This is a genomic window from Sphaerotilus uruguayifluvii, assembly GCF_013294065.1.
Taxonomy (GTDB): Bacteria; Pseudomonadota; Gammaproteobacteria; order Burkholderiales; family Burkholderiaceae_C; genus Sphaerotilus; species Sphaerotilus uruguayifluvii.
Genome location: NZ_JABSNM010000014.1, coordinates 1 through 56,140, shown reverse-complemented (window position 1 = coordinate 56,140; position 56,140 = coordinate 1). Strand labels below are relative to the sequence as shown.

Genomic DNA, 56,140 nt, shown 5'->3' with positions numbered 1-56,140 from the left:
TTCCAACAAGCCAGTCCCTGGCCATGCTCACTCGCCCGGCGATGACCATGACCAAGCGGCGGCATGCGACAGCCTGAACCCGGCCCGCTCGGATGAGCGCTGCGGTGCCTGCGGCCCGGCCGCTGGTGCTGCCTCCGTGCCATCGCCTGTCCCCGGGGCCACTGAGGCAGGGCGCAGCTACCGGATCGCCACGATGGACTGTGCCGCCGAGGAGGCTGAGATTCGCCGCGCCGTCGATGGCCTGTCCGGCCTGCGCGGCCTGCGCTTCAATCTCGGCCAGCGCCTGCTCACCATCGACGCCGACGATTCCGCCGTGGAGCCGGCGCTCGCGGCCATTCGAAAGGTCGGCTTTGATCCGCAGCCCGTCGCGCCGGCCGTGAAGGCGGATGGTCATTCGTCGGGGGACGGGCACGATCATGAGGTCGTACGAGGCCAGCTGCCCAAGCTGGCCGCGGCGCTGCTGCTGGCCATCTGTGCCGAGGTCATCGGCTACTTCGCGCCGGAGACGCTGGTGTGGCGGGGCGCCGGCCTGGCCGTGGCCGCCGTCGCCATCTGGCTGGCCGGCTTCGACGTCTACAAGAAAGGTCTGACGGCGCTGCGCCATGGCCGGCTCAACATCAACGCGCTGATGACGGTGGCGGTGACGGGCGCCTTCGTCATCGGCCAGTGGCCTGAAGCCGCGATGGTGATGGCGCTGTACGCCATCGCCGAGGCCATCGAGGCGCGTGCGGTCGACCGAGCGCGCAACGCCATCAAGGGACTGCTCGCGCTGGCGCCGGAAGAGGCTTCGGTCCGGCAGCCCGACGGCAGCTGGGCCACGCAGCCTGTGGGCGTGGTGGCCGTGGGTGCGCTGCTGCGGGTGAAGCCGGGAGAGCGCGTGCCGATGGACGGCATCGTCCGTTCCGGCCAGACCAGCATCAACCAGGCGCCGGTGACGGGCGAGAGCATCCCGGTCGACAAGGGTGCAGGCGATCCCGTCTTCGCGGGGACCATCAACGACTCGGGCACCTTCGAGTTCGAGGTCACGGCAGCCGCCTCCAATTCGACCCTCGCCCGGATCATCCATGCCGTCGAGGAAGCCCAGGCCACGCGCGCGCCGACGCAGGGCTTCGTCGACCGATTCGCGGCCGTCTACACGCCGGCCGTCTTCGTCATCGCGGTGGCGGTGGCTCTGCTCGGCCCGTGGCTGCTCGGCTGGACCTGGCTGCAGGCGGTCTACAAGGCACTCGTGCTGCTCGTCATCGCCTGCCCGTGTGCGCTGGTGATCTCCACGCCGGTGACCATCGTCAGCGGCCTGGCGGCCGCCGCGCGGCGCGGCATCCTGATCAAAGGCGGCATCTACCTCGAGGAAGCGCGCAAGCTCAAGGCCATCGCCCTGGACAAGACCGGCACCATCACCGAGGGCAAGCCGCGGCTGGTGGACTGGTCCGTGGTGGAGGCCGGCACGGATCCGGCGGTGGCCGAGCACATCGCGGTCGTGCTCGCCAGCCACTCCGACCACCCGGTCTCCAAGGCCATCGCAGCGGGTCTGAGGCCCAACAGCGTCGAGGCTCGCAACTTCACGGCACTGACCGGTCGCGGGGTACAGGCCGAGGTCGATGGCGTGACCTACGTCCTCGGCAACCACCGGTTGATCGAGGAGCGCCGTCAGTGCTCGCCAGCGTTGGAGGCACAGCTGAAGCGACACGAAGAGGCGGGCCGCACGGTCACGCTGCTGGCCACGCCCGAGCGGGTGATCGCGCTGTTTGCCGTCGCCGACACCATCAAGCCCTCGTCGCGCGAAGCCGTGGCGTCGCTGAGGGCGCTGGGCATCACGCCCGTGATGCTGACCGGCGACAACCAGGCCACCGCCAGCGCCGTGGCCCACGAAGCCGGCATCGAGCAGGCGCGCGGCAACCTGCTGCCGGAGCACAAGCTTGAGGCCATCAAGGCGCTGCAGCGAGAGATGGGCCCGACGGCGATGACCGGCGACGGCATCAACGACGCGCCGGCGCTGGCACAGGCGGACATCGGCGTGGCGATGGGCGCCGCCGGCACGGACACGGCGATGGAGGCCGCCGACGTCGTTGTGATGAACGACGACCTGCGGCGCATCGGGGAGGCGGTGGAGCTGTCTCGGTCCACGCACGCCGTGCTGTGGCAGAACATCACCCTCGCTCTGGGCATCAAGGCCGTGTTCCTGATCCTGGCCGTCTTCGGCAGCGCGACGATGTGGATGGCCGTGTTCGCGGACATGGGCGCAAGTCTTCTGGTCGTGCTCAACGGCCTTCGCCTGTTGGGCAAGGCGCCCAAAGGCTGAGCCGCCAATCTGACTGAACTGTCATCCAGGCGTTCAGGACCTGTTGGGATGGCGGGCCGAGACTGTGGCTGTCTCAACCCACTCCTGTACCCCATGAAGTCCACCCTGCGCGCCACGATGGCGCTTGTCTCGATGACCTTTGCCGGCGCGGCTTTCGCTGCACCCACCTGCACGGCCGATGTCGCCCGCATGAAGCGCCTGGACGACCGTGCACCTGCGCCTGCTGCGGCCACGGCGCCGGCCACCAGCGGCATCACGTTGGCCCAGGCGAAGAAGCTGGATGGTGCTGGCATGGTCGTGCCGTCTGCCTCGCTGTCCGGCGGACTGACCCTGGCCGAAGCCAAGCGGCTGGATCGCATGCCGGCCGCCGGGCGAGGACGCGACATCGCAGGCAGCTGCCTCTGACCCTCAGACCGCATCAGGCCCGCGCGCCGGCAGGACCAGGCCAACGGCCGTGACGCCGCCGGCCGAACTGGCCCGGACGGCGCCGCCGTGCATGCGGGCGATAGCGGCCACGATGGCCAGCCCCAGGCCATGGTTGCGGTCCCCGCCAGCGCGCGCGGCGTCGGCCCGGTAGAACCGGTCGAACAGGCGGGGCAGGTGGTCGGCGGAAATCGTCTCGCCCCGGTTCTCGACCCGGACGGCGACCTCGTCGTCGCGGTTGGCGATTCGGACGGTCACGCAACTGCCGCGTTCAGCGTAGCGCGTGGCGTTCCCGATCAGGTTCGACAGCGCGCGCTGTACCAGGCGGACATCGACCTCGCAGCGAGCATCGCCCTCGATCGTGCAGCGCAGCCCGGCGTCCTCCAGCGCGGCCTCGTGCAGATCGGCCACCGGGCGTGCAATCTCCGCCAGGCTTTGCACGGGCTCGCGACGTGCCTGGGCGCCTCGGTCCGCCTGCGAGAGAAACAGCATGTCCTGGATGATGAGCGACATGCGCTGCAGATCCTCCAGCTGGTCGCCGAGGATGTCGCGCAGCGTCTCGGCGTCGCGCGCCTTGCGCAGCGCGAGTTCGGTTCCTCCGATCAGCGTGGACAGCGGCGTGAACAGTTCATGGGCCACGTCGGCATTGAAGGCCTCCAGCTGAGCGTAGGCCCGGTGCAGCCGCTCAAGGAGGTCGTTGACGTGTGACACCAGGGGCGCCAACTCCTCGGGCTGGTCGGAGCCGTCGAGCCTGTGATGCAACGTGTCGGCTGCCAGGGCCTGGACCTGCTCTGCCAGTGCGCGAACGGGCCGCAGTCCGAACTGCACCAGCGCGAAACCGCCCAGGGCGATCACGACCGAGCCTGCGAGCGCGGCGGCGACCAGGGTGCGCGCGAGGCGGGACAGCACGCGGTCGTCGTCGCTCGTGTCCAGTGTGAGCGTGGCGAGGACGGAGCCGGATGGGGACGCCGCCTCGAACTGCACGACGACCGTCCGGCGCCCCGCCGGAACCGGTGCGCCCGCGTAGATCGGCCTACCCCGCGCGTCGGACAGTGTCAGCGCCAGGTCCTGCCGGCCGACCATCGCGTCTTCGAGCTTGTGCGTCAGGATTGCGGCGTCGAGTCCGTCCGCCTCGGCGATCAGGTGGCGAACCTGCTGCTGCTTCTGGCGCAGCGTCTCCGCCTGGCGATCTCCGAAGCTCAAGGCCGTGGCTGTGTAGATCCCCAGGCATGTCATCGCCAGACCCGCGAGCGCGAGCAGCGCAAGCCAACGTGCCAGCCGGCGACCCAGCGACCCCGCGTGCAGCCGCTTCATGGTCCGCGTTCCTCCAGCACGTAGCCCATGCCCCTGACGGTGTGCAGCAAGGGTCGATCGAAGGGCAGATCCAGCTTGCCCCGCAGGCGCCGGATCGCGACGTCGATGACGTTCGTCCCATGGTCGAAGTTGACATCCCACACCTGTTCGGCGATCTCGGTGCGGGAGAGGACCTCGCCCTTGCGGCGCATCAGCAGCGTGAGCAGCTGGAATTCCTTGGCCGAGAGATCCAGGCGCTGGCCGGCCCGTGTCGCGCGCCGCCGCGCCATGTCGAGCTCGAGTTCGCCGAGCGTCAGGACGAGCGCATCGGGCGCCGGGGCGACTCCCGATGCGCGGCGCAGCAGCACCTCGATGCGGGCCACCAGCTCGGAGAACGCAAACGGCTTGACGAGGTAGTCGTCGGCACCTGCCTTCAGGCCCCGCACCCGGTCTTCCACGCGGTGGCGCGCCGTCAGCATGATGACCGGGGTCTGCTTGCTCTGCCGCAGCGCGGCGAGCAGGCCCAGCCCGTCGATGCCCGGCAGCATGGCATCCAGCACGATCAGGTCGTGGCTGCCTTCCGTGGCCAGGTGCAGGCCGTCGATGCCGTTGCCGGCCACCTCCACGACATAGCCTTCCTCCGCCAGGCCCTTGCGAAGGTAGTCGGCGAGCTTGGCTTCGTCCTCCACGATCAGCAGCTTCACAGGCCGACCTCCTGGCAGGCGCACGTCGTCACTGTCCGAACTGTCATCTGCACGTTTCCTCTTCGTTGGATGCCGCTTCCTACAGTGGGCACATGCCTTCGGGCATGACTTCGCAGACCACCTGCTCCAACCCCTGAAAGGACCCCGTCATGAATACGCTCCGTCTTGCCCTGCCGGTCATCGCCATCGCGATGTCTTTCCCGCTGGCGGCGCAGGCCAGCTCGGTCTGGCACCCGGCGCCCGGCGAAGCCGGTGTCACCTACCACCCCGATCACTTCAAGAGCACCAAGACCCGAGCTCAGGTGATGGCGGAGGTCGACGCGGCGCGCAAGGACGGCACGCTCCTGCTGCTGCAGCGAGGAGCACCTCTGCCCGTCAAGAGCTCCCAGCCGCCGAAGACCCGGCAGCAGGTCATCGACGAGATGCGTGCCGAGTCGCCCGAGGCGCGGCGTGCACGGATCGAGCTCTATCCGGGCGGCTGATCGCCGGAGGCCTTTCGCGGAGGACGCGGCGGTCGCTTGGGCGGTTTGCCGCGCCGCGGGCCCTTGGCTCGTTGCTTCTTCGGCCCTCGCAGTCGCTCGCCAAGACTCGCGGAGTAGCTTCGTGGTGCCGGAGCCGGCTTGCGCGGGTGCCGCCGGCACCGCCAGCGATGGAGAGCAAGGGCGACGAGCGCTGCCAGCAGCATGCCGACCCAGATCCACGTCATCCCAAGCGTGACGTCTGGATCGGCCAGCCGGGATCTCATCTCGCCGCCTGCATGTCCGCGAGGGGCGCGTCGCTCTGCACCCGGAAGTCGCCTGGTCGCAGAGGCAGTCAGCCAAAGTCTGCGGCCAGTTGGGCGTCAGGCGAGCACTCGCCCGGCACTGGTTCGATGGCATGCAATCCCGCTGCAGTCTCCGTCTGCGCTGCAGCAGAACCTGGTACGAATTGCAGCCATGCGGCGACGGGCGCCGCTGCCAGGCCACCGAGCCCGGAGGCCCGGCCGGTCTGTCGATGTGTTCGTGTTCTCGGATGCATCCGATGCTCCAGTGCTGGGGGGAAGACACGGGAGACCGGCGAGCGGCGACCAGGCGGTCGCGCCGACCCGAGCCAGGCTGCGCCCGATGCGTCGGGGCAGCGCGCTCAGGCGCGGACGGGGTTCAGTAAGGGAAGAAGCCCGCCTCGCCGATCAGGCGAGGCACGCCCACTGAGGGCGTTCGAGCTGGGCCGGCAGGTGCTCGGCACTGGGTGCCTCGGCCAGCCTGGGCGGCGCACTACCCACGGCGTGCGCCTTCAGGCCGGCGGGAAAGTCCAGCATGCCGGCGCAATGGCCATGGCAATGGCCGCAGTCGAAGTCGACCGCGGTCGACGCCGAGCCGTCGGCCTTGGACTTGTCGCTGGCGCTGGCCCCATGCCGGTGGTCGCCATGGTCGTGATGACCGACATGGTCGGCGCCTGCACCTGACTCGTGCATGCAGTAATCCGCCACGGCCGCCCAGGACATCTGGGTGGGCAGCAGCATCAGCAACAGGATCGCGAGGCAACGGCGCATGGAGGTAGAGTGTAGCGGCTACAGGAGTGACCGGATTCAGGCCGCCGAGGTTGGAGCCGCGTCGCGCGTGGAAGGCGTAGGGATCGTCGAAGGTGCCGAAGTCGTCGACGATGCCGTCCCTCTGAATGAAGGTGTCCTGCCCGCGCCACTCCGCGGTCGGGGCCGAGAGGTCCGGCGTGGCGGCCCCATAGCCGCAGAAGCGCTTCGCGCCGGGGAAGCGGCGCTGCAGGCTGCCCAGGTAGTCGGCGTCGAGGATGAGGCCTTCGAGGTTCACCGGGTCAAAGGCGTCAAGCGAAGAGGCAGACCGCACGATCTCGCTGCTCGCCACGCCTGAGCGCGTCATCGCTCTGTTTGACGTCGCCGACATGTTCAGGCCCTCGTCGCGCGAGGCCGTCGCCTCGGTTTGGTCGCTGGGCTTTACGCCGATGATCCGCCAAGCGAGACGGGCCGCTCGCGGGGCGCAAGCAGGTGCATATCGCTGCCGCGCGAAGGACTGCGGGTCGTGTCAGTCGGAGCGGCAACCGAGGTTGAAATCCGAGACTGAGGCGAGACGATGGTTTGTCGGAATCCCCCGACGCCTACCGAGGAACGCCGATGGCCTCTTCAACATCCCCCGATCCCCGGCCCGCCGTCGTGCTGCACGGCGGGCCCACCGCTCTGCCGACCCTGCTGGGTAACGGTACAAACGGAACGCCCCGCCTGGCCACGGGCGGCAAGATCCGCGCGGGCATCAAGGTCCTGACCCGTCGGGCTGCCGAGGTGCCGCGTGCGCAGACGATCTACGAACAGGGCCTGAACCAGGGCCAGTCGTTCGACCAGATCGAGCGTGCGCTGGCCGAGGCCTGCCCTGAGCTCAAGAGCCCGCTCGTTCCGCGCAACGTGCCGTGGTTCACCGTGCGCGCCCAGGACTTCCCGAATCCCCAACTGGCAACGCAGATCCTCGACCTTCATGGCGAGGACCGCGGCGAGGGCCGGCGTCTCTACCGCTTCCCGGTGGTGTTCCCGACCGATCGCTGGCAGAGCGTGATGCCACATGAACTGGCCACCTGGGGTGCGCAGGACAAGCGCTTCTGGTCCGAGTATTCGACCGACGGACGGTGGCGCCACTGCATGACGCGCGCGCCGGTGCCGGTGGACGCGACGGGGCGCCGCACGGTGCGGCTGTTCGGCGGCCGCAAGGCGATTCCGCGCGAGGACAACGGCGGGCTGTGCCAGCCGGAGTCCTGCCCGGAGTACCAGCAGCGGCAGTGCAACCTCACCGGACGCTTCCTGTTCTTCATCCCCGGCATCCGATCGATCAGCGCCTTCGAGCTGCACACGCGAAGCTTCTACGCGATGAATGCGGCGATCCGCACCTTCGAGACCGTGGCGTTCCTGCGGGGTGGTCGACTGGCCGGTTTCCTGGACCGCCAGGGCACGCCGTTCTACCTGACCAAGCGGCTGATGGAGGTGGCGCACATCGATGACCAGGGGCGGCCTGTCCGGGTGCCGCAGTGGATCATGGAACTGGAAGCGCCGGTCGACGTGGCGACGCTGATGCGGGAGCAGGACGATCAGGACACCGTGCTCCTGCAGGCCGATGTTGCCGCCCGCGTGCTCCAGGGGCACAGGGGGAGCGCTTCCTCGACGCCAGGGAAGGGGCCGAAGTCCGTCGACGAACCTGTAGCTGCGAGCGATCCCACGGCGGACGGCGTGCCGCCCACGCTGGAGCATGTGCTCGGGCGGCTGACCGCGATGGGCGTGCCTGCGCAGACATGGCTCAGCTATGCGGCCACGCGCTGGGGTCCGGGGTGGAAGCTCAATCCGCAAGGGCGGCAGCGGGCCTTCGGCGAGCTGGAGCGTTTCCGGAACGATCCGAAGGGCTACGCGGACAAGGTCAACGCCGTGCTGCAGCAGGTGGCTTCGTGAGCGCGCCGGGACAACGGCCCGGCGGAACCGGTGCGCAGGGCGCAAGGGTGTCGCGCATCCCGGATCGGCATCCGCGAGCGCACGGTCCGCACCTTCAGGCACATCGCTTGAGGGTGGCGCACCTGTCCGACCTGCACTACGGGCCGCGCCACCTGGAGGAGGCCGATCGCTGCTTCTCGGCGGCCGTGGACCGCGCCATCGAACTCGCCGTCGATGTGGCCGTGATCTCCGGGGATGCCACCGATCACGCCCTGGATCTGCATGCGCCTGCGGCCTTGCGTCTGCTGGCGCAGGTGCGGCGGCTGGCCGACCAATGCCCTGTGCTGATGCTCCAGGGCACCTGTTCGCACGAGCCGCCCGGCACGCTGTCCGTGTTCAGGATGCTGGGAAGCCGCCATCGGGTCTTCGTCGCGGACCGGATTGGTCAGGTGGCGTTGATAGTCAGCGCATCGTCTCGGGACCTGTCGGCGACCGATGCGTCTTGCGCCGACCTCTGGCTCGCGTCCGAAGGCCCACGATTCGCGGAGGTGCCGCCTGGCGCCAGGGCACTGTTCACCTGCATTCCGTCGATCAACAAGGCGGCCGTCGCGGCAGCGGTCGGCGCCACCGCTGCCGCCGAGGCCCAGGGCGAGCAGCTGGCCCGGCTGCTGCAGGGCTACGCCGGCATCCACGGCGTGGCCCGTGCTGCTGACGTGCCGACGCTCGCGGTGTCGCATGGCACGGTCTTCGGCTGCGTGACAGAGCACGGCGTGCCGATGGCCGGGTTCGACCACGAGTTCACAACCGGGGCGCTGCTCAGCGCCGGCGCGCAGGCCACCTTGCTCGGCCACATCCACCGGCACCAGGCCTGGACCCAAGGGGAGGGCGAGCGGCGCCAGTGCATTGCCTACGCGGGGTCGATCGGTCGCTTCCACCACGGTGAGCAGGGCGACAAGGGGTTCCTGCTGTGGGAATTCGGACCGGGCGGGGTGGACTGTCGCCTCGAGCCGACCCCTGCAAGACGGACGCTGGACATCGTGTTCGAGGGCCGGCCCGATCTGGACCAGTTGCGAGATGCGGCGAGCGCGCAGGAACTGGCCGGCGTCAGCGTGCGGGTCCGATGGACGGTGGCCGACGAGGACCGGCACGAGGTGGACCGCGGTGCCATCGAGCGCGCCCTGTTCGCCGCCGCCGATGTGCAGCTCGAGGGGCGGATCGTGCCTGTGGTGCGCACCCGCGCGCCCGGCATCTCGCAGCTCGTCAATCTGGCCGACAAGGTTAGGGCCTGGGCCACGGCGACGGACGTCCACGCGCAGCCGCTGCTGGAGTGCCTGGAACGGGTGACGACGACCGAACCCGAGGACATCGTCGCGGCAGTCCTGGCGATCCCCGATGCCGGTGCCAAGGCACAGGGTGGCCTTGACCCGGCCGAGAAGGATCCGAGACTGGACCTCTTCGAGACGGCCTGAAACGGCGCCTGAACAGCGGCCGAAGGGCGCCCAGGCTGCTTCACCTCCCACCACACCCATCGCGCCGCCCAGCGGCGCTGGAGGCATGCCATGCAACCACTCTCTCTCAGGCTCCGGGGCTTCCGGGGCATCCGCGACGGCCTCGGGCTGGACGAGCTGACCCTCGATCTGGAGCGGCTGGCCGATGGTGCCGCGCTGGTCGCCATCGCAGGCGCCAACGGCCGCGGCAAGTCCACGGTGATGGACAACCTGCATCCCTACCTGACCATGCCGTCGCGGGCGGCGCAGTCCGGGCCGGGCGGCTTCTCGTACTACGACCAGGTCTGCATGCCGGAGAACGAGAAGGACCTGCACTGGGCGCACGCCGGGCGCTGCTACCGCTCGCAGGTGGTCATCCGGATGAACGGCCGAACCGGGAGCCGCCGCAGGACCGAGGCCTATCTGCTGATGCTGGATGACGCCGGCACGTGGTCTCCCGCCGCGCTGCCCGACGGCACCGTCTCCGATGGCAAGGTCGAGACGTATGCGCGATGCGTCGAGGCCATCTGCGGGCCGGCGGACACCTTCTTCACGTCGGTCTTCTCGGCACAGGGGAAGCGGCAACTCAGCACCTACCGCAATGGCGAGATCAAGGCCCTGCTGGCCGATCTGCTGGGGCAGGAGGACATCCGCGCGCTCGGTCAGAAGGCGGGCGAGACGGCGCGGCAGCTGAAGGCGGCTCTGGCGGCGTTGCGCGCTGAAGCGACCGCGTTCGATGCCGAGCGCCAGCGGTTGGAGGATGACGCCCGTCGATGGCAGGGCGCGGATGAGAGGGTCAAGGCGGCGCAAGCCAGCCGGCAGGCGGCCCATGAACAACGGGAAGCTGCGCGAACGCAAGAGGCGTCGTTGATGGCCCTGCAGGAGCAGGCCAAGGCTGCCGAGAGCCGGCGAGCGCAGTTGGTGGAGGAACTGGCGGGCGCCCGTGCCCAGGGTGATCGCACCCTGCAGGACCTGCGCACGCAGGACCGGGAGGCAACGGAGCAACTCGCACGGCTCGACGGTCGTGTGGCGCAGCGTGTCGCGCAGGCCAGGGCGCAGCGCGAACGACTGGAGGCCCGCATCCGGTCCCTGCAGCGGGCGCTGGCGGACGAGGGCGCGGTCGCTCGAGCCGGCCGCCGTCTGCCGCTGGCGACAGAGGTGGTGCGTCGCCGCGAGGACCGCGTGCTGGCGCTTCGCGATGCCGTCCAGGACCTTGCGCGTCGTCGCGATGCTGTCGCAGGGATCGGGCAGCGGCTGGCATCGCTCGAGCGCGAGGCGGGCCAGGCCGCGCTCCAGGCGGAAGACCTGAGCCGCCGCCTGGCCCTGAGCAACCGCGTGCCCTGCAGCGGCATGCCCATGCAGGGTCAATGCACCCTTTTGTCGGACGCACGCGAAGCGGCCGCGCTGGCGCCGAGCGCCCTGCATCGGATTCGTCAACTCGCTGCGGAGCGGGACAGTCTTCGGCTTGAACTGCAGGCCCAGCAAGAGGCGGTGAGCCTCAACGTTGGCGCACCGCAGAGCCTGAGCCGAGCCGAGTGCCAGTCGAGGCGAGCCCTGGCCCGTCAGACGGCCTATGCCGCCTTGGCTGCGCGCGGGGCGGAGATAGGCCAGGCGCGCGCGGGTCTTGTCGAAGCGGAGGACGAACTCGTCGCTCTTCCACCTACTCAAGACCCGTCGGCCGGGGCGGAAATCGCGATCGACACCGACTCCGAAGCGGCTGAGCGCCAGCAGATCATCGCCAGCCGGATGCGCGTTGCCGAGCGTGTCTCGCTGCTGGAAGCTCAGACCCAGGCGGCCATCCAGCGACTCCAGACCGCGATCGATGCACTGCCGTCACCGCCGGATGCTGCGCGGCTCGTACAGGCCCGGGCCCAGGTGGAGCGCTGGCAATGTGTCCTGGATGAGGCGGAGCGCTCGCATCTGGCTGCCGTCCGCGACGCGCAGGCGCTTGCCGCCCTGTCGGCCCTGATGGAGGAGCATGGCCGGAGGCGCGACGCAGCCGCGGCCCGCACGGCACGGGTGGAGCGGGAACTTGCCAATTGGCTGCTGTTCGCCCGCTGCATGGGCAACGATGGCCTGATCGCGCTGGCCATCGACGATGCGGGGCCGACCTTGTCCGGCCTGGTGAACGATCTGCTGCTGGCCTGCTATGGCCCGCGCTTCACGGTGGCCATCGAGACCTTGCAGGAGACGGCCAAGGGCGAGCAGCGCGAGGGCTTCGACATCCGCGTCTACGACGCAGAGTCGGGCGAGGACAAGAGCGTCACGGCGATGAGCGGCGGCGAGAAGGTCTGGATCAACGAGTGCTTGGTGCGGGCCGTGGCGCTGTATTTGGCGCAGAACACCGGCCGGCGCTACGACACCCTGTTCTCCGACGAGACCGACGGACCGCTGGACCCGGAGCGCAAGCGCATGTTCATGGCGATGAAGCGGCGGGTGCTGGAACTGGGTGGCTACGCGCGGGAATTCTTCGTGTCGCAGACGACGGAGCTGACAGCGATGGCGGATGCGGTGATCGATCTCGAGTCGATGACTGCGCCTGGATGCTTGGCCTGATCGTCTGGTTCCCCACCGCAGCACATGCAACACAGCGAAGCGTTCCTGTCTGCGGGCGTTCGCCGCGCATGAACCAAGTGGCCGCTCTCCCCCCTATCGGATGGCGCAGGTTCAGGCGTTGTACCGGCGCATGACGGCGGTGGCTAGCGGCTGCATGGCGGCCAGTGACTGAGCCTCGCCATCCCCGGGCCGTGGTCTCCGGGCAGCGACCCGGGGTCGCCGACGATCTGCACTAGACCGGAGGCGCGCCTGGACGCATCCCGATGGACGGAGCGACATGCTTGCCGTCCTGCGGTTGTTCGGCCATCGGTCGCGATGGCGGAGCGGCCTCAGCGGCAGTGCCCGCAGCAGGAGCTGCCTTGGGATGCAGGGTCAACCTGTGCCGCCTCAGCCCGAACCGGCGTGTAGCCCGCCTCGGCGATGGCGTCCTGCAGCTGCTGCGCATCGGCCTCGGTCGGCTCGATCAGCACCAGATGCTTTGGCAGGTCGATCGTGACCTTGACTCCCCGGTCCGCTGACTTCAGCGCCTTGGTGATCGTGCTGGCGCAGTGGCCGCAGGTCATGTCCTGGACTTCGAATGCAATCATGGGGTGCTCCTTCTGCTGGTTGGGATGCCTGACTCTCAGGCTTGCCCTCGTGGGAAGGTCAAGCCAGCCATCCACAAGACCTCACCTGCAGGTCGGGATCGACAGCGCAGCCGGTTGACATTCCCATGATGGGAAGGCTGAAGCTCCTGCGGCATCAACCGACTGCGGACCCGATACGGTCCGGAAGGACCGATCCCATGAGCACCCTCGCAAGCGCAACGCCCACGCTGGACTTCAAACTGCCGATCGAAGGCATGACCTGCGCGTCCTGTGTATTGCGCGTCGAGAAGGCGCTCGCGACGCTGCCCGGCGTGGAGAGCGCCGCCGTCAACCTGGCCACCGAGCAAGCGACGGTCCGCGCCAGGGACGGGGTGGCGGGCAACGCCCTGGTGTCTGCTGTGACCGCAGCCGTGCGCCGGGCCGGCTACGACGTGCCGACGCATCGTGTCGAGCTGCAAGTCGACGGGATGACCTGCGCCTCCTGCGTCGCGCGGGTCGAGAAGGCGTTGCTGAAGGTGCCGGGCGTGACGACCGCGTCGGTGAACCTCGCCACCGAGAAGGCCAGCGTCGGGGCGCTGGGCAGTGTGTCCTTCGCTACGCTCGCTGCGGCGATCGACAAGGCCGGCTACGCGGCCAGTCCGGTGGTGGACGCCGCAGCACCCAAGCCAGCGCGCCGCCTGCCTGAGTGGTGGCCCGTGGCAGTGGCCTCGGTGCTGACGCTGCCGCTGGTGCTGCCGATGCTGCTGCAGCTGTTCGGCATTCACTGGATGCCAGACGGCTGGGTGCAGCTGGTACTGGCCACGCCGGTGCAGTTCTGGCTCGGTGCGCGCTTCTACCGTGCCGGCTGGAAGGCGCTGAAGGCCCGTGCCGGCAACATGGACCTGCTGGTCGCGCTGGGCACCAGCGCGGCCTACGGGCTGTCGGTCTACTTGCTGTTCAAGCACGCAGCGCACGGCATGCCGCACCTCTACTTCGAGGCCTCGGCGGCCGTCATCACGCTGGTGCTGCTGGGCAAGTGGCTCGAGGCGCGCGCCAAGCGGCAAACGGCGGATGCGATCCGTGCGCTGAACGCGCTGCGTCCGACGGTCGCCCGCGTGCTGGTCGAGGGGGCCGAGATCTCGACACCGGTCGAGCAGGTGGCGGTGGGTGACATCGTCGTGATCCGCCCGGGCGAGCGTGTGCCCGTCGATGGCCAGGTCATCGACGGCCGCAGCCACGTCAACGAGTCGCTGATCACCGGGGAGAGCCTGCCGGTGGCCAAGGCCGTGGGTGAAACGGTCACCGGCGGTTCAGTCAACGAGGAAGGTGTGCTGCAGGTGCGCACCGGCGCGATCGGCGCCGAGACCACGCTGGCCCGCATCATCCGCATGGTCGAGTCGGCCCAGGCGGCCAAGGCGCCGATCCAGCGCATCGTCGACCGCGTCAGCGCGGTCTTCGTGCCCGTGGTGCTGGGCATCGCGGTGCTGACCTTCTTCGGCTGGCTGGCCTGGAGCGGAGATTGGGAGCAGGCGCTGATCAGTGCGGTGGCGGTGCTGGTGATCGCCTGTCCCTGTGCGCTGGGCCTGGCAACGCCGACCGCGATCATGGCCGGCACCGGCGTGGCAGCGCGCCGCGGCATCCTGATCAAGGACGCTGAGGCGCTGGAAGTGGCGCACTCGGTCACCACGGTGGCCTTCGACAAGACAGGCACGCTCACCGAAGGCAAGCCGTCGCTGGTGGCGGTCGAGGCAGGCCTGGACGCACAGGTCGGCCAGGTGCTGACGCAGGCCGCCGCGCTGCAGCAGGGCAGCGACCACCCGCTGGCCCATGCCGTCATGGAGAAGGCCAAGGCCGAAGGCATCGCCGTGCCCGCGGCGCGCGACGCCCGCGCGCTGCCGGGCCGCGGCGTGGAGGCGGTGGTCGATGGCCAGCGCCTGCTGCTCGGCAGCACGCGGCTCATGAACGAGTCGGGCGCACAGCCGGGCGCGCTGCTGATGACCGCCCAGCGCCTCGAGGGCGAGGGGCGCAGCATCTCGTGGCTGCTGGCGCCGACGGAAGGAGCCGCTACAGGCGACGCTCCAGGAGCCCGCGTGCTCGGGCTGCTGGCCTTCGGCGACACCATCAAGCCGGCGTCCCAGGCGGCCGTCGCGCGCCTGCGCGCGCTGGGGATCCGCACGGTGATGCTGACCGGAGACAACCACGGCAGCGCCCAGGCGGTGGCGCGCGAACTCGGCATCGACGAGGTGCGTGCCGAACTGCTGCCGGGCGGCAAGGCCGAGATCATGCAGCATCTGCGGAACCAGGGCCAAGTGGTCGCGATGGTCGGCGATGGCCTGAACGACGCGCCTTCGCTGGTGGCCGCCGACGTGGGTCTGTCGATGTCCACCGGCACCGATGTCGCGATGGAGGCCGCCGGCATCACGCTGATGCGCGGCGACCCGCGCCTCGTGGCCGACGCATTCGACGTCTCGCGCCGCACCTATTCGAAGATCCAGCAAGGGCTGTTCTGGGCCTTCGCGTACAACGTGCTCGGCATTCCGCTGGCGGCCTTCGGCCTGCTGAGCCCGGTGATCGCCGGTGCGGCCATGGCGTTCAGCAGCGTCAGCGTGGTCGCGAATGCGCTGACCCTGCGTCGCTGGCGCGGCGCAGCAACGGAATGATCGAACTGTCTCGAGGAACAAAGGCCATGGGTATGAACATCGGACAAGCTGCCGGCGCCACCGGCCTTTCGGCAAAGATGATCCGGCACTACGAGAGCATCGGGCTGCTGCCTGCGTCCACCCGCACGGATGCGGGCTACCGCCAATACAGCGAACGCGACGTGAACATGCTGCGCTTCATCCGCCACTCGCGCGACCTGGGCTTCTCGCTGGAACAGATCCGCGAATTGCTGGACCTGTGGCAGAACCGCAAGCGGTCCAGCCGGCAGGTCAAGTCCCTGGCCGAGGCACACATCGCGGAACTCGATGCAAAGCTCGCAGAGCTGCAATCGATGCGAGCGGCGCTGGCGCATCTGGTCCACGGCTGCCACGGCGACGATCGACCGGATTGCCCGATCATCGACACGCTGGAGGCGACAGGCCCGGTACTGGCCGGCGCTCCCGCCGATCATTCGCGCGGCGCGGTCGCTCAGCGGCAGCGGGCAGCCTCATTCCGGACCGGAGCGCGCACATTGCCCCGCTGAAGCCTGAGCGTCGTCAACCCGGTTTCGATACACTGGTGGCATGCAACGGGTATTTCGCGCCTTCCTTGTCTGGGTCATGGTGATCGCCATGCCTGTGCAGGGCATGGCTGCGTCCGTGATGTTTTTCTGCGGGCCGAGCCACGAGCGGATGATGCAAGGGCTGATGGCTGACGCACCCGTATCGCCTTCCAGTCATGCCGCCAACCCTGGGCGCGAACCGGCGGCCACGGGTCATGGCGTGCATGAGCAAGCGGTGCCGGCGCACCCAGTCGCCGACGAACCCGCCACGGATGCCGATGGCAACGACGCCACGGGCCTGTTCCCGCACCACGGCAAGTTCAGTTGCAGCGCCTGCGCCGCCTGCTGCTCTGCGCTGGGCCTGCCGGCCAGCTTTGTGCTCCCGACGCCCTCGATCCCGGAGCACGTTGCGCCGATGCCGACGGTGGAACCGGTCGCATCGCACCAACCTGACGGGCTCGACCGTCCGCCTCGAACCGTCCTCGCCTGATCCGGCGCGACGCGCTGGGGTGCAGCGGGTGCCTTTGAGCTCCTCCCGTCAGTTGTCCTGACGGTACCAGCCACGGTCCAACGGACCGACTCCTCGCCCCATCCGGCGGATCGCGCCAGATCCTCACCTACGCACCTGCGTGCCTTGGCCGCAGGACCGTCGTTGAAGCTCTCGCGAGGATTCCATGTTTCTGTCTCCCTTTCGCCTTGGCCGCTGTCGAGGCATTTCTCTCATTGCGCTGCTGACCGTAGCGGTGTTCGCTCAAGCCCAGCCCCAGGGCGCTCCCGCCCGCAACGAACGGGCGGACCCGCTCGATGCGCAGGTCCGCGTGCCGGCTGTCACCCACTCTTCTGCGCTGTCCAGCTATCGAAGGCTGGGCGACGACAAGCGCATCGACTGGAAGGAGGCCAATGAGGCGGTGAACCGCATCGGGGGCTGGCGCGCCTACGCACGCGAGGCGCAGCAGCCTGAGCCTGCACCCGTCGCACCGGCCGGTCGCACCACGCCCGCACCCGTACCGGCGTCGGGCGCCATGCCGGCGCACGGCGGCCACAAGATGCACTGAGGGGATGACGATGACCCGACAACCATCCCCCCCACGAGCGTTCGCCCGGGCGGTGCCGGTCCGTCTCACGGGCCTGGCTGCAGTGGTGCTCGTGCTGAGCGGCTGCGCGTCCCTGAGCCCCGACGGCGGCTTCGCTACCGTCGAGAAGGCCACCGCCGAGCGCATCGGGACCCCTGTGCAACTGGCTTGGGCCCGCCAGCCCGAAGACCTGGACCGCATCGCCCAGCGCGTGGACGAACTCCTGGGCAAGCCGCTGTCCATGAACGATGCGGTGCAGGTCGCCTTGCTGAACAACCGTGGCCTGCAGGCGGCCTACGCCGAGCTGGGCATCACCGAGGCGGAGGTCGTGCAGGCGGGCCGGTTGCCGAACCCCGGCTTCAGCTTCGGCCGCCTGACCAAGGGTGACGAGATCGAGCTCGAACGCGGTCTCCACTTCAATCTTGCCCGGCTGATCGCCATGCCGCTGGTGCAGCGCGTCGAGGCGCGCCGCCTGGAGCAGGTGCGCACCACGGTGGCGATGCAGGTGCTGTCCCTGGCAGCCGACACGCGCAAGGCCTGGGTGCAGGCGGTGGCCGCCGAGGAATCGGTGCGCTACAGCCGCCAGGTGATGCAGGCCGCGGAGGCTGGTGCCGAACTGGCGCGGCGCATGGCGCAGGTGGGCAACTTCAACAAGCTCCAGCAGGCGCGCGAGCAGGGCTTCTATGCCGATGCAGCGCTGAACCTGGCCCGTGCCGAGCAGCAGCAACGTGCGGCGCGCGAGCGCCTCACGCGCTTGCTGGGGGTGTGGGGTACGCAGACCGCTTTCAAGCTGCCAGAGCGCCTGCCTGACCTGCCCACCCAGCCGCGCGATCTGCCAGACATCGAGCGCACCGCGCTCGCCCAGCGGCTGGACGTTACCGCGGCGCGCAACGGCGCCGAGGCCACCGCCCGCAACCTGGGCCTCACTCGCACCACGCGCTTCGTCAACGTGCTGGAGCTGGGCCTGGTGCGCAACAGCAGCAACGAGTCGCCAACGCAGAAGGGCTGGGAGATCGGATTCGAGCTGCCGCTATTCGACTGGGGCGGTGCCCGGGTCGCCCGTGCAGAGGGCATCTACATGCAGTCGCTGCACCGCGCTGCGGAGACCGCGATCAATGCCCGCTCCGAGGTGCGCGAGGCATACGGCGCCTACCGTTCGGCCTGGGACATCGCGAAGCACCAGCGCGACGAGATCGTGCCGCTGAAGGCACGCATCTCGGAAGAGAACCTGCTTCGCTACAACGGCATGCTGATCGGCGTGTTCGAGTTGTTGGCCGATGCGCGTTCGCAGATAGCCAGCGTCAACGGCGCCATCGATGCGCTGCGCGATTTCTGGATCGCGCAGGCCGACCTCGACATGGCGCTCGTCGGCAAGCCCAGCCTCACGGCCGCGGCAGGCCCCGCGATGGCGGCCGGCCCGGCGGGTGACCCCGGCCACTGACGAACCGCCTTCGCCCGAATCGAACACAAGGACTGAATCCATGGTTTCCCGAAGAAGCTTTCTCAACGGTGCCGGTGTGGCGGCTGCCGCCGTGACGGCCACGGCCGTCAGCAAGGTGGCAATGGCGGCCCTGCCTGAGCCCGTCATCCAGACCAAACCCGACACGATGCCTCCGCTGGTGCCGGGCACCGGCCGGCCCTACAACCCCGTTGTCACGCTCAACGGTTGGACGCTGCCCTGGCGCATGAACAATGGCGTCAAGGAGTTCCACCTGGTGGCCGAGCCCGTGGTGCGCGAGATGGCACCCGGCTTCAAGGCCCACCTGTGGGGCTACAACGGCCAGAGTCCCGGCCCGACCATCGAGGTGGTGGAGGGCGACCGCGTGCGGCTGTTCGTCACCAACAAGCTCGGCGAACTCACCAGCATCCACTGGCACGGCCAGCGCCTGCCCAACGGCATGGACGGCGTGACCGGCCTGAACCAGCCCGGGATCCCACCCGGCAAGACCTACGTCTATGAGTTCGTGGCGCGCCGACCCGGCACATTCATGTACCACCCGCATGCCGACGAGATGGTGCAGATGGCGATGGGGATGATGGGCTTCTGGGTCACGCATCCGAAGACCAAGCACCCGCTGATCGACGAGGTCGACCGCGACTTCTGCTTCCTGCTGAACGCCTACGACATCGATCCGGGCAGCGCGACGCCGAAGATCATGACGATGCTCGACTTCAACCTGTGGAGCTGGAACAGCCGCATCTTCCCCGGCATCGACCCAGTCGTGGTTCGGCACATGGACAAGGTGCGCATCCGGGTGGGCAACCTGACGATGACCAACCACCCGATCCACCTGCATGGCCACGAGTTCCTGATCACCGGCACCGACGGCGGCCCCACGCCGAAGAGCACGCGCCAGTACGAGGTGACGGCCGACATAGCCGTGGGCCAGATGCGGCAGATGGACTTCCTGGCCGACGAGGAGGGCGACTGGGCCTTCCATTGCCACAAGAGCCACCACACGATGAACGCGATGGGGCACGGCGTTCCGACGATGATCGGCGTCGACCACCGCGGCGTGGCGCGCCAGATCACCAAGCTCATCCCCGACTACATGGTGATGGGCGAGCGCGGCATGAAGGACATGACCGAGATGGAGATGCCGCTCCCGGACAACACCGCGCCGATGATGGCCGGGCAGGGGCCGTTCGGCGCTGTCGGCATGGGCGGCATGTTCAGCGTCGTCAAGGTGCGCAAAGACCAGAAGCGCGGCGACTACAGCGACCCGGGCTGGTACCAGCACCCGCCGGGCACCGTCGCCTACGAGTTCACCGGCGCACTGCCCGACCCGGCGCGCTTCAAGTCCGAGAGCGCCGGATCCATGCCGGCGGTCTCGAGGCCCGCGCAGGACATCGAGGTCAAGGTGCGCAAGCCATCGGGTGGACACGGCAGCCACTGACGGCACCCACGCGCGACAGCGCCAGCCGCTGCGTTCAATTCCTCCCACACATCGACAAGGAACCCTCATGCAAATCAGCAAGCGCCATCTCCTGCTCGCCGTCTCGGCCCTCGGTCTCGGCTTCACCGGCCTGGCACGCGCGCATGGCAACGAAGACCACCCGAAGAAGGCCGGCCCCGTCCGCAAGGAGCAGAAGGACTGGGGCATCGCAGGCGATGCAAAGGCCGCCCGGCGCACCATCGAGGTCCGCATGGGCGACAACATGCGCTTCACGCCCGAGCGCATCGATGTACGCCAAGGCGAAACGCTGCGCTTCCGCGTACAGAACACCGGCAAGGTCATGCACGAATTCGTCATCGGCACCAAGGCCGAGAACGCCAAGCACGCCGAGCTGATGATCAAGTTCCCGAACATGGAGCACGACGAGCCGTACATGGCCCACGTGTCTCCGGGCAAGACCGGCGAGATCGTCTGGACCTTCAACCGTGCCGGTAGCTTCGAGTTCGCCTGCCTGATCGCTGGTCACTACTCGGCGGGCATGGTCGGCACCATCAACGTGACGGCCTGAGCGCGGCATAGCGGCAGCCTTCTCATCCTTCACCCCATCCATCACGGAGCCCCTATGAACCACCTCGTTTCCGCACTGCTCGTTTCCGCGCTGATGAGCGCCCCCGCCCTGGCGCAGCAGAAGGCCGATGACCATTCCGCACACCACGCGGCCACGCCTGCAACGGCGGCGGCGAGCAGCGGCGACATGGCCGACGGCGAAGTCCGCAAGATCGACAAGGACGCAGGCAAGCTGACGCTCAAGCACGGCGAGATCAAGAATCTCGACATGCCAGGCATGACGATGGTCTTCGGGGTCAAGGAACGCGCGCTGCTCGACAAGGTGAAGGTCGGCGACAAGGTGAAGTTCCGCGCCGAGAAGGCCGGCAGCGGCTACGTCGTGACCGTCATCGAGGCGGCGAAATAGCGGCGCAGCGCGGTCCCGCTGTCCCAGCGACTTGTCAACTTGACAAGCGTCAACCGCGGTACTGCGCTTCCACCTAGCATGAAGACGCTGACGGGCCATGGCTCATCGGCCATTCTGTTCATGTCAACGGCCAAGCTCCTTCCACGGCCCCGCCGCACCGCGGCGGCTATGCTGTTCGTCTGGCTGTTCGCGACCTTCGCGAGCTGGGCCAACGCCTGCCTCGTGCAGCCGCTTGCGGCCGCGGAGGGCCGGTCTGATCACCACCTGCGGATCGACGCCGGTGCCGATGTCCGGGCGCACCACGCGGCGGCGGACGCCGGAGCGGAAGACGATCGGGACGCCGGCTTGCAGTCCTGCATCAGCTTCTGCGACTTGGAGCAGAGCATCGTGGCGAAGGCGCAGCCCACGAAGGCGGATGGCTACGCCGACTCCGGCATGCCGCTGCCTGCCGCGTCGAGCAGCTGGCCGGCGCAGACGCTCGATCGGGTCGAGTCCCGCTGGCGTCCGCGTGCAGCGCCCCCGCCACCGGGTCTGCCAGTCGCCATCGCGTTCCTGCGGCTGACGCGGTAGCTCCTCCGCCGGGCTGGTGTGCGCGTGGCTGTGCCCGCGCCGTTGCCGGCCCGTCACGCGTTGCCCGCCCGGCTTGCCGCCACCGCGGGCGCCTTCCCCGAGCCGTCCCGCGACGGCAATCCGCTCTCGTTCACCACTGGAGACTCACCATGACCACGCTTCGTTCGCTCGTCATTGCTGGCACGGCTGCCTTCGTGCTCACCGCCTACGCTCAGACCCCCGGCGCGCCGGGCGCCGCCGACCACGCGGCACACCATCCTGCCGGTACGGCGGCTTCTGCCTCAGCGCCCGCCGACCGCATGGCGATGATGGATGCACACATGACCAAGATGCGTGAGATGCACGAGAAGATGTCGCGTGCGGGCTCGCCGCAGGAGCGGCAGGCCCTGATGGCCGAGCACATGAAACTGATGCAGGAAGGCATGGCCATGATGGGCGGCAAGGGCCCCGGAGGAATGGGAGGCATGGGCATGGGGGGCATGCGGGGCATGGCTCCGGCCGGCGCGGCAAGCGGTCCGATGGACATGGCCACGCGCCAGCAGATGATGGAGAAGCGCATGGAGATGATGCAGTCCATGATGCAGATGATGATGGACCGCATGGGTCCGCCGCCGGCACGGCCCTGAGCCATGGCGGATCGCAGCCAGCCCTGGAAGGCCGCAGCGCTCATGGCGGGGGCCGTCGCCGCCATCGGCTTCGGCGCGGCGGTGGTCTGGCGAGCCGAACGAGGTGCGGAGCAACCCGTCCAGCTTCGGCCGGACGATGCGGCCGTCACTGCGCTCGGGCAGCGGGTCTACGCGGCGCAGTGCGCGGCCTGCCACGGAGCCGGGCTGGAGGGTCAACCCAACTGGCGCGAGCGCGGCCCGGATGGCCGGCTGCCGGCGCCGCCGCACGACGCGAGCGGGCACACCTGGCACCACCCGGACGAGCTGCTGTTCCGCATCACCAAGCACGGTGTGGCCAAGGCAGCGAACCTGAAGGACTACGTGTCGGCCATGCCCGCCTACGACGGCGTGCTCAGCGACGCGGAGATCGTCGCCGCTCTCTCGTGGATCAAGGCACAGTGGCCGGCCTACATCCGCGTCCGGCACGACGAGCTGAACCGGGCGTCCAGTCGCTGAGGCACCGGCGCGAAGGCGCTTGACCTTCACACGGGGGCAAGGGCTATGGTTGACCTGTCCCGCCCGGGCATCACGGATGCCCGACCGACCGAGGAGCCCTTCATGAACCCACCCGTCGAAGACGCCGGCACACCGCGCAGCCGCAGGCCCGTGACCGTGGCACTGCTGATGGTGGCACTGATCGTGGTGTTCTACCTGCTGAGGGAGCACTGGGGTCACGTGGCCGGCCTGTGGCCGTACCTGCTGCTGCTCGCCTGCCCGGTGCTGCATCTCTTCCACGGCCACGGTGGCCATCGGCACCATGGAACGCACCACAGTTCGGGGACCGACCAGGGCCCGCGTGGAGGCTGACCCGATGGACATGCACGCACAGCCGAATCACGGCGGCCACCAAGGGCACGAGCACGCGTCCGAGGGCGGCCACGAACACCACGACCATCACGGCCACGACCACCGCGGCCACGAACACCACGGCCACGAGCATGGCCATGCGCACGGCAACACGCCGCCCGCAGGGCATGGCGCGCAGCAGGCCGAGTCGCCTGCTGGTGCGGTGCCCGCCGGTACTGTGTACACATGCCCCATGCACCCCGAGGTGCGCCAGGACCATCCCGGCAACTGCCCCAAGTGCGGCATGACGCTGGAGCCGGTGCTGCCCACGCTCGACGAGGACGAGAACCCCGAGCTGGCGGACTTCCGCCGGCGCTTCTGGTGGACCTTGCCGCTCACGCTGGTCGTGACGCTGCTCGCGATGGTCGGCCACCGGCTGCAGTGGTTTGACATGGCCACCCAGAGCTGGATCGAGCTGGTGCTGTCGGTGCCCATCGTGCTGTGGGCCGGCTGGCCGTTCTTCGTTCGCGGCGTGCAGTCGGTGCGTTTGCGCAGCCCGAACATGTGGACGCTGATCGGCCTGGGCACCGGGGCCGCGTTCGTCTACAGCGTCGTGGCGACGTTGGCGCCTAGCGTGTTCCCGGCGTCGTTCCAGGCCATGGGGCGTGTCGCGGTCTACTTCGAGGCTGCCGCAGTCATCATCTCGCTGACGCTGCTCGGCCAGATCCTCGAGCTGAAGGCCCGCTCGCAGACCTCGGCAGCGATCAAGTCGCTGCTCGGCCTGGCACCGAAGACGGCGCGCCGCATCGGCGCCGACGGCAGCGAGGAAGACGTGCCTCTCACCCATGTCCACGTCGGCGACCTGCTCCGCGTGCGGCCCGGCGAGAAGGTGCCCGTCGACGGCGTGGTGACCGAAGGCTCCAGCGCGGTCGACGAATCGATGCTCACCGGCGAGCCGGTACCCGTGAGCAAGCGCCCGGGGGACAAGCTCATCGGCGCCACGCTCAACACCAGCGGCGCGCTCGTGATGCGCTCCGAGCGCGTGGGCGCGCAGACCATGCTGTCGCAGATCGTGCAGATGGTGGCGCAGGCACAGCGCTCGAAGGCGCCGATGCAGCGCATGGCCGACCAGGTGGCGGGCTGGTTCGTGATGGCGGTGGTGGCCATCGCGGTGGCCACCTTCTTCGCGTGGGGCGTGTTCGGCCCCGAGCCGAGCTGGGTCTACGGGCTGATCAACGCAGTGGCGGTGCTGATCATCGCCTGCCCGTGCGCGCTCGGTCTGGCGACGCCGATGTCCATCATGGTCGCCACCGGGCGCGCCGCGACGCGCGGAATCCTGTTCCGCAACGCGGCGGCGATCGAGCACTTTCGCAAGGTCGACACGCTGATCGTCGACAAGACCGGCACGCTGACCGAAGGCAAACCGGCCTTCGACCGTGCCGTGCCCACCGATGGCTTCACGGCCGACGAGGTGCTGCGCATCGCCGCGAGCCTGGACCAGGGCAGCGAGCATCCGCTGGCCGACGCCATCGTGCAGGCCGCCCGCGCGAAGGGGCTCGCACTGGCCAAGGTCGAGGAGTTCGAGTCGAGCACAGGCATCGGCGTTCGGGGCCGGGTGGAAGCTCGCAGCGTCGCGCTGGGCAACACAGCGCTGATGCAGCAGTTGGGCGTCGCCGTCGATCCGCTCGTCGCACAGGCCGAGGCGCTGCGGGCCGAGGGGGCGAGCGTGATGCACCTGTCGGTGGACGGGCGCCTGGCGGGGCTGCTCGCGGTGTCCGACCCGGTGAAGGCGAGCACAGCCGAGGCACTGGCGGCGCTGCACGCCGCCGGCCTGCGCGTGGTGATGGCCACCGGTGATGGCCTGACCACGGCACGCGCCGTTGCCAAGCGTCTGGGCATCGACGAGGTGCACGGCGAAGTCAAGCCCGCCGACAAGCTGGCTCTCGTGCAGAAGCTTCAGCGCGAGGGCAGGGTCGTGGCGATGGCCGGCGACGGCATCAACGACGCGCCGGCACTGGCGCAGGCCGACGTGGGAGTGGCGATGGGCACCGGCACCGACGTGGCGATGAACAGCGCGCCGGTCACGCTGGTGAAGGGCGACCTGCGCGGCATCGCGCAGGCGAGGCTGCTGTCGCAGGCGACCATCGCCAACATGAAGCAGAACCTCGGCTTCGCGTTCATCTACAACGCGCTCGGCGTGCCGCTGGCCGCCGGGCTGCTGTTCCCGTTCACCGGCTGGCTGCTGTCGCCGATGATCGCGGCGTTGGCCATGAGCCTGAGCTCGGCATCGGTGATCGGCAACGCGCTGCGGCTGCGCAAGGCAGCGCTCCTGCGGGACTGACCCACGCCACGCGGTGGACATCGTCGCGCACACGCTCTGGGCCGCTGCGGGGGCGGCGGCGGTCCATCGTCGCCGCCCACTGTCGCGAGGCACGGTGGCGGTCGCGCTGGTCCTCGCGGCCTTGCCGGACGTGATGCATCTGCTGCCGATTGCCGCTTGGTGGGCGCTCGGCGACGGCAGCTTTGCAGCGGTGCGCGGCTACGCGCTGGCCTCGCCCGGGCAGGAGCCGTGGCTGCCGCCCATCGTCGAGCTGTGGTCGCACCACCTGCACTGCGTGATGCACAGCGCCCCGGTGGCTGCGATCGTGACCGCGCTCGCCTGGGGGGTGCGACGTGCGTTCTGGCTACCGCTACTGGGCTGGTGGTCGCACATCGCGATCGACGTGTTCACGCACTCGGCCGACTACTACGCGGTGCCGGTGCTCTATCCATTCACCGAGCGTGGGTTCGACGGCATTGCATGGACCACGCCCTGGTTCATGGTGCTCAACTATGTCGCGCTGGTGCTCGTGGGGACCTGGCTGCTCGTTCGTCGGAGGCGTCCCAGTGGCAGCTGAGTCGCCGCTGGCCTTTCACCATCGCAGCGAGGTTGTGCTGCCGGTCGAGCCCGAGCGCCTATTCACCCACCTGGACGACCACCGCCGCCTGTCCAGCCACATGGAGAAGCCGTCGCTGATGACGGCGGGCGCTTCGATGCGGATCGACACCGATGCGGGTCACGGCCAGTCGGTGGGTTCGGTCATCCGGATGAGCGGTCGTGTCCTGGGTGTGCGGCTCGGGCTCGAGGAAGTGGTGACCGAACACGCCCCACCGCAGCGCAAGGTCTGGGAGACCGTGGGCGAACCGACCCTGCTGGTCATCGGCGCCTACCGGATGGGTTTCAGCATCGAACCGTTCACTGGGGGCTCGCGACTGGTCGTCTTCATCGACTATGCGCGGCCGGGGCGAGGCCTTGCCCGCCTGCTCGGGGGTCTCGTGGGTCGCTACTACGCGGCGTGGTGCACGCGGCGGATGGCAGAGGACGCCCGTGCAGCCTTTCCGGGGCCGATCCGAGGGCCCGCGCCGAGCGCGCGGTGAGCCGCATCTCTGGTCCGGCTTTGTCTCTACAGTACGCGCATGATTCATCGCATATCCGTTGCTCTGAGCCTGGCGATCCTCTGCTCCACCGCAGCGCGGGCCGACATCATCGACATCGCCTGGAACGAACAGGGCCGCTTCGAACGCCGTGTCAGCGTGGCCCCGGGCAAGTTCGCCGAGGTCTGCGGCAAGCTCGCCCGGGCCGATTCAGTGGCCTGGCGCTTCGAGGCCAGTGGCCCGCTGAACTTCAACATCCACTATCACGAGGGCAAGGATGTGCGCTACCCGGAGCGCCGCGATGCCCTGGCCGGCGCCAGCGGGCGCCTTCAGGTGGTACTTGACCAGGACTACTGTTGGATGTGGACCAACAAGTCGGGCCAGGCTGTCGACCTGAACCTCCTGCTGACGCGCTGAGGCACACGTGCGGAGCGCTTGATGCGGGACAAGGCGCGATGGCCGGGGGGAACGTAGACTTCGGTTCATGCGCGCGTTGCGTCGCCATCGCGGCTGGCTGTCCGGCTGGCTGATCGCCCTGGTGCTGTTCACGCAGCTGGCCACGGCGGCGTACGCCTGCCCGCAGCTCTCGCCGGCGCCTGACGACGTTGCGGCCGCAATGGCGGCCATGCCGGACTGCGAGGGCAGCATGCCCACGCGCATGGACCCGGACCAGCCGCAGCTGTGCAAGGCCCACTGCGAGACCGGCAAGACCTCGGTGAACAGCCAGGTGGCCGCGCCGGACGCGCCGCCGGCCATGGCGGTGGGCGCCGCCTTGGTCGGCATCGTCGACGTGGCCGAGGCCGCCCAGCTGGCGGCCACGATGCCCGCCTCGGTGGCCGACGGGCCGCCCGTCGGGTCACCGCCGCTCTACCTCTCCTTCCTCGTCCTTCGGAACTGACCCGCGGACCTGGGTCCGGGTGCGCTGTCTCGGCGCACCCGGATCTCTTGCGTTCGCCGTGCGTTCGATCCGAAGGAGAGTGTCGTGTCTCGATTCAACGTTCGCGTGCCGCGCCGGCACGCCGGGCGGCGCCAGCCGTCCACCCTGGCCTTGGCGTGGGTGCTGGGCCTGGCCGCCCTGACACCCAGCGCTGCGTGGGCTGCCCCTGACGCTCCGTCGCTGAGCTATGCCGAGGCGCTCGAGCTGGCGCGCCAGGCGGCACCGGCACTGCGTGCGCAGCAGGCCACGCTGGCCGGCTCGTCGGCCCTGGCACCAGCGGCGTCCACGCTGCCCGATCCGCGCCTGTCCGTCGGCATCGAGAACCTGCCGATCGCCGGGCCGGATCGCTGGAGCACGACGCGCGATGCCGGCACGATGCAGCGCATTGCGCTGATGCAGGAGATGCCCAACCGGGCCAAGCGCGATGCGCGCGAGCAGGTTGCACAGGCCCGCATCGAGCGCGATCGGGCGACGCTGGCGGCCACGGAACTCGCGGTGCGCCGCGAAGCCGGCCTGGCCTGGCTCGCTGTGCACTTCGCGGAGGCCCGGCTGTCGCAGGTGGCCGGCCTCCAGCGCGAGAACCGGCTGCTGCAGGACACGCTGCCGGCCCGCATTGCCGCCGGCTCGGCCATGCCCGCGGAGTTGACGATGGCGCGCCAGGAAGCGCTGGCCATCGCCGACCGGACCGACGAGCTGGCGCGGGACGTGCGCAAGGCGAGGGTGGAACTGCGCCGATGGATCGGTGAGCGTGCCGCTGCGCCGCTGCAGGGCGCAGCGCCGGCTATGGACGTGAACGGCGACGCCTTGCGCAGCTCGTTGCCGCATCACGCCGAGCTGGCACCCTATGCGCCGATGCGTGCGATGGCCCAGGCCGAGGTGGCCGAGGCCGATGCGGAGAAGCGCGGCGACTGGTCGTGGGAGGTGGCGTACAGCCGGCGGCCACGCTACGACGACATGGTGTCGTTCCAGCTCAGCTTCGACCTGCCGTGGCAACGTGATCGCCGCCAGCAGCCGCAGATCGAGGCCAAGCGGCGCGAGATCGAACGCATCGAGGCCGAGCGCGAGGAACTGCTGCGGCGCCATGCCGCGGAGACCGACGCGATGCTGGCCGAACTGCAGGCGCTCGACACGCAGGCCGAGCGGCTGCGGGCCGCCGGTCTGCCGCTGGCCGCCGAGCGCGTGGCCCTGGCGACGGCGGCCTACCAGGCCGGCCGTGGCGATCTCGCGGCCGTGCTGACGGCGCGCAGCCAGGTGCTGGAAACGCAGCTGCGCGCCATCGACCTTGACGCGCAGCGCGCCGCCCTGCGCCTGCGCCTGTCCACCCTGATTGCGGAGTAACACGATGAGCTTTTCATCCAACCCCTCGTCCTCAAAGACCGTGGTGGCCGGCGCGGTGTTGCTGCTGGCCGGCATCGGCGCCGGCTGGGCGCTCTCGCAGTGGCTGTCGGCTGGCGGCCATGCAGGCGCTTCGGCAACGGCGGCTGCACCTGCCGCCCCTGCCGCCGAGCGCAAGGTGCTGTACTGGTACGACCCGATGGTGCCGACGCAGCGCTTTGACAAGCCCGGCAAGTCGCCGTTCATGGACATGCAGCTGGTGCCCCGGTACGCTGACGAGGCGGGTGCCGACGCCGGGTCGGCGGTGGCGGTGTCGCCGCAGGCCATGCAGTCGCTCGGCCTTCGCGTCGCCACGGCCGAGAAGCGCGTGCTGCAGGCGGCGGTGGACGCGGTCGGTACAGTCGGGCTCAACGAGCGCGATGTCAGCATCGTGCAGGCACGCGCCAACGGCTTCGTCGAGCGTGTCCATCCGCGTGCGCCGGGCGACGTAATCCCCGCGGGCGCCCCGCTGGCCGAGGTGCTGCACCCAGACTGGCTGGCGGCGCAGCGCGAGTACCTCGCGGTGCGGGCCACCGGCGACGCGGTCCTGGCACAGGCAGCCCGCTCGCGGCTGACGCTTCTGGGCATGCCGGCCGCGCTCATCGAGCGCGTGGATGCCAGCGGGCAACCGCAGGCCGTGACGACCATCGTGGCGCCGTCGGGCGGGTTGATCGCCGAGCTGATGGTGCGCCAAGGCATGACGGTGGCCGCCGGCATGACGCTGGCGCGCATCAACGGCCTGGGCACGGTGTGGGTCGAGGCGGCCGTGCCCGAGGCGCTGGGCGCGGCAGTGGTCACGGGCCAGCCCGCCGAGCTGCGGCTGGTGGCGTTCTCGGGCGAGGTGCTGCGCGGCAAGGTGGCGGCAGTGCTCCCGGAGGCGAGCCGAGACACGCGCACGCTGCGCGTGCGCGTCGAGGTGCCCAACCGCGGCGGCCGGCTGCGTGCCGGCATGTTCGGGCAAGTTCGGCTGCTCGGTGCGGGGCAGGGCACCGAGGTCGTCACCGTCCCCGGCGAGGCGGTGATCCGCACCGGGCGCCGCGCGCTGGTCTACGTGGTCGACGCGCCGGGCCGGTACCGCCCGGTGGAAGTGGAACTCGGCGCCGAGGTCGACGGCCGGGTGGCCGTGCTCAAGGGGGTGGAGGCTGGGCAGCAGGTGGTGGCCTCGGGACAGTTCCTCATCGATTCCGAGGCCAGCCTGCAAGGGCTGACCGCGCGTGCCCCGGCGGAAGCGGCCGCGACCACTGCAGCAGCGGCCAGCGCGCAGCAGGGGCCGACCGGCGAGTTCACCACCCGCGGCCGCGTGGTCGAGCTCGACGCGGCGGCGATCACCCTGGAACACGAAGCAGTCCCTGCGCTGAAGTGGCCGGCGATGACGATGCCCTTCCAGCTCGCGCGGCCGGACCTCGCGCGCGGGCTGAAGGCCGGCGATGCGGTGCGCTTCCGCTTCCGCCAGAAGGGCGATGAGCACGTGGTCACCGCGATCGACCGCGAACCTGCCGTGGCCGACCCGCACGCCGGCCACGGCAGCACCGGAGCGCCGCGATGATCGCCGCGCTGATCCGCTGGTCGGTGGCCAACCGCTTCCTCGTGGTGCTGGCCACGCTGTTCCTCGCGGCCGCAGGCCTGTGGGGCGTGCGCACGACGCCGGTCGATGCCTTGCCCGACCTGTCCGACGTGCAGGTGATCATCCGCACGACGCTGCCCGGGCAGGCGCCGCAGATCGTCGAGAACCAGGTCACCTATCCGCTGGCGACGACGATGCTGTCGGTGCCCGGCGCGAAGACGGTTCGCGGCTTCTCGTTCTTCGGCGACAGCTTCGTCTATATCCTGTTCGACGACGGCACCGACCTGTACTGGGCGCGCTCGCGCGTGCTCGAGTACCTCAACCAGGTGCAGGGCCGGCTGCCTGCCGCGGCGAAATCGTCGCTCGGGCCGGACGCCACCGGGGTGGGCTGGATCTTCCAGTACGCGCTGGTCGACCGCACCGGCCGCAGTGACCTGTCGCAGCTGCGCGCGCTGCAGGACTGGTTCCTGAAGTACGAGCTGAAGGGCCTGCCCGGCGTGGCCGAGGTGGCCACCGTGGGCGGCATGAACCGCCAGTACCAGGTGGTGCTCGATCCGCTGAAGCTGGCCGCCTACGGCGTCACGCACGCGCAGGTGCGCGAGGCGCTGATGGCCGGCAACCAGGAAGCTGGCGGCTCGGTGCTGGAGCTGGCCGAGGCCGAGTACATGGTGCGCGCCAGTGGCTACCTGAAGACGCTGGACGATTTCCGCGCGGTACCGCTGGCGGCGCGCGGCGGCATCCCGGTGAAGCTGGGCGACGTGGCCACGGTCCAGGTGGGCCCGGAGATGCGGCGCGGCATCGCCGAGCTCGATGGCGAAGGCGAGGTGGCCGGTGGCGTGGTGGTGCTGCGCTCGGGCGCGAACCCTCAGCAGACCATCGCGGCCGTGAAGGCCAAGCTTGCAGACCTGCAGGGCAGCCTGCCGCAGGGCGTGGAGGTGGTGACCACCTACGACCGCAGCGCGCTGATCGAGCGCGCCATCGACAACCTCTCGGCGAAGCTGATCGAGGAGTTCATCGTCGTCGCGGCCGTCTGTGCGATCTTCCTGTGGCACCTGCGCTCGGCGCTGGTGGCCATCATCGCGCTGCCGCTGGGCGTGATGGCGGCATTCCTGATCATGCGCTGGCAGGGCATCAACGCGAACATCATGTCGCTGGGAGGCATCGCGATCGCGATCGGCGCGATGGTCGACGCGGCCGTGGTGATGATCGAGAACGCGCACAAGAAGCTCGAGGCCTGGCAGCACGCGCACCCCGGCGAGAGCCTCGTCGGCGAGGCGCGCTGGAAGGTCATCACCGAGGCGGCCGAGGAGGTCGGCCCGGCGCTGTTCTTCTCGCTGCTGATCATCACGCTGAGCTTCATCCCGGTCTTCACGCTGGAGGCGCAGGAAGGGCGATTGTTCGGGCCGCTGGCATTCACCAAGACCTACGCGATGGCGGCCGCCGCCGCGCTGTCGGTGACGCTGATCCCGGTGCTGATGGGTGCGTGGATCCGCGGCCGCATCCCCGACGAGCAGAGAAATCCGATCACCCGCGTGCTGATCGCGATCTACCGTCCGGCGCTCGAATGGGTGCTGCGCTGGCCGAAGGCGACGCTGGTGATCGCGGTGGTGCTGGCGGCGAGCACGGCCTGGCCGCTGTCGCGGCTGGGCGGGGAGTTCCTGCCGCGGCTGGACGAGGGCGACCTGCTGTACATGCCGTCGGCGCTGCCGGGCCTCTCGGCGCAGAAGGCGACCGAGTTGCTGCAGATCACCAACCGCATGATCAAGACCGTTCCGGAGGTGGAGCGCGTCTTCGGCAAGGCTGGCCGCGCCGAGACCGCGACCGATCCGGCACCGCTGGAGATGTTCGAGACCACGGTCAAGCTCAAGCCCCGCGAGCAGTGGCGGCCGGGCATGACGCCCGACCAACTGGTCGAGGAACTCGACTCGGCGGTGAAGGTGCCGGGACTGGCCAACATCTGGATCCCGCCGATCCGCAACCGCATCGACATGCTGGCCACCGGCATCAAGAGCCCGATCGGCGTGAAGGTGACCGGCAGCGATCTCACCACGATCGACCGCATCGCCCAAGGCGTGGAGCGGGTTGCCAAGACGGTGCCGGGCGTGTCGTCGGCGCTGGCCGAGCGCCTGACCGGCGGGCGCTACATCGACGTGCAGATCGACCGCGCGGCGGCTGCGCGCTACGGACTGAACATCGCCGACGTGCAGGCGGTGGTCAGCGGTGCGATCGGCGGCGAGAACGTCGCCGAGACGGTCGAAGGACTGGCGCGCTTCCCCATCAACCTGCGCTATCCGCGCGAGTGGCGCGACACGCCCGAGCGGCTGGCGGCGCTGCCGGTGCTGACGCCGATGGGCCAGCAGATCACGCTGGGCACGGTGGCGAAGATCGTCGTGGCCGACGGGCCGCCGATGCTCAAGAGCGAAAACGCGCGACCCTCGGGCTGGGTCTATGTGGACGTGCGCGGCCGCGACCTCGCGTCGGTGGCGGCCGACCTGCGCGCCGCGGTGGCGCGCGAGGTGAAGCTCGCTCCCGGCGTGAGCATCGCCTATTCGGGCCAGTTCGAGTACCTCGAACGCGCCAACGCGCGGCTGAAGATCGTCGTACCGGCGACGCTGATGATCATCTTCGTCCTGCTGTACCTGACCTTCCGGCGCATCGACGAGGCGGTGCTGATCATGGCCACGCTGCCTTTTGCGCTGACCGGCGGCGTCTGGTTCCTCTGGGCGATGGGCTACCACCTGTCGATCGCCACCGGCGTGGGATTCATCGCGCTGGCCGGCGTGGCCGCCGAGTTCGGTGTGGTGATGCTGCTGTACCTGAAGCATGCGCTGGAGGCCAGGCTGGTGGCCGGCACGCCGCTGACGCTGCCGGTGCTGCTCGACGCAATCCGAGAAGGGGCGGTGCTGCGCGTGCGGCCGAAGGCGATGACGGTCGCGGTCATCCTGGCTGGCCTGGTGCCCATCGTCTGGGGCAGCGGCACGGGCTCCGAGGTGATGAGCCGCATCGCCGCGCCGATGCTCGGGGGCATGGTCACCGCGCCGCTGCTGTCGCTGTTCGTAGTGCCGGCGGTGTTCGCGCTGCTGCGATCTCGGCAACAAGGCTCAGCATCGGTCTGACGGAAGCGGGGCCGGGCTGCCGAATGGTCGGGCTCGCAAAGAAGAAACGGCGCCGCGCGCCCATCCCTGCCGGGATGGGCGCGCGGCGCCGGGGTCGATCAGCGGGCAGGGTCAGCCCGCCAACAGCGTGACTGGCGGCCCGTCTGCCAGGTGGCGGACGATGCGATTGCCCGCGCGTCGACGGCCATCGCCCTCGACCTCATCGACCAGCTTCGCAGGCAGTCGAAGGCCGAGTTCGGCGACCTTGGTGCGCAGGGTCGCGATGTCGGTCCAGTCCAGCAGGGGCTCCTGCAGGCTGGTGTAGAGCATGTCGTTGCGCTCATCGATGACCTGGAGAAAGTAGTCCCCCAGGCGTCGATCGAAGCCGGCCACGATCTCGACGGGGTGTCCGTCGAGCGTCGCCGTCGCGAGGTGCTGGCTCATGGTCCCGGCTCCGCGCTGTCGAACACGGGCAGCCCGTCGATGACCGCCGCCTCGCGATCGAACATCAGCCAGGCCACGCCGGCGGATTCGGCCACCTCGAACAGCATGGCCAGGTCGGGCTCCGACGGCACGCGGTACTTCGGTGCCCCGACATAGACGAACCCGCCGCAGTCGGTCGGGTAGGCGTTCACGGACAGGTCGTCATCGGCGAGCTTGTTGCGCGTCGCCGAACTCAGATGCTTCAGGGACAGGCTGGCCAGCATCTCGGCCTGCTGTCGCAGGCCGGTGGCGGGCAGGGTATGCATCGTGGCTTCCTCCTCGGGATGAACTGGGAGAAGTGTGGGGCTCGGTCACCCGCCTTGCGGTCGTGAGCGCTTGGGTGGAGCGCTTCGATCGTCCGGCGCGGGCGAACGTCATGCCGCAGTCGCGGCAGCGGAACCAGTGCAGGCGACCGAGCGCGCCCAGAGGCACGCCGTGGCCGGCACAGCAGGGGCAGGTCGGGGGTCTTCTCTCCGACATGGGCATCCTTGGTTGGGGTGGGATCGGCGGGAGGGGCACCGCCTCGGCGGCGCCCTTCTCGCAACCGGGTCGTGCAGGGCGTGACTGCCGCACATGGCGTCAGAGCAGTCCGCGCTCCGCGAAGCTGACGCACTGGTCGCCGGCGACGACGAAGTGGTCGATCAGGCGGATGTCCACCAGCGCCAGCGCCGACTTCAGCGTCTGCGTCAGGAACTCGTCCGCGCGGCTCGGCTCGGCCTGGCCGCTCGGGTGGTTGTGGGCCACCGCGATCGCGGCGGCGTTGCGGGCCAGGGCGCTCTTGACCAGTTCCCGCGGGTACACCGAGGTCTGGGTGAGCGTGCCCCGGAACACCTCCTCGTGGGTGATCAGCCGGTGGTTGGCATCCAGGTACAGCGCGAGGAAGACCTCGTGCTGCAGGCCTGCGCAGCGCAGGCGCAGCCAGTCCCGAAGGACCTGGGGCGACGACATCACGGGCCCCTGCGCCATCCGGTCACGCAGATCGCGCATCAGCAACTCGCGGGCGACACCGAGTCGGCGCGTCAGGAGCTGCTGCGTGGCCGGGTCCTCGTGGGGCGTCTCCCGGTCGCTGACGCGCAGCGCTGCCGGCGTCGGGCCTGGCAATGGGTGGGCCTGCAGGCCCAGCATCTCTGCCACCAGGTCCTCCCGAGACGCATGGGCGGCATCGGGCAGGTCCGGCAGATCTTGAAGACCCTGGAAAGGGTGGAAGTTCATGGCGTTCTCCTCTCGTGGCGAAAAGGAAGACGGGAACGCCGTTCCCTTCCTTCACAGGCTAGGGACTGGTGTCCCCGCAAGGGAAGGATGTGCAGACACACGACGGAACGTGGCCGGCACGGTGGCTCAGATGATCATCCGAGGCAGGTAACGACTGCGACGCCGCTGCCGCCCGTTCGGTCGGCATCGGAAACACTCCTCTCGGGAGTGGGTGTGAGCCCATCAAGTCTGCGCCATCGGCGCCGGGGATTCAACCGGGGCGGTGCCAGCGACAGCGCCTTTGCCGCGCTTGCCCGCGCAAAGGGCGCCAGGGTCCGTGCCTTGGTCGGGCATCGGTACGCGGGGAGGTGGCACGGTTCGCGTGACCGCACTGCGCGTGGCCGCGCCGTTGTGGTTGGGCCACGGCCTGCGCGGATGTCTTGGCGGGCAGACTGCAAAAGTGACACCGCAGAGGCACTCGGCTGTCACTGCAGAAATTTCTTCGCCGCGGGCAGCAGCGGATGCGCACAGACTTGCTCAGGCGCGCGAAGATGCGCGGCTTACCGACAAGGCCGACCCGACATGCTGCGCTCCGGAAACCAGCTTCGACTGACCCGACCCGAACGGGCGCGGCTGGCCCGCATCACCGCCATCGAGCCGGGGTCCATCCGAAGCGTCGCGGACCTGCAGGCCTACGTCCGCCGCTGCAAGGCCCACTACTGGGGCCACTCCGATGACACCCGGTTCCTGCACTGGCTGATCGAGCGTGAGGTGCAGTCCCTGACCGGTCGCTGAGCGCCCGTCGCCCCGTTCGCAGTCTCGGAAACAGGAACGCCCCCGGTGCTGGACCGGGGGCGTTCGGGGTGACGGGCTGGAGTGGATCTGGATCGGGCCGTCTGAAGGGCCTCGAACGTTCGACCGGGTGGTTCAGCGGAACACGCGCGGCTCGACGCTTGCCCCGCGCATGAACGCGAGGTACGCACCGGCCTTGCCGATGTCGTCGAAGTTCGCCACGGGCTGCTCGTGCAGCACCACGGCCCAGGGACGGACATCGTCATCACTGGCGCGGATGCGCAGTTCCGGCGGCTGCCAGCACGGGTGGCGGTACAGGGGCAGGCCGGTGTCCCAGTCCATCAGTGCCAGCACATGCGCACAGAGGATGGCCGTGCCGGCCGCCTCGCCCGACTCGACGAGCAGGGGCACCTTCAGCAGGCCGGTCGAGCGGCCGACCGTGCCGACCACGTCGAACTCGTCGAGCCAGCTCGCGCCGGTGCCGGTGTCGCCCAGCACCAGCCGCACCTTGCGGCCGTCCCGGCGGCAGGTCTCCAGCACCCTCGCCAGGCGAGGGTCCGTGCCGGGGTCGAAGTAGGTGCCGTGGCCCTGGGCGGACTCGCCCCAGGCACGCACCGCAGCGAGGTACTTCTCGTAGCCGGTGAGGCTGGCCGCGTCGTCGGCGGTCGGCATCAGGTCGGGACGATCGAGGCGCTGCGCGATCTGCTGGGCATGGTCGCGGGCGTTGTCGAAGCCGAAGCAGGTCACGCCACCTTCGGTGGCGATCACATACAGGCGTTGCTCGGGATTCAGGGTGATGTCTCGCATGGTGAACTCTCGAAGTGGGGAGGGCGGACACCGGCCCTGGCGGGCGGGCCCGCGGGCGGTTGGATGGGGTGCCGGTCGCGCCAGACCGCTGGACGTCAGTCCAAGGCCGAGGCACGTCAGCGATCGAACCCGGTGCAGCCGATGGGGCTGCGCCGGGGCTCGGTCTTCGGATCAGCGCCGGCTGATCTGGACGGCGGGTGCGGGGCCGTCGACGGGAGGTTCCGGGGCACGCTCGGAGCCGCCTTCGGAGCCACTGACCGGCGACGCCGGGGACATGCCGGCCTGGTGCTGGAAGCGGGCGTGCGCGTCGGCGAACTCGGCATCGCCCAGCAGCTGACGCACCTGCGCGGCGGCCGGTTCGGGCCTGCTGTCGGCGTCACGGGCCGCGGCTGGGCGCGCGCCCCGCTTCGATGTTGCAGGCGAGGCTGGCGGTGCAGCGGCAATGGCCTCGTCCAGGGCGTCCGCAGCGCGGTGGTACGCCTTCTGCGTGACGCCGCCGACGAAGGCTGCGGGTCGCTGCAGCGTCCAATGGACCAGCAGGCGCAGCCACTGCCCGATGCGCTTGTCGCGGGCCTGGCGCGCCTTGTGGACGCGCAGCGACTGCTTGCAGGACAGGTACAGCGCCAGGTGGCGACGCTTCATCTCGGCGTCGCCGTCGAGCTGCGCCATCACCTCGGCGGCGAGGGCGACGTCACGGCCGACGCGTCTGTAGAAGCCGACCCAGGCGCGCTGTTCCTCGATGTCGACGGTGCTGCGCCGCGGTGACGGGCTCTGGAAGGATCTGTCTGGGAAAGCATGACTCATGGGGTTCTCCAAGAAGGCGAGGGAACCCCGACCCCGACGGGAGACGGTGACTCCCGGAGGGTGGATGGCGAGGACGGCTGAGAAGCCTAGGGAAACGGGGTGTCGGGTGATGGCGTCCCGATGCCATCGCTGGCAACCGGTTCACCATCCCCGAGACCCGAGGACTCGATCGGCACGAGCTCGAGCCGATTGCGTTGACGCGACGGGCGACTCGATGCCCGCGACCATCAGGTCGTGAGCACGCGACCGGCGCCTCGGCGCAGGCCCTCGGCAATGCCGATCCAGCGGTCGGCGATCCGGTCCAGGTAGACCAGGTCGTCCGCCGCGATCTCGCCCGAGGCGCGGAGCCGGGCGATGACTTCCTTGACCAGGAGGGGATCCTCCCGGGCCAGCACGATGGCCGTCGAGGCGATGCGCCTGCGGTAGGTGTCGACCGTCATGGTCAGCACACCGTCGTGCAGCGCTCGGACGCCAGAGGGTCCGCGGCCTCGCACACCATGCGGATGGACGCATGGGGCGTGCAGGGCCGGGGCCGGAGCAGCGCCGGAAGGGTGACAGGCCGCCGGGCGGGCACACGGGCAAGCCCGGTACCTCCCAGCAGCGCACACACCGGCGCATTCCTCGGTGGAAGGGCGCGGTTCCAGGGAACGGGACTCATGGGGGTTCTCCTTCAGGGGTGAAGGGGAACGCCCATCCCTGGCGGGGAACTGGGGTTCCCCGTCTGGGATGCCCTGCCGGGAAGGCAAGGCGCTTCGTCGCGCACCGGTGCGTGCGCGAGTTGCAGAGGTCCGCGTCCGAGAGGGCGCGGGCCAGGGCAGATGCGTGCGTCAGGCCAGGCTTCTGATCGAGATCAGGCCGGGCTGGTGAGCGCAGGGCGCGTCACGACGCGGAGGTCGTGATCGGCGCATGCGAGGAGGGGCCACGACACGGGGTCATGGCTGGCTCCTGGTTTCAGATCCGGAAGGATCGGAGTCGGTCCGGCACACGGATGTGCCGGGCAGGACACGAGGCAGGTAACGACTGCGACGCCAGCTAGGCTGGACTTCAGGGCGACCGGAGCCACCGATGAAGGCTGAGCAGACGCGATGTCCGCAGGAAGCCGGGTCAGTATGGGACGGGGTCCCTCGGACGGCAACAGATCCGAGGTCTCATCGTGGCAATGCCCGTTCAAGCGACCGGCTCGGCCGACGCTTGGGCGGGCAATCGATTCCGACTCCTCCGCGTCGCTGGCCCGCAACGCTGCGCTGCCCGGTCGCAGGGCGTGCGGGCCGGCTGACGGTTCGTATAGTGGGCGGATCAACATCTCCTGCTGACCGGTTTCGCCCTGTCCATGACCGTCGAGCGATACGCCTTCCATGACTGCGAAGCCACCACGGCGGCAGGGGTTCCGCTGCGCATTCCTGCTGGCGTTCACCACGTCGAGCGGCGATCGCTGGTGTTCCGCGTGCGCCTGGGTGGCCGCGAGCTCGATCTGACCCTGGCCGAGTGGGAACGCCTGCTGCACGCGGGCTGTGTCGGACCGATCCCTGTCATGGTCGCCGATTCGCAGGTGACCGGCGACCTCCATCCTCGCTGAGGCGCGCAGTGGCGAAGGCAGAGTGGACCGTCCGGGCCGGGAACTCAGATCGCCCGATCCCGGCGACCCCGGGACCCGTGCCGCTCAAGTGGGCCAGCGACGCGGCGACAGGTGCTCCCCGGTACATCCATGACCCGGACATCGTCTCGCAGGCTGCGAGTGCCGTATGTCCCGGCTGTGGCAGCAAGTTGTGGACGGTCCTGGCGGGTGAGCCGCAGCGCGTTCGACCGACGGCTCATTTCCGCCACGTGGCCGGCACGCCGCGAACTGCGTGCGTCGTCGTTGCAGCCCGTCTTGCCGCCTCGCACCACCTGGCGTCGCTGGGCTACATCGACCTGCCGCGACGGCGGGTGACCGCCGTGTCGAAGGGCTTCAGCGGTGAAGGCTACGAGGCATGGGTGGAGGAGCCGGCGCAGCGTGTCCGGATCAGTGATGTTCGGATGGTCGATCCGGTCGCGGCGGAACTGACGCTGGACGATGGCAGGACCATCCTGGTGGACCTGACCGGCGAGCGCGTCGAAGGCGAGGCAGGCCGCGCGGTCATCACGATCAACCTGTCGGACCCGGCGCTGGCGGAGATGGACGTGGACGAACTGCGAGCGCGACTTCGGCTGCTGCCTCCTGCGAGTTGGTGCTCCCACTGGCGTGATCGCGAGTTGACGTCGCAGGCGCGGAGCCGAGCCGCGGACGAGGCGCGCCAGGCGCTTGACGCATGGACCGACGAGGACGAGGCGCGGTTCCAGGCGCAACTGCCGCCGGGCTCAAGCCCGGAGGCGACCGCGACGATACGTCGCGAGACCTTGCTGCACCGAACCGTCAAATCGATCCTCGAAGACGCGAGGCGCATCCGAGCACCGGGCCTGCATATCGCCGTGCAGCGTGACGCCCCCGATGGGTACGGCGACGGCTGGGATGACCATCGCGTCGAGATCCTGTGGTGGAGCGCGCCGGCCGAGCTGAGGTTCGAGGCCGTGGAGTTGGAGAGCCGGCTCGGCCGCATCGTGCCGGATGTTGTCGGGCATGTGGCGGAGCCTCGACCACGCATCCACGGCGGCATCGCCACCCGGGTTCAACGGGGCGATGACGCAGAAGAGGACGAGCAGCACGATGAGTTCCCGGCGCACTGGTCGGAGACGGTGCTGATCGAAGTGGCGGTCACGCACAAGGTGGATGAGGAGAAGCTGCGGAAGGTCCGGCACCTCGATCTGCCGACGCTCGAGATCGACCTCGGTTCAATGGGCGGACGCATGAAGCTGGACGGTCTGCGCAAGCTGGTCGTGGATGGAGTGGAGGGGAAGCAGTGGCTGCACCACCCTGCGCTGAGAACCCGCCGTGCCGTGCTGCGCTACAAGCTCCGTGAACATGCCGAGGTATTGGCCTACCAGGCCCACATCCGGGCACACCGTCTTGAGCGGTTGCTCGAAACACCCTCATCACAGTGGGCGCAGCGGTACCTGCTGGCACTCAGGGCGTTCTGCGACGCCAACATCAGGATCGAGCGGCTTCGAAAGACGGAAGGTCCGCGATACCTCGAACACCTGGACGAGGACAGCGAGGAATGGGCGGAGGTCGCCCTGGCCGCAGAGGCCCTGGAAGCTCACGGGTTCGAAGGCGGTGCCGAGCACGTCTTCGCCCGCACCATCGTGCCTCGCATCCTGTCGATCCAGCTGAACACCGGGGTCGGCTACGCCGTGTCCAGCGCGATCCAGGTGCTGAACGCGATCATGAACACCCGCAGCGACAACAGCACGCAGTGGCTGTCGCTCTACCTCATCGCCGCCAAGTCCTTCGATGTCGAGCGGCACTTCAGACCCGAGCAGGTTCGACGCTTCCGCGAGTGGCGGGCGGAGGTCGTTCGGCAGATCGAGGAGGGGGCGCCCGAGTACCTGCGGCCGGCCCGATTCGATGCCATTCTGTCTGTGCTCTTTCCGGCGATGGCGCGCGGACTGGCAAGTGGAAAGGGTCTCGTGGTCTGAGTTCCCCGGTGCCGTGACAGGTGGCACTGGTCGTACACCGGTGCTTGGCGAATACCCGGCCCCGGCCATCTGCAGACACTTGCGGACGCCTGCTCCGCGGCCACCTGTGACCCGCGTGAGCCACTGGCAATCGAACTGGACGGATCGGCACCGCGCCAGCCAGTAGCAACCCGTGAGACTCCTCGTAGCGCTGCTTCAACCGGATCTGGGCGCCAACAGTTCTCGCCGCTCGACCAGAAAGTCCATCAGCGCTCGGGTCTTGGCCGGCATCTGGGCCCTCGACGGGACGTAGAGATAAAAGCCCGAAAACGGACGGCACCAGGGCTCCAACACGCGTACGAGCCGTCCATCTGCCAAGTGCTCGCGGACGCACACGTCCAGATACTTGATGAGTCCCACCCCTTGCAGCGCGGCATGGAGCATGTTCTCGTCGTCATTGAACAAGGCACTGCCCTTGGGCTCGAACACAACCGTGTGCGAATCGTCATCGGGGGAGGTGAATGACCAGCGGTCGATCGTGCCGCTTGAAGTGAACCGGTAGGCCAGGCAGTTGTGGCGCGTCAGATCGGCCGGTGTCTCGGGCCGCCCATGCCTGGCGAAGTAGGCCGGTGAACCCACGATCGCCATCTCGATGGGCGGCGTGACCGGCACAGCCACCATGTGCTCGTCCAGGCTCGCGCCGAGTCGCAGGCCCGCGTCCATGCCGTCGGCCACGATGTTCGAGAAGCCGTCGTTCATCACCAGTTCCAGCCGCAGCTTCGGGTATCGCGCCAGGAACTCACCCAGGTGCGGCTCGATCAGCAGCCGGGCGGCGATGCGCGACGAGTTCATGCGGATCAGCCCCGAAGGCTCCTCGTGGGCCTCGCCGAGTTCCGACACCGCCCGTTCGATGGCCGTCAGCGCAGGCTGCAGCACGTCCAGGAGACGCTGACCTTCCTGCGTCAGCGACATGTCCCGTGTCGTCCGGTTCAGCAACCTCACGCCCAGGCGCTCTTCGAGCCCCTTCAGGTGCTGCGACAGCGCCGCGCGAGTCACCTCCATCTCCGTCGCCGCCTTGGTGAAGCTGCGGTGGCGGGCGATGTGCGCAAACCAGGTCAGCGAGGAGAGCAATGACGGCTCGATGGGCATATTGTTTAGTTTAGCTACGCAGTCATGTCTCCGAAAGACCGTTTATCAAACTCAATCCGATTCCTAGGATTCATCCACGTCGCAGCCATCCGGCGACGCCTTCAACCCGAACCGGAGTGAATCCATGTCCACCAACGTCAGCTTCAAGAACCTCAACGGCCAGGGCATCACGATGGCCGCAACCCTCCATTTCCCCGCCGGCTTCGACGAAGCGAAGCAGTACCCGACGGTCGTCGTTTCGCATCCGGGCGGCGGCGTGAAGGAGCAGGCCGCGGGCCTGTACGCCAGCAAGCTGGCCGAAAACGGTCTGGTCGCGATCGCGTTCGACCGCTCGTACCAAGGCGCCAGCTCGGGCGAGCCGCGCCAGCTCGAGAACCCGCACATCAGCACCGAAGACATCAGCGCCGTCATCGACTACCTGACCACGCTGCCCTTTGTCGACCCGGCCAGGATCGGCGCCATGGGCATCTGCGCCGGCGCGGGCTACAGCGCCAACGCCGCCATCAACGATCGCCGCATCAAGGCGCTGGGCATGGTGAGCGCGGTGAACATCGGCCAGATGTTCCGCAACGGCTGGGAGAACAACGTCAAGGACGCCGACGCCGTCGGTTACCTGGACTTCGGCTCGAACGCGCGCACGTCCGATGCCGGCAAGCCCGACCTCGTCACCATCCCGCTGGCCCCGCTGAAGAAGGAAGACGCTCCGAACGCCGAACTGGCCGAGGCCTGGGAGTACTACCACACGCCCCGCGCCGAGCACCCCCGCGCGCCGGGCTACGCGCTGGCCCGCAACCTGAACCAGATCATCACCTACGACGCCTACCACCTCGCCGAGGCCTTCCTGACGCAGCCCATCCTGGCGGTCGCCGGCAGCGTGGCCGGCAGCAAGTGGATGAGCGACGACCTGATCGCGCGGGCCGCGAGCACGGACAAGACGCTGCACGTCGTCGAGGGCGCCAACCACATGTCGCTGTACGACGTGCCCAAGTACGTGGACGAGGCCGTGTCGGTACTCGCCCCCTTCTTCCGCGCCAAGCTGGCGGGCTGAGTCGCTACAACGCCAGCGCGGCGATCACGCTTCGATCAGGAGACTCACCATGGAAACCGTCAGCATCCGCAATCCCGGCATGACCTGGGACATCGCCGCCAACATCCACTTCCCCCCGGGCTTCGATGCGGCGCGCCGCTACCCGGCCGTCATCTCCAACCACCCCATCGGCAGCTGCAAGGAGCAGACCGCAGGCAACGTCTACGGCGCCGCGTTGGCCGAGGCCGGATTCGTCGTCATCGTGCCCGATGCCAGCTTCCAGGGCGCTAGCGGCGGTTCGCCACGCTGGATCGAGGACGCCGAGCAGCGCGTCCGCGACTATCGCGACGTGATCGATTACCTGCAGCGCTTGCCGTACGTCGACCCGCAGCGGATCGGCATCCTCGGCATCTGCGGTGGGGGCGGCTACTCGATCAAGACCACCATCATCGACAAGCGGATCAAAGCCCTGGTCAGCATCACCGGCGTCAATTTCGGTCGTCTCTTCCGTGAGGGTTTCAGCGGCTTCAACCCGGTCGGCACGCTGGAGGCGATGGCTGCACAGCGCACGACCGAGAACGCGGGTGGCGAGCAGCGAGTCGACGTTTTCCTGCCCGAGAGCGTGCAGGCGGGCGAGACCGCAGGCATCACCGACATCGATGTGCTGGAGGCAACCGACTACTACCGCAACCGGAACCCGCAATCGAACTCGGGTACGCGGATGCTGTTCTCGCACGCGGCCAGCAACATCGCCTGGGATGCGTTCGCCTTCGCCGAGACTTTGTTGACGCAGCCGATGATGGTGGTCTTCGGTGACAAGCCTGGCGGCTTCGGCGCCTATCGCGACGGCATGGAAATCTACGGCCGTGCAGCCTCGAAGGACAAGCACCTCGTCGTGGTCGAGGGCTGGTCGCACTACGACCTGTACGACAAGCCCGAGCCGGTGGGTATCGCCTTGGCCAAGGTCATCCCCTTCCTCAAGGAACGGCTGTGAAGAACGTCCTCATCCTCGGTGCGAGCGGTCAGATTGCTCGATGGGTGGTCCAAGCCTTGGCCGGTGACGGGAGCGTCCAGCAGACCTTGCTGCTGCGCGACCCCAAGAAGCTCACCGGCCAGGAGCCGGCGAACGCCAGGGTCATCATCGGCAGCGTGCTGGACAAGAAGCTGCTCCGGCAAGCCATGGCCGGCCAGGACGTCGTCTACGCCAACCTCACGGGCGCCGACCTCGACAAGCAGGCCCATTCGGTCATCGCTGCGATGCAGGCGGAGGGCATCAAGCGCCTGGTCTTCGTGCTCTCGCTGGGCATCTACGACGAGGTGCCGGGCAAGTTCGGTGAGTGGAACCGGGCCATCATCGGCGAAGACCTCAAGCCATTCCGCCGCGCGGCCGATGCCATCGAGGCATCGGGCCTGGCCTACACCCTCGTGCGTCCGGCCTGGCTGATGGATGAGGACGAGGTGGCCTACGAGCTGACGCGCAAGGGCCAGGCCTTCAAGGGCACGGTGGTCTCGCGCAAGAGCGTGGGCGACCTGATTGCACAGGTGATCGCCGACCCTGCGCTGCACGTGGGCGAGAGCCTGGGTGTGAGCAAGCCTGGCAGCGACGGCGACAAGCCGTACTTCATGTAGCCACGACACACGCACTTCGGACCCGACGCATGGACCTGCTGAAAAACATGACGCTGGCTCACTGGCTTCTCGTTCTCGTTGCCGTCGTGGGCTTGGTGATGCTGAGCCTCGTGGTGGGCGTGACCACCATCGAAGGCCGGCAGGCCCGGCAGGTGGCCGGCATGGGGCCCTATGCCACCCCCACGCAAGCTGCGCGCAGCCGCGTCGCCGTCGTCTACTTCTCGCGCTCGGGCAACACCGCGCTGGCGGCGCGCCATGTCGCCATGCGCCTCGACGCGAGCCTCTATGCGCTCGAAGTGCCGCAGTACGCGCTCGGCGTGAGCGGCCTCGCGCACTCGGCGCTGGACGCGAAGGCGCGCCGCGACGACCCTGCCAAGCTGCCCGACATCAACCCGCTCACCGTGGACCTGAAGCCCTTCGACACCGTCTGGCTCGGCTCACCGGTGTGGTTCTACAGTCCGGCGCCGCCGATCTGGGCGTTTGTCGAGAACAACCGCTTCGACGGCCAGCACGTCGTGCTGTTCAACACATTCAACAGCAACTTTGGCGAAGACCAGATCGCCGCCTTTAAGGCAAAGGTCCTGGCGCGCGGCGCGCGCTCGTTCGAGCATCGCCATGTACTGCGCGGACGCATGACGCAGCAACTGTCTCCTGAAGACATGCTCAAGGCCATCGACCTCGAATGGTTCGATGCCAAGGCCCGAGTGTCGGACAAGGCACCTTAGGCGATTCCGGTCCCAGACCGTCGGATCCGAAGCGGCGACTTCGCCCGCCGCCGGCCGCTTGGTATCCATCTGAACGACAGGAAACGGGAGCCGATTCACGAGACGTCGATGACCGTGGTGGGTCGTCCAGGGACAGCGGCCTCGCTGACTTGAACGCCGGCGACGGTCGCCCTTTGAAGTGCGACATGGCTCCTGACGGTTTCCACCCGTACGGCACTGTCCACGCCCTTCCTCGGGCCCTTGGCACAATCGCCGGATGCCCAACATTGCATCCGTGCTCAAGGCTGAGATCGTTCGTCTGGCTCGCAAGGAACTGCGTGCCGAGGTCGATTCGATCAGGAAAGCACTCGCGGCAGCGCGCGCGGAAAGCGCCGCGTTGAAGCGCAGGGTCAGCGAACTGGAGCGGTCCGTTCGGCAGTCCGCGCGCGCCGCTCCCGCTTGGCTGCCATCGCCACCTGCGGTCGAGGAAGGGAACGGGGCCGACAATTTCCGGTTCCGCGCCTCCGGCATGGCCAGCAATCGCAAGCGCCTGGGCCTGTCGGCTGCGGATTTCGGGCTTCTGGTCGGTGCATCGGGACAAAGCGTGTACGCCTGGGAACAGGGCAAGGCGCGCCCCAGGGGCAGGAACCTCGCGGCCATCGCTGCCTTGCGCGGGGTCGGCAAGCGCGAGGTGGTGGAGCGCTTGGCAGCCCTGAAGTCGGGCGAGCAGTCGTAGGCGAGCCGACGCGCGGTCCGGCGTCCTGACCGGACCACCGGCGAGTGCGCCTCGCCACCCTTGAAGTGCACGGGCTCGATGGGATCCTGACTGCATGGTGGGCCGCCGGCCTGCCATGCAACCGATCAGGAGTCCCTCATGAAATTCTCCAAAGCCGAGGTCGACGCCATCATCGAGGCGTCCCCTCGCACCTTCGTTCCCTTCAACAAGCTGGTGCTGTCCGAGGACCACCAGGCCCGCAGTGCCACGGCGCCCGTGATGTCGCTGCCGGAACTGGCCGCGTCGATCAAGGACAGCGGCGTGCTGCAGAACCTCGTCGTTGTCCAGGCGGCGCGCGGGCGCTACGAGGTCTGCGCCGGCGGACGGCGGCTCGCCGCGCTCACGCTGCTCGTGCAGCAGGGCGACATCGCCGACAACTACCCCGTGCCGGTGCTCGTCGTTCCGGCCGACAAGGCGCTCATCGCGAGCCTTGCCGAGAACTGCTTCCACGTGCCGATGCACCCGGCCGACGAGTTTGCCGCCTTCGCCAGGCTGCTCGCGCAGGGCAAGTCCGTGGAGGACGTGGCCGCAGCCTTCGGCGTGACGCCGCTCATCGTCAAGCGGCGCATGAAGCTCGCCACCGTCTCGCCCCGGCTGATGGCCCTGTACCGCGAAGGCGGCATCGGCCTGGACTGCCTCATGGTGCTGGCCTCGGTCGACGATCACCAGCGCCAGGAGCAGGCCTGGGCTGCTCTGCCGAGCTGGAACCAGCGCCCGGAGCATCTGCGGCAGTTGCTGACCCGGGGCGAGATCGAATCGGACGCCGACCCGCTGGCCCGCTACGTCACCGTCAAGGCCTACGAGAAGGCCGGCGGACCACTGCGCCGCGACCTGTTCAGCGACGACGACCGCAAGGCCTACCTGCTGGACCCGGCCCTGCTGGAGCGCCTCGCCGCCGACAAGCTGGGCAAGCGCGCGAAGCAACTGCTGGCCGAGGGCTGGAAGTGGGTCGACATCCGTCCGCGATTCGCCTACGACGAGTACGTCAAGCACGGCGAGCTGCGCAAGCCCCGCCGCGCACCGACGCCCGAGGAAGCCGAGGCGCTGAAGGCGCTGGACACGCGCATCGCTGCCCTGCACGAGCAGATGGACGCGCTGGTGGACCGCGACGGCGATGGCGATGCCGGCGAGGGCGTCAGCGGCGCCAGCGAGGCGAACGACGCCGCCGACGAGGACGACGCGTCGCGCGACCGTGCCTTCCTCGCCCTGGAGTCCGAGGTCGAGGGGCTGGAGGAAGAGCGCAAGGCGAGACTGGAAGCTCTGACCGAATGGCCCGCGGCCTGGATGGCGCTCGCCGGGTGCGTGCTGCATGTGGGCGCGGACGGCCGTGCCGCGGTCAAGGCAGGGCTCATCCGTCCCGAGGATCGGGCCGATCTGGCGCAGGCCATCACCAAGGCTGCCGAACAGAAGTCGGCCGCTGGAGGCGGCTCGGAAGGCGACGCGGATCCTGCGCGCGGCTCGGGGCTCCCGGCCCTGCAGTCGCTTCCATCGGCAGCCGGCGCCACGGCACGGCCCGTGCACTCCGAGAAGCTCATGCGCCGCCTCACGGCCCACCGCGTTGCCGCGATCCAGGCCGAACTGCTGGACCGAACCGAGGTTGCGCTGGCGGCACTGACGACCCACCTGACACTGAAGCTGCTGGCCGACCCGCTCCATGGCGCCTACCGACTGCCGAACCTGCTGGCGATCAGCGCGACCGGCAACCAGCACGAACTGCGGGGCGCGGCCGAGGACATCGAGGCGAGCCCGGCGGCCCAGCGCATCGAAGCCGACCGCATCGCCTGGATCGAGCACCTGCCCAAGGAACCCGACGCGGTGTTCGACTGGATGCTGCAGCAGCCGCCTCAGACGGTGCAGCGGCTGCTGACCTTCCTGGTCGCGTCCACCGTGAACGGCATCACCGGCACCGACGCCGACCGACCGGTCAATGACGGTCTGGCCCGTGCCCTCGGCCTGGACATGACGCGATGGTGGTCGGCAACGGGGGAGGCCTACCTTCAGCACGTGTCCAAGGCGAGGGTGGTCGAGGTGGTGCACACCGTGGCCGGCGCCAAGGCGGCAGGTCCGCTCGGGGCGCTGAAGAAGGATGCCGCGGTGGCGCAGGCCGAACAACTGCTCGCCGGGCGTGGCTGGTTGCCCGACTGCCTGCGCGTGCAGCCGCATGCCGATGCCCCGGCGACGGGTGGCGAGGAGGTCGACGCCAACGATCCTGCTCGGACCGAGGCGCCCGCCTGCGCCTGAACGCAGGGCCGGCCCGGACCGGGCCGGCTCAGGTGACCGGGGCAGCCGTGTCGCCGTCGTCCCCGATGCTTCCCGGCCCGGGCTTGCCGGTCTCGCCCTGGGCTGGGTCGCGGCTCCCTGCAGGCGAGCGCCGGACCGCACCGATGTAGGCGCCAGCCGAGCGCAGGCGGGCATGGCCCGCGATACGGGCCACACGCAGCCGCGCCTGGCGGTCGAGGTCCCGATCGACCGGCCCACCGCCACGCACCGGCGCGGGCGTGCCCGTCGTGTCCTGGTACTGGCCTTGAAGGTGGTCGTGCCGTGCCCCGTGCCCGGTGGTGCCGCTCTCGCGCTTCGTGAGGCCGAACTTGCGCAGCGCATAGTCCAGCCGACGGAGGTTGGACTTCAGGTCCCGATCCGGCGCCCCCATGTGTGCGTCATGGCCGCAGACCACGCTGCGGGCATGCGCGATGGCCGACTGCTGCTCCTCGGTGGCCAGCGGAAGCCAGCGTGCGCGGCCTCCCTTGCCCTTTGTCCACAGATACCGATCCGCCTCCCGTTGTTCGTCGGGCAGGCCTGTCTCCTCGAAGGCGTGGACATGGGCGTAGGGGCGGCACATCACGGACTCCTTGCGCCGCAGGCCGACCTTCACCATCAGGCGCATCGACGCGCCGATGCGGGCATCGTAGGCAGAGACCTGGGCAAGCAAGGCCTCCACGTCGATGCCGTTGCCGCTCCAGCTCTTGTCGCGCTGCGCGTTCTCGTGGCGCTCGTACTCGTCAGGCGTCAGGCCGTAGTGCTCGGGCCTGCGGATGAAGCCCGGCTTGTTGAGCCACATCGCCAGGCCACGCAGAAAGCTCAGGTAGGTCTGGATCGTCCCCGGCGAGAGCTTGCGGCGCTGCCAGACCTTCACCATCGCCTGGACATGCCGCTGGCCCAGGTTGCGAGGATCGGGTGCCAGCTTGAAGCCGGCGTCCGTGTGCAGTTCGCGGAAGAAGCGTCGCAGGAAGTGGGCGCGCTCGTAGCGCGTCTTGTGCGACACGGTCTTCTCCAGCGCGGTGTGCATCGGGTTGAACAGCTCGATCAGCACGTCCACCACCCGGTTCACGGGCGTCCTGCCGGGCGGGTACATGTCCAGCACCTGCTGGGGCGACTTGCCGGCCCAGTTCTGGCGGCGTGGCGAGTCCTGGCCGTGCAGGCGGCCTGGGCTGGCCGAGGGCATCGCGGTGGTCCTGGAAGGGCGGGTGGATGAGGAGGGGAGGGTCGAGCCATTGCGCGGGTCGTTGCGGCGGTCGTTGAGGGAGAGAGGTGCCTGCCGGCGGCGGCGCGAGGGTTCTTCACGGCGGATGCGGGACATGGTGGGCTTTCTGCAAGGTGGCGGACTGCCCGAACAGCACGCCTGTGGATGAACGGTCGGGAGGACCGGGGTTGGAGGAATCCATCTGGACATCCCCGGGGCCGATTCCTGGCAAGCCCACGGCAATGGAGATCGTGTGCAACGTCGGTGCGGCGGTCGATCTCTGCAGCGCCACACCCACCCATGGCTTTGCTGTCCGGGCTCCTCGTGGTCTTTGTCGAGGGGCTCGGGTCAGCTCGGTCAACCTTAAAAATGGAACACGTTGATCCAGGCCGTCTGCGCATTTCTGCGACGCGACGACAGGGGTGATGTCCACCCCGCTCAGGGCTGGGTGCGACATCGACGCCAGGGTCGAGCCCTGGGTCATTCGGTGGATCAGGCCTGGTGTGCAGCGCCGGCCACTCGCATGGGTCCACCCCTGACCGAGAGTCCAGGGCGGTGTCGAGTTGATGAGCGAGGGTCGTGCGGGGAGCCTCATGGAGGCCATCACGCCGCGCGATGCGCGTCATGCGCGCGTGCTCAAGGGCTGGCGGGAACGGTGCGCGGCATCAGGTGCCGCCACGGGGTTCTGCTGCGCCGGTGCGCTTGCAGGCGCGCCCAGCCGTCATCGCGGGGATGCGGCTGGCAAGGACCGGGCAGGTCACTGCTGTGGTGGATGACTCGGCACGCTCGCAACGTCGATCCTTCTGGAGGTCGAGGCCGGTCGCGCCACCCGTTCGGGACGGGAACTTCGGTTGAAGGCACGAGGCAGGTAACGACTGCGACGCCTGCATTGCTCGTCTTCTTCGAGAGGACGGAGCGGGCCAGGAGCCCTCGGGAGCCGACAGTGGAAACCGCGACGCCATCCACGGTCAAGGCCGCAGGCGCAGCGCCCGCCGCAAGGCCCCTGATCGGGCGGCCCTTGGGGCAGGCAGTTGACGGCGTGCGATTCGGCGGCAGGGCCCGTCTAGCGTCGCAATGGCCCGGATCGCCAGCAACGGCGCGGGGTTGCCAGGCAAGGCTGCCGCCTCAGGTACCTCGCGCGGCCGTCGGTCTGGCTGGCGCGTCCGCGGCCTGTCCGCACGAGTCGAACTGGACAGGGGTTGAAAGGCCCGCGCGAGGTGAGACCGTGGTGACAGAAGTGCGCCCTGCGTACAGGCTCATGTCGAGCCGCGGGGCGCCTTCTGTCGCTGCGATGCAGTTCCGCTGATCCTGCATTGGCACTGAAGTCGAAAGACGCGCCGATTCGAGGCCATTGAGCGTGGAGAACGCGGTCTGGTGCGGTGACGCTGATCAGCCTATCAAGGCAGTCAACTGCGCCAAGGAGCAACTGCATGGAATTCATCGTCAGAGCCGTGGATGTCGGATCGGGCAACACGAAATTCGTCACCGGCATCTCGGGAGCCGACATCCGATGTGCCAGCTTCCCCTCGGTCGCTTATCCGTCGAGCGCCGACACGTCGGCCATGCCTGCAGCGGAGAAGCGCAAGACGGTCTGCATCCCTGTCGGCTCCCTGTTTTATGAGGTGGGTCCGGACATTCACCTGGCCGCGGACACGTTCCGCGCGAAGCAGCTGCACGACGAGTACACCGAGTCGCCGGAGTACATGGCGCTGCTGCGCGGGGCGCTGTCGATGATGAAGGTGCCGCACATCGACCTGCTCGTCGTCGGGCTGCCCGTCGCGCTGCTGGCACTGAAGAAGGCGGCACTCGAGAAGGCGATGACGGGCAGCCACGAGATTGGGGCGGGACGGACCATCACGGTCCGCAAGGCACTGGCGGTGGCGCAGCCGCAGGGTGCGCTGGTCCACTACGCGGCCGAGCACGAGAAGATGGCATCGATCGGCACGGAGCAGAGCCTGGTCATCGACCCGGGATCGAGGACCTTCGACTGGCTGGTCTGCCGCGGCATGCGGCTGGTCCAGAAGCAGTCGCACTCGATCAACCGGGGAATGTCCGATGTGCTGCGGCTGATGGCGGCCGAGATCTCGAAGGACATCGGGACACCCTACCGCGACTACGACGCCATCGACCTCGCCCTGCGGACCGGCAAGGCGCCAGTCATCTTCCAGAAACCCTACGACATGAAGCGGCACCTGCCCATCGCCGAGAGCGTGGCACAGCAGGCCGTGTCGACGATGCGCCAGTGGATCGAGACGCCCGAGAGCCTGCAGAACATCATCCTCGTCGGCGGCGGCTCGTTCCTCTTCAAGAAGGCCGTCAAGGCAGCCTTCCCCAAGCACCGGATCCACGAGGTGAAGGAGCCCCTGTACGCGAACGTGAGGGGCTTTCAGCTGGCCGGGCAGAACTACGCGATGACTTCACTCGCGACGCCGACGCCTTCGGATCGTGCACCAGGGGGTGGTGCATGAGCGCGCAGGAACGCGGAGCCCTTCGACCGATCCGGCTGGTGTTCGAGCTCTCGCGCGAGGAGAACCCGCGCCTGTTCGATGAACTGAGCCAGTTTCGGCAGGGGCGCAAGCGGGTCAACCGTCTGCGTCTGCTGGCCTACGACGGTCTGCTGGCGCAGCACGGCGTGTTTGCGATGGCTAGCCTGAAGACGCCCGACACGATCAAGGTCCCGAAGGAGCCTGACGTGCAGCAGGCCGCTGCGGTGACGAACGGGGTGTTCCAGCCGGCGATCACGGAATGAAGGCCGGGAAAGCACGGCGCGGTGACGGCGCTGTTGGGGCGTCCGAACTGGCGAAGATGGGACGGTGTGAACGCCTGGTGGTTCTCGAATCCGTCCACGGGCCGCGTCGAAGCCCATCGCAGGACGAGGCCCGCCGCAGGGGTATCGCTGCCCATGCGCGTTTCGAACTGCAGGGGCGGCGCGCCTCAGCGCCAGGTGGCGGTTCGGCTCGACGATCAGGGAAGCGGTGCTTCATTGCGACGATGGTCTTCGGAGACGCCTGGCAGACCGATTCGCTGCGCGACTTCAGGGACACGGTCCTGAGGCCGCGGCCTTGGGGGCGACGCCTGGTGGCGGCCTACTATGCGGCCGGGCCCCGCCTTTGCACAGTTCTGCAGCACTGCCCGCCACTGCTAGGGTTGACTAGGTGGATCCTGGGTTTCGTGGCGCATGGCTGGCGGCGATGGTCGGCAAGGCGTCGACCATGAGGTTCGAGCCGATGTGGCCGTGGGTGCTGCTCCTGGCTGTCGCCTTGGGAGTCGCGTGGCACCTGTTCCGGCGTCACCGCGCACGCGTTGCAGAGTGGAGGGACCGACCGGCCGCTCTGCGGGACGCCGAATTGATCTGCGTGGAGGCGCAGTTCAGGTCGAAGAGCCGCTGGCCCATCGTGGCGAGGGTGGACAGGGCCTATCGGCTGCCGAGCGGTCTGGTCGTGCTGGTTGAACTGAAGACGCGGTCGACTGCGGCGGTGAGGGCGTCGGATGTCATCCAGCTCTCGGCGCAGCGGGTGGCCGTGGAGGATGAACTGCGTGTCCAGGTGTCCGACGAGGCGTTCGTGATCTTTCCTAGTCGGCACTCAGCGCCGCCGACCTCACGAGCGGTCCGCTTGATGTCGCGGGAGCAAATCGAAGCCGTTGCAGCGAGGCACCGTCGACTGATCGATGGACTCGATCGCCCGCAGTGGCCCGACAGCGAGCATGTCTGTCACGGCTGTGGGCAGCGAGCGGCCTGCGGCGCCGCTGGCGAGGGCCTGGCGGGTGCGGTCCGTAGGCGCTAGAATGTCCAAAATATTCGACAATTCTTCCGGCCAAGCTGTGGATCTCTCCAATCTAGGCACCATCATCCGCGAGCGGCGCGAGGCGCTGGGACTGACGCAGTCCCGGCTTGCGCAATTGAGCGGGCTTTCGCGGCAGACGCTGGTCGGCCTGGAAGCGGGCGCCCTGAGCGATCTGGGATTCAACCGGGTCGCCCAGGTGCTGGCCGTGCTGGGGCTGGACCTCGATCCGCCCAGCCAGGCAGCGCGCGCCCGGAAGCGGGGCCTGTGGATGGCAGCGAAGAACGCCAGCGTGAGCTACGTCCAGGAGGTGCCGCCCGACACACTCGGCCATGCGCTGGTCAGCGGCAGCGTACCGAAGGGCTACGCGGCCCACCTGACGCACCTGCTCGACGAGGCGCCGGTGCCCCTGGTGGTGATGGCCGTGGAGGAAGCCGCTGCGAACGAGGGCGTGGCCCCCAAGGCTGTTTGGCGCAACGTCGCGAAGCTCGCCAGGTCACTGGCGGTGCACCGGCAGGGCTTGTGGGCGTGATGAGAGCGTGATGAAGTCGCTGCCGTCCGGCCCCTGGGAAGTGCTGTTCCAGCGAGCGCTGCAGCTGGTCGACGACATCCAGCGCCATGGGGGCCTTGCGGACCCGTTCTGGACCTTCGGCGGCGGGACCGTCCTGATGTTCAGGTACGGACACCGCCTCAGCAAGGACATCGACATCTTCGTGCCGGATCCGCAGTACCTCGGCTACGTGACGCCCCGACTCAGCGACACGGCGGCATCCCTGACCGAGGAGTACACGGAGATGCCGGGCTCGTTCGTCAAGCTGCAGTTCGAGGAAGGCGAGATCGACTTCGTGGCCGCACCGAACCTCACCGACGCGGCCTGGGAGCGGTGGGAGATCCAGGGGCGGCCGGTGCGCGTCGAGACGGCTGCGGAGGTGATCGCCAAGAAGATGTACCACCGCGGGGACCGTGCGACGGCGCGCGACCTGTTCGACCTCGCCATGGTGGTCGAGCGGGAGCCGGATGCGCTGGCGGCGGCCGCGCCTTTCCTCGTGCGGCACCGGGACAGGTTCCTGGAGCAGATCGGGCAACCCGGGGCAGGATTCGTGGCGACTTTCGAGGCGATCGCCGCGACCGGGTATCGGCCGAGTCTGGAGCACTGCATTGCCGTGGCCACAGCCTACCTGTCCGCGCTGGGGGACCGATGACCCGGTTGCACCAGGGCGACATGGCGACGCGGTAGGCGACGGAGCACCGGGGACTTGGGCACAGGAAATCCACAAGGGTTTCCACTACCGCCCGGCGAGGCCTGGATAGAATCACAGGGTCTACAACGAACAAAGCCAGGCGGCAACCTGGCTTTGTACGCCCTGAACTGGTTCGAGCCCAGGGGAAGGGAGGCCGCTGGGACCCCCGATCAGGACCTCGGATTCTAGCGAGCCTCGTAGGCATCGGGCTCATGTTGATCGAACAGAAAGGTGATCGACATGACGAAGAAGACCCAAGAGAGCTATCGCAGCGCTGTGACCGGCAGGTACGTCAAGGAGCACTACGGCAAGACGCACCCTGACACGACTGTCAAGGAGCGGACGCCGGCACCTCAGCCGCCGAAGAAGAAGTAACCGCAAGGTCGAGGGGCACCGGGAACCGGTGCCCCTCTTTGTCTTGGTGCCGCGTAGAGGTCCTATGTTCGACAACCTTTTGCGAGAACTGCGCGCGCTCGAGCACCGCTCGATCACCGTCCCCATCGACAGTGACGAGAAGGGCTACATCGACAAGGAGTGCCCGTCGACCAGCTGCGAGTTCCAGTTCAAGATTAAGGACGAAGACTGGAAGAACATCTGCCGCGACGAAGGCGTCTGGTGTCCGATGTGCGGACACGCGGCGCCAGCCAAGAACTGGTTCACCACGGCCCAGGTTCGACATGCCGAGCGGCACGCCCACAGGGTGATCCAGTCGACGATCGACGGCGCGATGCGCGCGGATGCGAGGGCCTTCAACGGTCGGCAGCCAAAGAACTCGCTGATCTCGATGTCGATGAGGGTAGGTGGCGCACCGCACTTCACACCGCACAGGGTTCCAGCGGCTGCGTCGGCAGCAATGGAGCTAGAGATCGCGTGCGAGAAGTGCACCTGCCGATTCGCAGTCATCGGCTCGGCGTACTTCTGTCCCGCCTGCGGCCACAGTTCCGTGGATCGCATGTTCGACGACTCGCTGCGCAAGATCAGAGCCAAGAAGGACAACGTGGACGTTGTGCGCGACGCCATCGCGGCGTCGGCTGGACGCGATGAGGCCGAACTGATGTGTCGATCGCTGATTGAGTCATGCCTTCAGGACGGAGTGACTGCCTTTCAGCGGTGCTGCGAGGGCCTGTATGCCTCGACCGGACCGGCGACGCCTCAGCCGATGAATGCGTTCCAGCGACTTGCGCAAGGCAGCGAGCTTTGGGCGGCGAGGGTCGGCATCACCTACGCAGACATCCTTGGCGCTGCGGATCTGGAGCGTCTCAGGCGACTGTTCCAGAAGCGGCACCTGCTGGCTCACAGCGATGGCATCGTCGACCAGCGCTACGTCAACGAGTCGGGCGACATGACGTACAAGGTCGGACAGCGCATCACAGTCTCAGAGCGTGTTCACGATCCCGACTGCCCTGAAAATGCGGGGATGCCGACGAGAAAAGCCTACGCGAGTGACATCAGCCGAGAGCGGTTTGCGG

General features: G+C 68.8%; 54 protein-coding genes. 42 read left to right on the top strand and 12 right to left on the bottom strand.

The features are described from left to right. Positions 1–193 precede the first annotated feature (193 nt). Both HNQ01_RS15215 and HNQ01_RS15210 read left to right on the top strand, forming a co-directional pair. Complete coding sequence (locus tag HNQ01_RS15215; protein ID WP_104301957.1) at positions 194–2,299, top strand: heavy metal translocating P-type ATPase; 2,106 nt, start codon at positions 194–196, stop codon at positions 2,297–2,299. Between the two features lie 93 nt (positions 2,300–2,392). Next, positions 2,393–2,704 (top strand): hypothetical protein, encoded by a 312-nt coding sequence (locus tag HNQ01_RS15210; protein ID WP_146076043.1) that lies wholly within the window; start codon positions 2,393–2,395, stop codon positions 2,702–2,704. Positions 2,705–2,707: 3 nt separating this feature from the next. On the opposite strand, the gene HNQ01_RS15205 is transcribed toward HNQ01_RS15210, so the two are convergent. Then, complete coding sequence (locus HNQ01_RS15205) at positions 2,708–4,036, bottom strand: heavy metal sensor histidine kinase (protein WP_104301959.1); 1,329 nt, start codon at positions 4,034–4,036, stop codon at positions 2,708–2,710. Continuing rightward, positions 4,033–4,719 (bottom strand): heavy metal response regulator transcription factor, encoded by a 687-nt coding sequence (locus HNQ01_RS15200; protein WP_104301960.1) that lies wholly within the window; start codon positions 4,717–4,719, stop codon positions 4,033–4,035. Before HNQ01_RS15200 ends, HNQ01_RS15205 begins: the two co-directional genes overlap by 4 nt. A gap of 149 nt (positions 4,720–4,868) precedes the next feature. On the opposite strand from HNQ01_RS15200, the gene HNQ01_RS15195 reads away from it, so the two are divergent. Beyond that, positions 4,869–5,201 carry a DUF4148 domain-containing protein gene (locus HNQ01_RS15195; RefSeq protein WP_104301961.1) on the top strand — a complete coding sequence of 111 codons (333 nt, stop codon included), beginning with the start codon at positions 4,869–4,871 and terminating at the stop codon, positions 5,199–5,201. 686 nt (positions 5,202–5,887) lie between these two features. Here HNQ01_RS15195 and HNQ01_RS15190 read toward each other — a convergent pair. Continuing rightward, on the bottom strand, positions 5,888–6,250 hold the full coding sequence (locus HNQ01_RS15190) for a hypothetical protein (RefSeq protein WP_173806287.1): 363 nt from the start codon (positions 6,248–6,250) through the stop codon (positions 5,888–5,890). Positions 6,251–6,844: 594 nt separating this feature from the next. Here HNQ01_RS15190 and HNQ01_RS15185 point away from each other — a divergent pair. The 3 genes from HNQ01_RS15185 to HNQ01_RS15175 all read left to right on the top strand — a co-directional run bounded on the left by HNQ01_RS15185 (position 6,845) and on the right by HNQ01_RS15175 (position 12,180). Further along, positions 6,845–8,158 carry a recombination directionality factor gene (locus HNQ01_RS15185; protein WP_173806286.1) on the top strand — a complete coding sequence of 438 codons (1,314 nt, stop codon included), beginning with the start codon at positions 6,845–6,847 and terminating at the stop codon, positions 8,156–8,158. 113 nt (positions 8,159–8,271) lie between these two features. Further along, positions 8,272–9,606 (top strand): metallophosphoesterase family protein, encoded by a 1,335-nt coding sequence (locus HNQ01_RS15180; RefSeq protein WP_353621717.1) that lies wholly within the window; start codon positions 8,272–8,274, stop codon positions 9,604–9,606. A 90-nt stretch (positions 9,607–9,696) separates the two neighbouring features. Then, on the top strand, positions 9,697–12,180 hold the full coding sequence (locus HNQ01_RS15175) for a DNA repair protein (RefSeq protein WP_104301963.1): 2,484 nt from the start codon (positions 9,697–9,699) through the stop codon (positions 12,178–12,180). Positions 12,181–12,509: 329 nt separating this feature from the next. Here HNQ01_RS15175 and HNQ01_RS15170 read toward each other — a convergent pair whose 3' ends face one another. Beyond that, positions 12,510–12,767 (bottom strand): heavy-metal-associated domain-containing protein, encoded by a 258-nt coding sequence (locus HNQ01_RS15170; protein WP_104301964.1) that lies wholly within the window; start codon positions 12,765–12,767, stop codon positions 12,510–12,512. 197 nt (positions 12,768–12,964) lie between these two features. Between HNQ01_RS15170 and HNQ01_RS15165 the strand changes: the two genes are divergently transcribed. The 20 genes from HNQ01_RS15165 to HNQ01_RS15070 all read left to right on the top strand — a co-directional run bounded on the left by HNQ01_RS15165 (position 12,965) and on the right by HNQ01_RS15070 (position 33,317). Further along, entirely contained in the window at positions 12,965–15,406 is a 2,442-nt protein-coding gene (locus HNQ01_RS15165; RefSeq protein WP_173806326.1) for a heavy metal translocating P-type ATPase, read from the top strand. Between the two features lie 26 nt (positions 15,407–15,432). Further along, on the top strand, positions 15,433–15,930 hold the full coding sequence (gene cueR, locus HNQ01_RS15160; protein WP_434801514.1) for a Cu(I)-responsive transcriptional regulator: 498 nt from the start codon (positions 15,433–15,435) through the stop codon (positions 15,928–15,930). Positions 15,931–15,970: 40 nt separating this feature from the next. Further along, positions 15,971–16,438, top strand: coding sequence for a hypothetical protein (locus tag HNQ01_RS15155; protein WP_173806284.1), 468 nt, complete (start codon positions 15,971–15,973; stop codon positions 16,436–16,438). Between the two features lie 184 nt (positions 16,439–16,622). After that, a complete protein-coding gene (locus tag HNQ01_RS15150) occupies positions 16,623–17,003 on the top strand; it encodes a hypothetical protein (protein ID WP_173806283.1) in 381 nt (126 codons plus the stop codon). A gap of 10 nt (positions 17,004–17,013) precedes the next feature. After that, on the top strand, positions 17,014–18,462 hold the full coding sequence (locus tag HNQ01_RS15145; protein ID WP_434801517.1) for a TolC family protein: 1,449 nt from the start codon (positions 17,014–17,016) through the stop codon (positions 18,460–18,462). Between the two features lie 40 nt (positions 18,463–18,502). After that, positions 18,503–19,918 (top strand): multicopper oxidase family protein, encoded by a 1,416-nt coding sequence (locus tag HNQ01_RS15140; protein ID WP_173806281.1) that lies wholly within the window; start codon positions 18,503–18,505, stop codon positions 19,916–19,918. A 67-nt stretch (positions 19,919–19,985) separates the two neighbouring features. After that, positions 19,986–20,486: a cupredoxin domain-containing protein gene (locus HNQ01_RS15135; RefSeq protein WP_173806280.1), complete on the top strand. Its 501-nt coding sequence runs from the start codon at positions 19,986–19,988 to the stop codon at positions 20,484–20,486. Between the two features lie 54 nt (positions 20,487–20,540). Then, the gene (locus HNQ01_RS15130; protein WP_173806279.1) at positions 20,541–20,891 is read left to right on the top strand and encodes a copper-binding protein; all 351 of its coding nucleotides are present in this window, start codon (positions 20,541–20,543) and stop codon (positions 20,889–20,891) included. Between the two features lie 78 nt (positions 20,892–20,969). After that, the gene (locus tag HNQ01_RS15125; RefSeq protein ID WP_173806278.1) at positions 20,970–21,461 is read left to right on the top strand and encodes a hypothetical protein; all 492 of its coding nucleotides are present in this window, start codon (positions 20,970–20,972) and stop codon (positions 21,459–21,461) included. A gap of 149 nt (positions 21,462–21,610) precedes the next feature. After that, a complete protein-coding gene (locus tag HNQ01_RS15120; protein WP_173806277.1) occupies positions 21,611–22,087 on the top strand; it encodes a hypothetical protein in 477 nt (158 codons plus the stop codon). A gap of 3 nt (positions 22,088–22,090) precedes the next feature. Beyond that, a complete protein-coding gene (locus tag HNQ01_RS15115; RefSeq protein WP_217427562.1) occupies positions 22,091–22,582 on the top strand; it encodes a c-type cytochrome in 492 nt (163 codons plus the stop codon). Between the two features lie 102 nt (positions 22,583–22,684). Continuing rightward, on the top strand, positions 22,685–22,933 hold the full coding sequence (locus HNQ01_RS15110) for a DUF2933 domain-containing protein (protein WP_173806276.1): 249 nt from the start codon (positions 22,685–22,687) through the stop codon (positions 22,931–22,933). Between the two features lie 4 nt (positions 22,934–22,937). Then, positions 22,938–25,253: a copper-transporting P-type ATPase gene (locus tag HNQ01_RS15105; RefSeq protein WP_173806275.1), complete on the top strand. Its 2,316-nt coding sequence runs from the start codon at positions 22,938–22,940 to the stop codon at positions 25,251–25,253. Positions 25,254–25,266: 13 nt separating this feature from the next. Further along, positions 25,267–25,809 (top strand): metal-dependent hydrolase, encoded by a 543-nt coding sequence (locus HNQ01_RS15100; protein WP_217427561.1) that lies wholly within the window; start codon positions 25,267–25,269, stop codon positions 25,807–25,809. Then, positions 25,799–26,329 carry an SRPBCC family protein gene (locus tag HNQ01_RS15095; RefSeq protein WP_353621712.1) on the top strand — a complete coding sequence of 177 codons (531 nt, stop codon included), beginning with the start codon at positions 25,799–25,801 and terminating at the stop codon, positions 26,327–26,329. The genes HNQ01_RS15100 and HNQ01_RS15095 overlap by 11 nt, the downstream gene beginning before the upstream one ends. Before the next feature lie 39 nt (positions 26,330–26,368). Beyond that, on the top strand, positions 26,369–26,743 hold the full coding sequence (locus HNQ01_RS15090) for a hypothetical protein (RefSeq protein WP_173806274.1): 375 nt from the start codon (positions 26,369–26,371) through the stop codon (positions 26,741–26,743). A 67-nt stretch (positions 26,744–26,810) separates the two neighbouring features. Next, a complete protein-coding gene (locus HNQ01_RS15085) occupies positions 26,811–27,224 on the top strand; it encodes a hypothetical protein (protein ID WP_173806273.1) in 414 nt (137 codons plus the stop codon). Positions 27,225–27,383: 159 nt separating this feature from the next. Next, positions 27,384–28,601: a TolC family protein gene (locus HNQ01_RS15080; protein ID WP_353621716.1), complete on the top strand. Its 1,218-nt coding sequence runs from the start codon at positions 27,384–27,386 to the stop codon at positions 28,599–28,601. Positions 28,602–28,605: 4 nt separating this feature from the next. Next, positions 28,606–30,183 (top strand): efflux RND transporter periplasmic adaptor subunit, encoded by a 1,578-nt coding sequence (locus HNQ01_RS15075; RefSeq protein ID WP_173806272.1) that lies wholly within the window; start codon positions 28,606–28,608, stop codon positions 30,181–30,183. After that, positions 30,180–33,317 (top strand): efflux RND transporter permease subunit, encoded by a 3,138-nt coding sequence (locus HNQ01_RS15070; RefSeq protein WP_173806271.1) that lies wholly within the window; start codon positions 30,180–30,182, stop codon positions 33,315–33,317. The genes HNQ01_RS15075 and HNQ01_RS15070 overlap by 4 nt, the downstream gene beginning before the upstream one ends. Positions 33,318–33,428: 111 nt before the next feature. Here the strand turns inward: HNQ01_RS15070 and HNQ01_RS15065 are convergent, their stop codons facing one another. From HNQ01_RS15065 to radC, 3 genes are all read right to left on the bottom strand, one after another. Then, positions 33,429–33,740, bottom strand: a complete 312-nt coding sequence (locus tag HNQ01_RS15065; RefSeq protein ID WP_173806270.1) for a hypothetical protein — start codon at positions 33,738–33,740, stop codon at positions 33,429–33,431. Beyond that, positions 33,737–34,045: a DUF5983 family protein gene (locus HNQ01_RS15060; RefSeq protein ID WP_104301980.1), complete on the bottom strand. Its 309-nt coding sequence runs from the start codon at positions 34,043–34,045 to the stop codon at positions 33,737–33,739. The genes HNQ01_RS15065 and HNQ01_RS15060 overlap by 4 nt, the downstream gene beginning before the upstream one ends. Before the next feature lie 313 nt (positions 34,046–34,358). Next, on the bottom strand, positions 34,359–34,904 hold the full coding sequence (radC, locus tag HNQ01_RS15055; RefSeq protein WP_434801516.1) for a RadC family protein: 546 nt from the start codon (positions 34,902–34,904) through the stop codon (positions 34,359–34,361). Between the two features lie 648 nt (positions 34,905–35,552). On the opposite strand from radC, the gene HNQ01_RS15050 reads away from it, so the two are divergent. Beyond that, positions 35,553–35,765 carry a hypothetical protein gene (locus HNQ01_RS15050; protein ID WP_054018255.1) on the top strand — a complete coding sequence of 71 codons (213 nt, stop codon included), beginning with the start codon at positions 35,553–35,555 and terminating at the stop codon, positions 35,763–35,765. A gap of 132 nt (positions 35,766–35,897) precedes the next feature. Here the strand turns inward: HNQ01_RS15050 and HNQ01_RS15045 are convergent, their stop codons facing one another. The 3 genes from HNQ01_RS15045 to HNQ01_RS15035 all read right to left on the bottom strand — a co-directional run bounded on the left by HNQ01_RS15045 (position 35,898) and on the right by HNQ01_RS15035 (position 37,813). Continuing rightward, positions 35,898–36,569 carry a hypothetical protein gene (locus tag HNQ01_RS15045; protein ID WP_173806268.1) on the bottom strand — a complete coding sequence of 224 codons (672 nt, stop codon included), beginning with the start codon at positions 36,567–36,569 and terminating at the stop codon, positions 35,898–35,900. A gap of 171 nt (positions 36,570–36,740) precedes the next feature. Beyond that, entirely contained in the window at positions 36,741–37,373 is a 633-nt protein-coding gene (locus tag HNQ01_RS15040; protein WP_173806267.1) for a hypothetical protein, read from the bottom strand. A gap of 227 nt (positions 37,374–37,600) precedes the next feature. Further along, positions 37,601–37,813 (bottom strand): hypothetical protein, encoded by a 213-nt coding sequence (locus HNQ01_RS15035; RefSeq protein WP_173806266.1) that lies wholly within the window; start codon positions 37,811–37,813, stop codon positions 37,601–37,603. Between the two features lie 890 nt (positions 37,814–38,703). On the opposite strand from HNQ01_RS15035, the gene HNQ01_RS15030 reads away from it, so the two are divergent. Both HNQ01_RS15030 and HNQ01_RS15025 read left to right on the top strand, forming a co-directional pair. Beyond that, complete coding sequence (locus tag HNQ01_RS15030; RefSeq protein WP_054018252.1) at positions 38,704–38,949, top strand: hypothetical protein; 246 nt, start codon at positions 38,704–38,706, stop codon at positions 38,947–38,949. Positions 38,950–39,197: 248 nt separating this feature from the next. Next, entirely contained in the window at positions 39,198–40,925 is a 1,728-nt protein-coding gene (locus HNQ01_RS15025) for a hypothetical protein (RefSeq protein WP_173806265.1), read from the top strand. A 195-nt stretch (positions 40,926–41,120) separates the two neighbouring features. On the opposite strand, the gene HNQ01_RS15020 is transcribed toward HNQ01_RS15025, so the two are convergent. Next, a complete protein-coding gene (locus tag HNQ01_RS15020; RefSeq protein WP_173806264.1) occupies positions 41,121–42,053 on the bottom strand; it encodes a LysR family transcriptional regulator in 933 nt (310 codons plus the stop codon). 124 nt (positions 42,054–42,177) lie between these two features. On the opposite strand from HNQ01_RS15020, the gene HNQ01_RS15015 reads away from it, so the two are divergent. From HNQ01_RS15015 to HNQ01_RS14990, 6 genes are all read left to right on the top strand, one after another. Further along, positions 42,178–43,101, top strand: coding sequence for an alpha/beta hydrolase (locus HNQ01_RS15015; protein WP_173806263.1), 924 nt, complete (start codon positions 42,178–42,180; stop codon positions 43,099–43,101). A 49-nt stretch (positions 43,102–43,150) separates the two neighbouring features. Continuing rightward, the gene (locus HNQ01_RS15010; protein WP_173806262.1) at positions 43,151–44,074 is read left to right on the top strand and encodes an alpha/beta hydrolase; all 924 of its coding nucleotides are present in this window, start codon (positions 43,151–43,153) and stop codon (positions 44,072–44,074) included. Beyond that, positions 44,071–44,709 carry an SDR family oxidoreductase gene (locus HNQ01_RS15005; RefSeq protein WP_173806261.1) on the top strand — a complete coding sequence of 213 codons (639 nt, stop codon included), beginning with the start codon at positions 44,071–44,073 and terminating at the stop codon, positions 44,707–44,709. The genes HNQ01_RS15010 and HNQ01_RS15005 overlap by 4 nt, the downstream gene beginning before the upstream one ends. A 29-nt stretch (positions 44,710–44,738) precedes the next feature. Continuing rightward, the gene (locus HNQ01_RS15000; RefSeq protein WP_217427560.1) at positions 44,739–45,434 is read left to right on the top strand and encodes a flavodoxin family protein; all 696 of its coding nucleotides are present in this window, start codon (positions 44,739–44,741) and stop codon (positions 45,432–45,434) included. A gap of 256 nt (positions 45,435–45,690) precedes the next feature. Then, the gene (locus tag HNQ01_RS14995) at positions 45,691–46,149 is read left to right on the top strand and encodes a helix-turn-helix domain-containing protein (protein ID WP_173806260.1); all 459 of its coding nucleotides are present in this window, start codon (positions 45,691–45,693) and stop codon (positions 46,147–46,149) included. Positions 46,150–46,287: 138 nt separating this feature from the next. Continuing rightward, positions 46,288–48,429 (top strand): ParB/RepB/Spo0J family partition protein, encoded by a 2,142-nt coding sequence (locus tag HNQ01_RS14990; protein ID WP_173806259.1) that lies wholly within the window; start codon positions 46,288–46,290, stop codon positions 48,427–48,429. Positions 48,430–48,457: 28 nt separating this feature from the next. Here HNQ01_RS14990 and HNQ01_RS14985 read toward each other — a convergent pair whose 3' ends face one another. After that, positions 48,458–49,765, bottom strand: coding sequence for a phage integrase N-terminal domain-containing protein (locus tag HNQ01_RS14985; RefSeq protein ID WP_286180839.1), 1,308 nt, complete (start codon positions 49,763–49,765; stop codon positions 48,458–48,460). A 1,313-nt stretch (positions 49,766–51,078) separates the two neighbouring features. On the opposite strand from HNQ01_RS14985, the gene HNQ01_RS14980 reads away from it, so the two are divergent. The 7 genes from HNQ01_RS14980 to HNQ01_RS14955 form a co-directional block, all read left to right on the top strand. After that, positions 51,079–52,116, top strand: a complete 1,038-nt coding sequence (locus HNQ01_RS14980) for a PRTRC system protein D (protein ID WP_173806258.1) — start codon at positions 51,079–51,081, stop codon at positions 52,114–52,116. Further along, on the top strand, positions 52,113–52,397 hold the full coding sequence (locus tag HNQ01_RS14975; RefSeq protein ID WP_173806257.1) for a hypothetical protein: 285 nt from the start codon (positions 52,113–52,115) through the stop codon (positions 52,395–52,397). Before HNQ01_RS14980 ends, HNQ01_RS14975 begins: the two co-directional genes overlap by 4 nt. Beyond that, complete coding sequence (locus tag HNQ01_RS22455; RefSeq protein ID WP_353621711.1) at positions 52,394–52,864, top strand: CFI-box-CTERM domain-containing protein; 471 nt, start codon at positions 52,394–52,396, stop codon at positions 52,862–52,864. Before HNQ01_RS14975 ends, HNQ01_RS22455 begins: the two co-directional genes overlap by 4 nt. A 570-nt stretch (positions 52,865–53,434) precedes the next feature. Continuing rightward, on the top strand, positions 53,435–53,962 hold the full coding sequence (locus HNQ01_RS14965; RefSeq protein ID WP_217427559.1) for a helix-turn-helix transcriptional regulator: 528 nt from the start codon (positions 53,435–53,437) through the stop codon (positions 53,960–53,962). 10 nt (positions 53,963–53,972) lie between these two features. Continuing rightward, entirely contained in the window at positions 53,973–54,632 is a 660-nt protein-coding gene (locus tag HNQ01_RS14960) for a nucleotidyl transferase AbiEii/AbiGii toxin family protein (RefSeq protein WP_173806255.1), read from the top strand. 279 nt (positions 54,633–54,911) lie between these two features. After that, positions 54,912–55,046 (top strand): hypothetical protein, encoded by a 135-nt coding sequence (locus HNQ01_RS22450; protein ID WP_259373447.1) that lies wholly within the window; start codon positions 54,912–54,914, stop codon positions 55,044–55,046. Between the two features lie 64 nt (positions 55,047–55,110). Further along, positions 55,111–56,140, top strand: a 1,030-nt coding sequence (locus HNQ01_RS14955; protein WP_173806254.1) for a hypothetical protein, incomplete at its 3' end; no start/stop codon positions are given.

Coding starts and splice junctions, on each gene's coding strand:
- radC (WP_434801516.1), bottom strand. CDS start 34,904: ATGCTGGGCCTGCAGGCCCACCCATTGCCAGGCCCGACGCCGGCAGCG.
- HNQ01_RS14990 (WP_173806259.1), top strand. CDS start 46,288: ATGAAATTCTCCAAAGCCGAGGTCGACGCCATCATCGAGGCGTCCCCT.
- HNQ01_RS15150 (WP_173806283.1), top strand. CDS start 16,623: ATGTTTCTGTCTCCCTTTCGCCTTGGCCGCTGTCGAGGCATTTCTCTC.
- HNQ01_RS15120 (WP_173806277.1), top strand. CDS start 21,611: ATGACCACGCTTCGTTCGCTCGTCATTGCTGGCACGGCTGCCTTCGTG.
- HNQ01_RS15065 (WP_173806270.1), bottom strand. CDS start 33,740: ATGAGCCAGCACCTCGCGACGGCGACGCTCGACGGACACCCCGTCGAG.
- HNQ01_RS15185 (WP_173806286.1), top strand. CDS start 6,845: ATGGCCTCTTCAACATCCCCCGATCCCCGGCCCGCCGTCGTGCTGCAC.
- HNQ01_RS15020 (WP_173806264.1), bottom strand. CDS start 42,053: ATGCCCATCGAGCCGTCATTGCTCTCCTCGCTGACCTGGTTTGCGCAC.
- HNQ01_RS15060 (WP_104301980.1), bottom strand. CDS start 34,045: ATGCATACCCTGCCCGCCACCGGCCTGCGACAGCAGGCCGAGATGCTG.
- HNQ01_RS14985 (WP_286180839.1), bottom strand. CDS start 49,765: ATGTCCCGCATCCGCCGTGAAGAACCCTCGCGCCGCCGCCGGCAGGCA.
- HNQ01_RS15035 (WP_173806266.1), bottom strand. CDS start 37,813: ATGACGGTCGACACCTACCGCAGGCGCATCGCCTCGACGGCCATCGTG.
- HNQ01_RS15125 (WP_173806278.1), top strand. CDS start 20,970: ATGAAGACGCTGACGGGCCATGGCTCATCGGCCATTCTGTTCATGTCA.
- HNQ01_RS14975 (WP_173806257.1), top strand. CDS start 52,113: ATGAGCGCGCAGGAACGCGGAGCCCTTCGACCGATCCGGCTGGTGTTC.
- HNQ01_RS15135 (WP_173806280.1), top strand. CDS start 19,986: ATGCAAATCAGCAAGCGCCATCTCCTGCTCGCCGTCTCGGCCCTCGGT.
- HNQ01_RS15155 (WP_173806284.1), top strand. CDS start 15,971: ATGCAACGGGTATTTCGCGCCTTCCTTGTCTGGGTCATGGTGATCGCC.
- HNQ01_RS15175 (WP_104301963.1), top strand. CDS start 9,697: ATGCAACCACTCTCTCTCAGGCTCCGGGGCTTCCGGGGCATCCGCGAC.
- HNQ01_RS15085 (WP_173806273.1), top strand. CDS start 26,811: ATGCGCGCGTTGCGTCGCCATCGCGGCTGGCTGTCCGGCTGGCTGATC.
- HNQ01_RS15170 (WP_104301964.1), bottom strand. CDS start 12,767: ATGATTGCATTCGAAGTCCAGGACATGACCTGCGGCCACTGCGCCAGC.
- HNQ01_RS14980 (WP_173806258.1), top strand. CDS start 51,079: ATGGAATTCATCGTCAGAGCCGTGGATGTCGGATCGGGCAACACGAAA.
- HNQ01_RS15075 (WP_173806272.1), top strand. CDS start 28,606: ATGAGCTTTTCATCCAACCCCTCGTCCTCAAAGACCGTGGTGGCCGGC.
- HNQ01_RS22450 (WP_259373447.1), top strand. CDS start 54,912: ATGACGAAGAAGACCCAAGAGAGCTATCGCAGCGCTGTGACCGGCAGG.
- HNQ01_RS15090 (WP_173806274.1), top strand. CDS start 26,369: ATGATTCATCGCATATCCGTTGCTCTGAGCCTGGCGATCCTCTGCTCC.
- HNQ01_RS22455 (WP_353621711.1), top strand. CDS start 52,394: ATGAAGGCCGGGAAAGCACGGCGCGGTGACGGCGCTGTTGGGGCGTCC.
- HNQ01_RS15115 (WP_217427562.1), top strand. CDS start 22,091: ATGGCGGATCGCAGCCAGCCCTGGAAGGCCGCAGCGCTCATGGCGGGG.
- HNQ01_RS14995 (WP_173806260.1), top strand. CDS start 45,691: ATGCCCAACATTGCATCCGTGCTCAAGGCTGAGATCGTTCGTCTGGCT.
- HNQ01_RS14965 (WP_217427559.1), top strand. CDS start 53,435: ATGTCCAAAATATTCGACAATTCTTCCGGCCAAGCTGTGGATCTCTCC.
- HNQ01_RS15145 (WP_434801517.1), top strand. CDS start 17,014: ATGACCCGACAACCATCCCCCCCACGAGCGTTCGCCCGGGCGGTGCCG.
- HNQ01_RS14960 (WP_173806255.1), top strand. CDS start 53,973: ATGAAGTCGCTGCCGTCCGGCCCCTGGGAAGTGCTGTTCCAGCGAGCG.
- HNQ01_RS15110 (WP_173806276.1), top strand. CDS start 22,685: ATGAACCCACCCGTCGAAGACGCCGGCACACCGCGCAGCCGCAGGCCC.
- HNQ01_RS15045 (WP_173806268.1), bottom strand. CDS start 36,569: ATGCGAGACATCACCCTGAATCCCGAGCAACGCCTGTATGTGATCGCC.
- HNQ01_RS15070 (WP_173806271.1), top strand. CDS start 30,180: ATGATCGCCGCGCTGATCCGCTGGTCGGTGGCCAACCGCTTCCTCGTG.
- HNQ01_RS15030 (WP_054018252.1), top strand. CDS start 38,704: ATGACCGTCGAGCGATACGCCTTCCATGACTGCGAAGCCACCACGGCG.
- HNQ01_RS15105 (WP_173806275.1), top strand. CDS start 22,938: ATGGACATGCACGCACAGCCGAATCACGGCGGCCACCAAGGGCACGAG.
- HNQ01_RS15190 (WP_173806287.1), bottom strand. CDS start 6,250: ATGCGCCGTTGCCTCGCGATCCTGTTGCTGATGCTGCTGCCCACCCAG.
- HNQ01_RS15195 (WP_104301961.1), top strand. CDS start 4,869: ATGAATACGCTCCGTCTTGCCCTGCCGGTCATCGCCATCGCGATGTCT.
- HNQ01_RS15215 (WP_104301957.1), top strand. CDS start 194: ATGGACTGTGCCGCCGAGGAGGCTGAGATTCGCCGCGCCGTCGATGGC.
- HNQ01_RS15210 (WP_146076043.1), top strand. CDS start 2,393: ATGAAGTCCACCCTGCGCGCCACGATGGCGCTTGTCTCGATGACCTTT.
- cueR (WP_434801514.1), top strand. CDS start 15,433: ATGGGTATGAACATCGGACAAGCTGCCGGCGCCACCGGCCTTTCGGCA.
- HNQ01_RS15130 (WP_173806279.1), top strand. CDS start 20,541: ATGAACCACCTCGTTTCCGCACTGCTCGTTTCCGCGCTGATGAGCGCC.
- HNQ01_RS15000 (WP_217427560.1), top strand. CDS start 44,739: ATGGACCTGCTGAAAAACATGACGCTGGCTCACTGGCTTCTCGTTCTC.
- HNQ01_RS15010 (WP_173806262.1), top strand. CDS start 43,151: ATGGAAACCGTCAGCATCCGCAATCCCGGCATGACCTGGGACATCGCC.
- HNQ01_RS15140 (WP_173806281.1), top strand. CDS start 18,503: ATGGTTTCCCGAAGAAGCTTTCTCAACGGTGCCGGTGTGGCGGCTGCC.
- HNQ01_RS15040 (WP_173806267.1), bottom strand. CDS start 37,373: ATGAGTCATGCTTTCCCAGACAGATCCTTCCAGAGCCCGTCACCGCGG.
- HNQ01_RS15165 (WP_173806326.1), top strand. CDS start 12,965: ATGAGCACCCTCGCAAGCGCAACGCCCACGCTGGACTTCAAACTGCCG.
- HNQ01_RS15015 (WP_173806263.1), top strand. CDS start 42,178: ATGTCCACCAACGTCAGCTTCAAGAACCTCAACGGCCAGGGCATCACG.
- HNQ01_RS15205 (WP_104301959.1), bottom strand. CDS start 4,036: ATGAAGCGGCTGCACGCGGGGTCGCTGGGTCGCCGGCTGGCACGTTGG.
- HNQ01_RS15050 (WP_054018255.1), top strand. CDS start 35,553: ATGCTGCGCTCCGGAAACCAGCTTCGACTGACCCGACCCGAACGGGCG.